A 54,415-nucleotide genomic window follows, 5' to 3' on the forward strand; every position below is an offset into this window, starting at 1 on the left:
CAGCGCCAGTTCCGCCCGCTCGACCTGGGCGAGGACCGCCCTCGCCTCGGCGAGCAGCACCCGCCCGGCCTCGGTCAGTTCGACCCGGCGGCCGATCCGGTCGAAGAGCGCGACGTCGTGGCGGGTCTCCAGCGCCGCCACGGCGCGGCTCACCGCAGACTGGGCGAGGCCGAGCGCCTCCGCCGCGCGCGTCATGTGCTGGCGCTCGGCCACCGCGACGAAGATCCGGAGCTGGTCGAGGGTCATCGAAGATCCATGCGTTCAAGGCATCGTATCAATGATGATCATGCGTTGGAAGAATTGGAATCGGGTCGCTAGGTTCCGCTCCGACGCAGCGAGGGATTTTCGGGATGGTCGAGGGGCGCGTGATGGAGACGGGGCCGGAGCTTCGGGGGATCGTCCGGCGGTTCACGCCGAACTGGTTCGCGGTGACGATGGGGACGGGCGGGCTTGCGCTGGTGTTGCGGCAGGTGCCGGGGGCGGGGCTCGACGCGCCGGCGCTCGCGCTCTGGCTGCTCGCGACCGTGCTCTTCGCGGTCTTTTCGGTACTCTACGCCGCGCGCTGGATCCTCTTTCCGCGCGAGGCGGCGCGGATCCTCGCGCATCCGGTGATGTCGATGTTCCTCGGGACGATCCCGATGGGGCTGACCACCGTCGCGAACGGCTTCCTCGCCTTCGGCCCCGGCCTGATCGGCGCCGCGGCGCTTCCCGTCGCGCTGACGCTCTGGGCGATCTCGGCCGCGCTGGCGCTCGCCTGCGGCCTCGGCGTTCCCTATCTGATGTTCACCCGGCAGGAGCACGGGCTCGAACGGATGACCGCCGTCTGGCTGCTGCCGCTCGTCGCGGCGGAGGTGGCCGCGGCCGGGGCGGCGGGGCTCGCGCCGCATCTCGCGGGCGGGGCGGCGGCGGCGATGGTGATCGGCGGATATGTGCTCTGGGCGCTGTCGGTGCCGCTCGCGATGAGCGTGCTCGCGCTCCTGTTCCTGCGGCTCGCGCTGCATCGGCTGCCGGAGGCGGAGGTCGGTCCCTCGGCCTGGCTGACGCTGGGGCCGATCGGAACCGGCGCGCTCGGGCTCCTGCTTCTCGGGGAGGCGGCGCCGGCCGCCTTCGCGGGCGGGCCGCTCGCCGCCGCGGGCGGGGCGGCCTTCGGCCTCGGCATCCTCGGCGGGCTGGTGCTCTGGGGCTACGGCCTCTGGTGGCTCGGCCTCGCGCTCCTCAAGACGGCGCGCTACCTGCGCTCGGGCCTGCCCTTCTCGCTCGCCTGGTGGGCCTTCACCTTCCCGCTCGCGGTCTTCACGCTCGCGACGCTGGCGCTCGGCCGGCTGACGGGGCTTGGCGCCTTCGATCTCGGCGGGACGCTGCTCGCCTGGCTTCTCGCCGGACTCTGGCTGATCGTCGCGACGCGCACCGCGCGGGGGGCGCTGCGCGGCACGCTCTTCTTCTCGCCCTGCCTCGCGGGCGCCCCGCGCTGAGGCGCGGCCGCCCGCGGGGGGCGCGTCAGTGGGTGTGCTTGTCGAGGTAGCCGCGCACGAAGTCCTTCAGCCCGGGCGTGTCGCATTCGAAGCCCATGGACTCGGCCTTCTCGATCACCTCGTCGCCCGACATCCCCCGCTGCGCGCCGCGATGCATCATCACGAGCGCGCCCGAGCGCTTGCCGGAGGCGCAATGGACGAGGATCGGGCCGGGCAGATCCCCGACCTTCTCGCGGAAGCCGTCGACGACCTCCTCCGAGAGATTCTGGCCGTCCACCGGATGGTGCATGTAGGTGAGCCCGGCCGCCTCGGCGACGCCGCGTTCCTCCTCCGGCGTCACCTCCTGCTTCTCCTCGGAGGTGCGCATGTTCACGACCGATCGGAAGCCCTCCTTCGCGGCCGCGCGGAGCGCGTCCGGGGCGGGGGCGAATTTCGCCACGGTGAACCTGTCGTCGATCTTCACCACGTCGCGCATGAGTTGCTTCTCCTGTTCCGAGGGTTTTTCGGTTTCGTAGCCGGCGGCCTTCCAGGCCTTCCAGCTGCCCGGCACGTTGCGGACCTTCGCGAAGCCGTGCGCGGCGAGGATGCTCGCCGCCATGCTGGCGCGAAAACCGCTGGCGCAATAGGTCGCGATCTCGGCGGCGGGGTCGAGTTCGCCCAGCCGGTCGCGCAATTCGCCGAGGAAGATGTGCCGGGCGCCGGGCACGTGGCCCCCGCGCCACTCTCCGTCCTTGCGGACGTCGAGCGTCGCCACGCCGCTTTCGCGCAGTTCGTGGACGCTCAGCTGCGGGATATGGCGCAGGTCGCGGCCCGACTCGCGCCAGGCGCCCATGCCGCCGGCGAGATAGCCGCCGAAGCGGGTGAAGCCGGTCCGCCACAGCAGGCGCAGCACCTCCGGCAGTTGCCGGTCATCCTCGAGCACGAGATGGATCGGCCGGTCCGGGTCGAGCAGCCAGCCCGCCCAGACCGAAAGCTCCGGCCGGGCACCGATGTTGAGCGCGCCCGGAATGTGGCCGCCGCCGAAGGAGAGCATGTCGCGCACGTCGAGAAGCTGCGCGTCGCCCCCGAGCGAGTCCGCGAAGGCCGCCGGCGGCAGCGCGGGCACGCGCGGCAGGTTGCCGAGCACCTCGGGACCGGCCGCGTTGACCTTCTTCAGCCGCGGATAATGCGTCGGCACCGGGGGCGCGTCCTCGTGCATCGCGCGCCGGAAGGCGTCGAACTCGGTGATGGCGGCGTAGCTGTTGTGCGCGCGCTCGTAGCCGATCGTGCTCGACATCCGGTCGCCGATGTTCGGGCCGCAGGCCGAGCCCGCGCCGTGGCCGGGATAGATGATCACCGGGTCGGGGAGCTTCATGTAGAAGTCCCGCGTGGTGCGGAAGAGCGCCTCGGTCAGCTCCTCCGTCTCCTCCTCGCCGAGCAGGTCCGGCCGGCCCACGGAATCGACGAAGAAGCTGTCGCCGGTCAGCACGCCCCAGGGCTCCTCCTTCTCGCCCTCGTAGAGCAGGAAGGAGACGTGTTCGGGCGTATGTCCGGGGGTATGCCGCGTCACCATCCGGACGCCCCCGAAGGTGAAGGCGTCGCCGTCGCGCAGCGGATGGTGTTCGAAATCGTAGCTGGCGCCGCCCTCGGCGCTGACGCAGAGTTTCGCGCCGCCGTCGAGCCGGGCCGCGAGTTCGCGCGCGCCGCTCATGAAGTCGGCGTGGATGTGAGTCTCGAACACATGGGTGATCGCGAGGCCGTAGCGCCGGGCGATCTCGAGATAGATGTCGACGTCGGGCCGGGGGTCGATCACGGCCGCGGTCCCGGCGCTGTCGTCCCCGACGAGGTACGAGCACTGTGCCACCCCGTCGGCGAGGATCTGTTCGAAGCGTAACGTCATCGGTAGCCTTTCCGGTTCAGACGGGCCCCAACAATCGACGCCGCCGAGTGTTCCGGAATTCGCCCGTGAAACGGCACTCACATTCGGTTGTCCCGCCCGAACAGACACCTTCTTGTCCGCGCGGCCCGCGTTCTTTTGTCGCGCCTCCGCCCCCACGACCAAGAAACTTCCGGCATCGACCGGGCAAGTTCGTCCGGGCGGAGAAAAGTAACCCGGAACACCCCCGGTCGCCGGCGGTTTGGCAACGGGGCGCGGGATCCGGAGGCGGAGCGCGCGCCGTCTCACGAGCAGCGACGGAGGGAAAATTTCGATGAAGAGGCAATTCGGCGCGGGCATCGCGCTCGGCATCCTGGGAACCGTTCTCGCCGCGGTCGCGATCTGGATCGTCGTCGTCTACACGGGGGCCTACAACGTCGCCGCGTCGGAGCGGCACACGGACGCGGTGCGCTGGACGCTCGACACCGCGATGCGCCGCTCGGTGAGCAGCCGGGCCGGCGGCGTGGAGATTCCGCGGGATCCTCCCGAGGATCTGCTTGCCACCGGCGCGGGGCTCTACGCCGGAAGCTGCGCCCATTGCCACGGCGCGCCGGGCGGGGAGCCGGAGGAATGGTCGCGCGGGATGCGCCCCGAGCCGCCGCGGCTGGCGGAGGCGGCGACCGAATGGATGCCGGAGGAGATCCACTGGATCGTGGCCAACGGCATCCGGATGTCGGCCATGCCGGCCTTCGGCGCGCATCACACCCCGGAGGAACTCGTCGCGCTCACCGCCTTCGTCGACGCGCTGCCGGGGCTGACGCCCGAGGATTACGCCGCGCTGACCGGGACCGGCGGAGAGAGCGCCGGAGCCGCGCCGGTCCCGGCCGGCGACGCGCCGGCGCGTCCCTGAACCTGACGGAAGAAGAAGGAACGAAGAACATGTCCTACATCCGCTTCGGGCTGATGATCCTCACCTCCACCGTGGTGATGTTCGTCCTGATGTACCTCAACACCTATGCCTGGGAGCACGTCTTCTTTTCCGAGACGCGCAGCTACATGGCGATCATGATGGGCGCGACGATGGCGGTCATCATGCTGGCCTACATGCTCGGCATGTATTCGAACAGGCGTCTGAACGTCGCGATCTTCGTCGGGGCGGCGATCGTCTTCGCGCTGTCGCTCTGGCTCGTCCGCGCCCAAGTCACCGTTTCGGGGCCGAGCTACATGCGGGCGATGATCCCGCACCATTCGATCGCGATCATGACCTCGGAACGCGCCCAGATCCGCGACCCGCGGGTGCGCAAGCTCGCGGACGAGATCATCGAGGCGCAGCGGCGCGAGATCGCGGAGATGCGCTATCTGATCGGGGAGGTCTCGGAGGGCCGGATCGTGGAGAGCATCTACGAGGATCCGCCGGCCGAGCCGGGAAGCGTGGCGGACGCGCTCGGCAATACGCGGATCTCGACTCTCGATCTCGCGCCCGTGCCCGAGGCCGAGGCCGACCGCGTCCTCGTCGCCGGGGACCGCTGCGTCTTCCGCCGCGGCCAGGAATCCGACCCGGTGCTCTGGATCGCGCGCGCGGACGGCGCGGCGGCGATGAAGCTGAACGGGATCCTCGTCGATCTGGAGGGAAGCGGGGAGCCCGGGAGCGGGACGGGGGAATTCTCGGCCCCCGGCACGAGCCTCACCCTCCGGCCGCTCGGCGAGGAGGCGGACTGGCGCCAGAACGCCGAGCTCGTCTTCCGGCTCGACCAGGGCTTGGAGGTCGGCTACCGCGGCTTTTACGGCTGCGGCGCCTGACGCGCGCCGGCGCCCGCCCGAGGGGGGCGCCGGCGACCGGTCTCAGGCGTGGATCGCGCCGTCGCCGCAGGCGAGCGCGGCTTCGCGCACCGCCTCGGAACAGGTCGGATGGGCGTGGCAGGTGCGCGCGAGATCCTCCGCCGCCGCGCCGAATTCCATCGCGACGCAGACCTCCTGGATCAGCTCGCCCGCCTGCGGCCCGATGATATGGGCGCCGAGGATCCGGTCGGTCTCCCTGTCCGCGAGGATCTTCACGAAACCGTCGGCCATGAAATAGCTCTTGGCGCGCGCATTGCCCATGAACGGGAACTTGCCGACCTTGTAGGCGCGGCCCTGGGCCTTCAGCGTCTCTTCCGTCTCGCCGACCGAGGCGACCTCGGGGCTCGTGTAGATGACGCCGGGGATGACGCCGTAGTTCACATGGCCGTGCTGGCCCGCGATCGTCTCGGCGACCGCCATGCCCTCGTCCTCGGCCTTGTGCGCGAGCATCGGCCCGGGGGTCACGTCGCCGATCGCGTAGATGCCGGGGACGTTCGTGCGCCCCTGCGCGTCGACCTCGACCTGGCCGCGCTCGGTCAGCGCGACGCCGGCGGTGTCGAGACCGAGGCCCTCCCTGTAGGGGCGGCGGCCGGTGGCGACGAGCACGACGTCGACGTCGAGCGCGCCCTCGCTCTCGTCCTTGCGCAGCTTGTAGCTCACGTGAACGCCGTTCTCGCCCGGCTCGGCCGACTGCACGGCGGCGCCGAGGACGAAGGTGAGCCCCTGTTTCGCCAGCTGCTTCTGGAGCGCCTTGCAGATCTCGAGATCCATGCCCGGCGTGATCTGGTCGAGGAATTCGAGCACCGTCACCTCGGCGCCGAGACGCGCGTAGACCGAGCCGAGTTCGAGCCCGATAACCCCCGCGCCGATCACGGCGAGCCGCTTCGGGATCTCGGGGAGTTCGAGCGCGCCGGTGGAGGAGACCACGGTCTTCTCGTCGATCGTGACGCCCCGGAGCGGGGTCACTTCCGAGCCGCTGGCGATGACAATGTTCTTCGCCTTGTGAACCGTCCCGTTCACCTCCACCTCGCCCGGGGCGGCGATCCGGCCCCAGCCTTTGAGCCAGTCGACCTTGTTCTTCTTGAACAGGAACTCGATGCCCTTGGTGTTGCTCTCGACGGTGGACTGCTTGTAGGCCTGCATCCTGGCGACGTCGAGCGTCGGCGCGGCGCCCATCAGACCCATCTTCTCGAAGGTCTCATGCGCCTCGTGATAGAGTTCGGAGGCGTGCAGCAGCGCCTTCGACGGGATGCAGCCGACGTTGAGGCAGGTGCCGCCGAGCGTCTCGCGCCCCTCGACGCAGGCCGTCCTGAGGCCGAGCTGGGCGCACCGGATGGCACAGACATAGCCGCCCGGCCCCGCGCCGATGACGATCACATCGTAGTCAGCCATTTCTCACTCCTCGCCGGCGCTTCCCCGCGCCAATTGTCAGAACAGGGCCGCCAGGATCATCACCATGGTCGCGGTGAGACCGACCCCGAAGATGACCGATCGCCAGGGCGACCAGCCGAAGGCATAGGCGGGCACGTAGAGCACCCGCGCGCCGAGATAGATCCAGGCGCAGGCGGCGGTGAGCCCGGAGGCCGCGCCCGAGAGCGTCACCACGACGACCGCGACGGTGAAGAGCGCCAGCGCCTCGAAATGATTGGCGACGGCGCGGCGCAACCGCCCGGTCAGGGGGGAATATTCCACCGTCTCGTCGCGCGGGCCGGCGTTGTAGGCGACGCCGACGTCGCGGTTCATCGACGCGTTGCCGAGCATGATCTGCGCGACCTGCAGGATCGCGGCGAGCGCGAGGACGGTCAGCTCGGCGGTCATGACCTACTGGCCCACCCCGCGCAAAGCGGCGTCGACCAACGGGCTTTTTCCCCCGTGATCCAAGTCAAAGTTGCGAAACCTATCAAGATTGGGAACGCTGCCGGGCAGTTCTGCCTCAAGATCATCGAGCAATGACATCAACGACAATGCGGCCCTCGACGCGCTCTCTTCTCTGCGGGCCCAATGGATAGCCCTGTCGGCCATTTGACCTCTCACATAGGTGCCAGTGAGAAAAGCTACTGCGATGCAAGTCCAAACCCGAAAGGCTAAGCTCAGAGACCCATCTGGTAGCTGGGTATTGCGAGCGAGAAGCCAAGTTACCGCATAGGGCAATATCCATGCCGTAGCACAGGAAAACAGCATAGCGAAGATGATCTCGCGCCTGGTCCCAATGACGTCCTCCCGAAGACCCTTGACGGGGCGGAGTTCTCGATCCAGACGCGAATCCACCACGTCATTGCGCGACAAGGCGTCATGCAAGATCAGCCTCAGGCGGCGAGCCAAAACAGCCTTGTCGCGCTCTTCGTTCATTTTGTTCTACAGATCCATCAGCAGCCGCCGCGGATCCTCGAGCGCTTCCTTGACGCGGACGAGGAAGGTGACCGCGCCCTTGCCGTCGACGATCCGGTGGTCGTAGCTCAGCGCCAGGTACATCATCGGCCGGATCACCACCTGACCCTTGATCGCCATCGGGCGCTCCTGGATCTTGTGCATGCCGAGGATGCCCGACTGCGGCGGGTTCAGGATCGGCGAGGACATCAGCGAGCCGTAGACGCCGCCGTTCGAGATCGTGAAGGTGCCGCCCTGCATGTCGGCCATCGAGAGCTTGCCGTCGCGGGCCTTGAGGCCGAGCTCGGCGATCTCCTTCTCGATCGCGGCGAAGGACTTCTGGTCCGCGTCGCGCACCACCGGCACGACGAGCCCGGTCGGCGTGCCGACCGCGACGCCCATGTGCACGAAGTGCTTGTAGACGATGTCCGTGCCGTCGATCTCGGCGTTGACCTCCGGGACCTCCTTCAGCGCGTGGCAGCAGGCCTTGGCGAAGAAGGACATGAAGCCGAGCTTCACCTTGTGCTTCTTCTCGAAGAGCTCCTTGTACTCGTTGCGCAGATCCATCACGCCGGTCATGTCCACCTCGTTGTAGGTGGTGAGCATGGCGGCGGTGTTCTGCGCCTCCTTCAGGCGGCGCGCGATGGTCTGGCGCAGGCGGGTCATCTTCACCCGTTCCTCGCGCGAGGCATCCTCGGCCGCGACGGCGGCGCGGGGCGCGGGGGCCGGAGCGGGGGCGGGTTTCGGCGCCTCGGTCCTCAGCACGTCCTCCTTCATGATCCGGCCGTCGCGGCCGCTGCCCGCGACCTGGTCGGGGCTGAGCCCCTTCTCGGCCATCAGCTTCTTCGCCGAGGGCGCGTCCTCGACGTCGTGCGCGGCGCTCGGCGCCGGGGCCTGGGTGGCGGCCGCCGTCGCCGCGACCGGGGCGGCGGCGGAGGCGCCGGAGCCCGCGCCGATCACGCCGAGCTTGCCGCCGGCCGAGACCGTGGTGCCCGCGGGCGCCAGGATCTCGCTCAGCACGCCCGCGGCCGGGGAGGGCACCTCGACCGAGACCTTGTCGGTCTCGAGCTCGCAGAGGAGCTCGTCCTGCGCCACGACGTCGCCGGGATTCTTGAACCAGGTGGAGACCGTCGCCTCGCTGACGCTCTCGCCCAGCGTCGGGACCATGATCTCGACCGAGCGCGCGTTGGCGGGGGCGGATTCGCTCTCCTCCGAGGCCGCCTTGCCCGGCTCGGCCGCGGCCTTCGGCGCCTCGGCGTCGGTCGGATGCGCGGCGGCGACCTTCGCCTTCTCGCCGCCCGCGGGTTTCGCCCCGGCCTTCTCGTCGATCACCGCCAGCAGCGCGTCGAGCCCGACGGTCTCGCCTTCCTTCGCGACGATCTCGGTCAGGACGCCGGCGGAGGTGGCGGGCACCTCGACCGTCACCTTGTCGGTTTCGAGCTCGCACAGCATCTCGTCCACCGCGACCGCGTCGCCAACCTTCTTGAACCAGGTTGCGACGGTCGCTTCGCTGACGCTCTCGCCCAGCGTTGGCACGCGAATCTCGGCCATTGTCTTATCGGTCCTTCCTGACGGTCAGTGCGTCGTCCACCAGCTGGTCCTGCTGGAGCTTGTGCTGCTTCGCGAGGCCGGTCGCCGGCGAGGCCGAGGAGGGCCGCCCGGCATAGATCGGCCGCTGGTGCTTCGCGCCGATGCGGCCGAGCACCCATTCGATGTTGGGCTCGACGAAGGTCCAGTAGCCCTGATTCTTCGGCTCTTCCTGGCACCAGACGACCTGCGCGTTCTTGAACCGGCCGAGCTCCTTGGTGAGCGAGAGCGCCGGGAAGGGATAGAACTGCTCGAGCCGCATGATGTAGACGTTGTCGATCCCGCGCGCGTCGCGCTCCTCGAGCAGGTCGTAATAGACCTTGCCCGAGCACATCACGACCCGCTTGATCTTCTCGTCCGGCACCAGCCGCGACTCGCCCTCCGGCCCCTTGTCCGCGTCGTCCCAGAGCACGCGGTGGAAGCTCGACCCCTTCGAGAATTCGGCGAGGTCCGAGACCGCGAGCTTGTGGCGCAGCAGCGACTTCGGCGTCATCAGGATGAGCGGCTTGCGGAAGCTGCGGTGCAGCTGCCGGCGCAGGATGTGGAAATAGTTCGCGGGCGTCGTGCAGTTCGCGACGATCCAGTTGTCCGCCGCGCAGAGCTGCAGGAACCGCTCGGGACGCGCGGAGGAATGCTCCGGCCCCTGGCCCTCGTAGCCATGGGGCAGCAGCATCACGAGGCCCGACATGCGAAGCCACTTCGACTCGCCCGACGAGATGAACTGGTCGATCATGATCTGGGCGCCGTTGGCGAAATCGCCGAACTGGGCCTCCCAGAGCACGAGCGCGTTCGGTTCCGCGAGGCTGTACCCGTATTCGTAGCCGAGCACCGCGTATTCCGACAGCATCGAGTCGACGACCTCGTAGCTCGCCTGCTTGTCGTCGATGTTGTTGAGCGGGAGGTAGCGCTCCTCGGTCTTCTGGTCGATGATGCCGGAATGGCGCTGGCTGAAGGTGCCGCGGGTGGCGTCCTGGCCCGAGAGGCGGACGGGATAGCCCTCGGTCAGCAGCGTGCCGAAGGCGAGCGCCTCGGCGGTCGCCCAGTCGATCCCCTGGCCGGTCTCGATCATCCGCTGCTTCGCCTCGAGCATGCGCTGCACGGTGCGATGGGCGTTGAATCCGTCCGGCAGCGCCGTGAGCGCCGCGCCGACCTTCTTCAGACGTGCCATCTCGACGCCGGTCTTGCCGCGCTGGTAGCGGCCCTCGCGCTTGCCGAGGCCCGACCAGCGGCCGTCGAGCCAGTCCGCCTTGTTCGGGCGGAAGTCCTTGCCCGCCTCGAACTCGGCGTTGAGCTGCGACTGGAACGCGCCCTTCATGTCCTCGATCTCGCCCTCGGGGATGAGGCCGTCGGCGACGAGGCGGTCGGTGTAGAGCTGGAGCGTGGTCTTGTGGCCCTTGATGGCCGTGTACATCTGCGGCTGGGTGAACATGGGCTCGTCGCCCTCGTTGTGCCCGAAGCGCCGGTAGCAGAACATGTCGATCACGACATCCTTGCCGAACTTCTGCCGGAACTCGGTCGCGATGCGCGCGGCATGCACCACCGCCTCCGGATCGTCGCCGTTCACGTGGAAGATCGGTGCCTCGACCATCAGCGCGATGTCGGTCGGATAGGGCGAGGAGCGCGAGTTGTGCGGCGCCGTGGTGAAGCCGATCTGGTTGTTCACGACGATGTGGATCGTGCCGCCGGTCCGGTGCCCCTTGAGGCCCGAGAGGCCGAAGCATTCCGCGACGACGCCCTGGCCCGCGAAGGCCGCGTCGCCGTGCAGCAGCACGGGCAGGACCTGCCGGCGGTCGGCGTCGTTCATCTGCGCCTGCTTGGCGCGGGCCTTGCCGAGCACGACCGGGTCGACCGCCTCGAGATGGCTCGGATTCGCGGTCAGGCTGAGATGCACGGTGTTGCCGTCGAACTCGCGGTCCGAGGAGGCGCCGAGGTGATACTTCACGTCGCCGGAGCCCTCGACCTCCTCGGGCTTGTAGCTTCCGCCCTGGAACTCGTTGAAGATCGCGCGGTAGGGCTTGCTCATCACGTTGGCGAGCACGCTGAGACGGCCGCGGTGGGGCATGCCGATCACGATTTCCGCGACGCCGAGCTGGCCGCCGCGCTTGATGATCTGCTCCATCGCCGGGATGAGCGCCTCGCCGCCGTCGAGACCGAAGCGCTTGGTGCCGGTGTACTTGATCTGGAGGAACTTCTCGAAACCCTCGGCCTCGACGAGCTTGTTCAGGATCGCCCGCCGCCCCTCCTGGGTGAAGCGGATCTCCTTGCCGTAGCCCTCGATCCGCTCCTTGAGCCAGGAGGACTGCTCGGGGTCGGAGATGTGCATGTACTGGAGCGCGAAGGTGCCGCAGTAGGTGCGCTTCAGGATCTCCAGGATCTGCCGCATCGAGGCGGTCTGCAGCCCCAGCACGTTGTCGAGGAAGATCGGCCGGTCCATGTCGGCCGCGCCGAAGCCGTAGGATTCGGGCTTCAGTTCGGGATGCGGCGTGGTGGCGCTGAGATTGAGCGGGTCGAGGTCGGCGATCAGATGGCCCCGGATGCGATAGGCGCGGATGATCATCAGCGCGCGCAGCGAATCGAGCACGGCCTGCTGGACCTGCGCCTCGGAAAGGCTCACGCCCTTCTCGGCGGCCTTGGCCTGGACCTTCTCGGCGACCTTCTTCGCGGGCGCCGGGCCCCATTGCCCGTCGAGCGCCGCGGTCAGTTCGTCGGTGGGCGCGGGCGGCCAGTCGGCGCGGGCCCAGCTTGCCCCCTCGGCGCCCCGGATCGCGTCGGAATCGGCGTCGCCGAGCCCCCGGAAGAAGTCGGCCCAGGAGGCGTCCACCGAGTTCGGATCCCGGGCGTAGCGCGCCTGGAGCGCCTCCACGTATTCCGCGTTCTGCCCCTGCAGGAACGAGGAGTTCTGAAAGACCGTGTTCTGCGACTGGTCGGTCATCTCTCGCGACGGGACTTGCCCGCTCCTTTGCGTGTCCGGGCCGCCCCGCGTACCGGGGTCCCGGCGTGAAGGCCCCGCCCGGCCCGAATGGCCGGACGGGGTGAGTTCGTCAGCCGCGGCCGATCGCCTTCAGGACCGCCTCGCCGAGGCCGGCGGGGCTGTCGGCGACGACGAAGCCCGCGGACTTCATCGCCTCGATCTTGTCCTCGGCGCCGCCCTTGCCGCCGGCGACGATCGCGCCCGCGTGGCCCATGCGGCGGCCCTTCGGCGCGGTACGGCCCGCGATGAAGCCCGCGATCGGCTTCGCCCGGCCGCGCTTCGCCTCGTCCTTGATGAACTGCGCGGCCTCTTCCTCGGCCGAGCCGCCGATCTCACCGATCATGATGATGGACTCGGTTTCCGGATCGTCGAGCAGCCATTCGAGCACGTCGAGGTGTTCCGTCCCCTTGATCGGGTCGCCGCCGATGCCGACGCAGGTCGACTGGCCGAGACCCGCGGCCGTGGTCTGCGCGACGGCCTCGTAGGTAAGCGTGCCCGAACGCGACACAACCCCGACCGAGCCGCGCTTGTGGATGTGGCCCGGCATGATGCCGATCTTGCAGGCGTCCGGCGTGATCACGCCCGGGCAGTTCGGCCCGATCAGGATCGAGCGCGAGCCCTGGAGCGCGCGCTTCACCTTCATCATGTCGAGCACCGGGATGCCCTCGGTGATCGCGACGATGAGCTCGATCTCGGCGTCGATCGCCTCGAGGATCGCATCGGCCGCGAAGGGCGGCGGCACGTAGATCGCGGTCGCGTTGGCGCCCGTCGTCTCGCGCGCCTCGGCCACGGTGTTGAAGATCGGCAGGCCGATATGGCTGGAGCCGCCCTTGCCCGGGGTGACGCCCCCGACCATCTTGGTTCCGTAGGCGATCGCCTGTTCGGAATGGAAGGTGCCCTGCGAGCCGGTCAGGCCCTGGCAGATCACCTTGGTGTTCTCATCGACGAGGATCGACATTCTCAGGCACCTTTCACGGCTTTGACGATCTTGTCGGCGGCGTCGGCGAGATTGTCCGCCGCGATGACCGCGAGGCCGCTTTCGTTCAGGATCTTCTTTCCGAGCTCGACATTCGTGCCCTCCAGCCGGACGACCAGCGGCACCTGGAGCCCCACCGCCTTCACGGCGGCGATCACGCCCTCGGCGATCACGTCGCAGCGCATGATCCCGCCGAAGATGTTGACGAGGATGCCCTTCACGTTCGGATCCGAGGTGATGATCTTGAAGGCTTCCGTCACCTTCTCCTTCGTCGCTCCGCCGCCGACGTCGAGGAAGTTGGCGGGTTCCGAGCCGTAGAGCTTGATGATGTCCATCGTGGCCATCGCGAGGCCCGCGCCGTTCACCATGCAGCCGATCTCGCCGTCGAGCGCGATGTAGTTCAGGTCGAACTTCGAGGCCGCGAGTTCCTTCGGATCCTCCTCGGTCTCGTCGCGGAGCGCGAGGACCGCGGACTGGCGGTAGAGCGCGTTCGAGTCGAAGCCCAGCTTCGCGTCGAGGCACTTCAGGTCGCCGTCGGTCGTGACGATCAGCGGATTGATCTCGACCATCTCCGCGTCCTTCTCGAGGAACAGCCTGTAGAGCCTGTTCACGAGATCGACGCACTGCTTGACCTGCTTGCCCTCGAGGCCGAGCGCGAAGGCGACGCGGCGGCCGTGGAAGCCGGAGATGCCGGAGGCCGGATCGACGGAGAAGCTCAGGATCTTCTCGGGGGTCTTCGCGGCGACCTCCTCGATGTCCATGCCGCCCTCGGTCGAGACGACGAAGGCGATGCGCGAGGTCACGCGGTCGACGAGCAGCGCGAGGTAGAGTTCGCGCGCGATGTCCGAGCCGTCCTCGATGTAGACGCGGTTCACCACCTTGCCGGCCGGGCCGGTCTGGTGCGTGACCAGCGTGCGGCCGAGCATCTTCTGGGCTTCCTCGGCCGCCTCGGCGACCGACTTCGTGACGCGCACGCCGCCCTTCTCGCCCGCGCTCTCTTCCTTGAACTTGCCCTTGCCGCGTCCGCCGGCGTGGATCTGCGCCTTGACGACCCAGATCGGCCCGCCGAGCTCGCCCGCCGCCGCCTTGGCCTCCTCGGCCCGAAGGACGATCTTCCCGTCGGAAACGGGCAGCCCGTACTCCTTCAGCAGCTGCTTGGCCTGATATTCATGAATGTTCATCTGACGCCCATTCCTCCCGGGGCTTCGATTTCCGCCCGAACGGAAACCCAGGACCTCCGTAGCCCGCGGGTCGTCCAACTCGATGCGACCTTTTGCCTAGGCGGGGAACGCCGGGGATGCAAATGGTTTGAGCATGGAGACCATGCCGGGCGGGGAATTGCCGAGCTTTGTGATCACATGAATTTTTGCTGTGATCACACACCTCCCGCGACCGGGCCGGCGGGGGTCGCCGCTGATTCGGCCGGGCGGAAAAGCGTCTCCGGGCGGCGGGTCGGGGCCTCAGCGCCCGCCGGAGACGTCGATGAAGGCGCCGGTGGTGTAGGAGGCCGCGTCCGAGAGCAGCCAGAGCACCGCCTCGGCCACCTCCCCGACGGTGCCCGCGCGGCCGATCGGCGTGGTGGCGCCGAGCCGCGCGGCGCGGTCGGGCGCGCCGCCCGAGGCGTGGATCTCGGTCTCGATCAGCCCGGGGCGCACCGCGTTCACCCGCACCCCCTCGGGGGCCAGTTCCCGCGCCAGCCCGAGCGTCAGCGCGTCGAGCGCGCCCTTGGAGGCGGCGTAGTCGACGTATTCGTTCGGGGAGCCGAGACGCGAGGCCATCGAGGAGACGATGACGAGGGCGCCGCCCGGCCCGCCGCGGGCGCGGGAAAGCCGCCGCGCCGCCTCGCGCGCGGTCAGCAGCGTGCCCGTCACGTTCACCTCGACGACGCGGGCCATCCGCTCCGCCGTCATGTCGGCGAGTTTCGAGGCCGGCGCCACGATCCCGGCATTGGCGACGACATGCGTGACGGGACCGAGCGCCGCGGCGGCGCTTTCGAAGAGCCCGACCACCTCCGCCTCGCGGGTGACGTCGCCGCGCACCGTCCGGGCCTCGCCGCCCGCGGCGCGCACCGCCACGGCCGTCGCCTCGGCCGCGGCCGCGTCGTCGCGATAGTTGACCGTCACCGCCCAGCCGCGCGCCCCGGCGAGGCGGCAGACCGCCGCGCCGATGCCCCGCGAGCCGCCGGTGACGACCAGATGCGCCATCAGGCGAGCGTGGAATCGATGCCCTTGCAGGCCTCGATCAGGCCCTTCACGGCCTCGACCGACTTGTCGAACATCGCCTTCTCGGCCTTGTCGAGCGAGATCTCCACGACCTTCTCGATGCCGCCGGCGCCGATCACGGTCGGGACGCCCACGTAGATGTCCTTCAGCCCGTAGGGGCCGTCGAGATGGGCGGCGCAGGGCAGGACGCGCTTCTGGTCCTTGAGGTAGGCCTCGGCCATCTCGATCGCGGAGGCCGCCGGCGCGTAGAAGGCCGAGCCGGTCTTGAGCAGGCCGACGATCTCGGCGCCGCCGTCGCGGGTGCGCTGCACGATCGCGTCGAGCTTCTCCTGCGTGGTCCAGCCCATCTTCACGAGATCGGGGAGCGGGATGCCGGCGACGGTGGAGTAGCGCGTCAGCGGCACCATCGTGTCGCCGTGGCCGCCGAGCACGAAGGCGGTCACGTCCTTGACCGAGACGCCGAACTCGACGGCGAGGAAGTGGCGGAAGCGCGCGGAATCGAGCACGCCGGCCATGCCGCAGACCTTCTCGGTCGGGAGGCCGGAGAATTCGCGCAGCGCCCAGACCATCGCGTCGAGCGGGTTGGTGATGCAGATGACGAAGGCGTTCGGCGCGTGCTGGGCGATGCCCTCGCCGACCGACTTCATCACCTTGAGGTTGATGCCGAGCAGGTCGTCGCGGCTCATGCCCGGCTTGCGGGCGACGCCGGCGGTGACGATGCAGACATCGGCGCCCGCGATCGCCTCGTAGGAATTCGCGCCGGTGATTTCCGCGTCGAACTTGTCGACCGGCGCGCTCTCGGCGATGTCGAGCGCCTTGCCCTGCGGCGTGCCCTCGGCGATGTCGAACAGCACCACGTCGCCCAGTTCCTTGAGCGCCGCCAGATGCGCGAGCGTACCCCCGATCTGGCCCGCGCCGATGAGCGCGATCTTCGGTCTAGCCATGAGCCCGTTCTCTCTCGTTGAGGAAAAAAACGCGATTTGGCTAGCCGCTCGCCACCGCATTAGCAAGACGCAAAAGCCCGGCCCGGCGCGTGCGCCAGGGGCGGACAGGGGGCGGCGCGCGGGGCGCGTGGGCGCCGGTCAACCGAGGGAATATCGAGCCGGATCAGTCCTTTGGCGGGCGGATCGGGTGCTCGTGGACGCGGCCCCGGATCGGGTCGGATTTCTCTCCCGCCGACCCGCCGCGGCGCACGCGCCGCGTCGGCGGTGACATTACGATGGCGGCGCGCGCCGATACCCCCGACAGGGGCGGGGGGACCGGTTTGGCCTTGTCATCCCGGCCGCGCGCGGGCATCTTTTGCGCCGCAGCAAGAGAATGTATGCGATGGAACACAATATCCAACCCTACCGGTCCGTTCTCTACATGCCCGGCTCACGGCCGCGCGCCCTTGAAAAGGCGCGCAATTTGCCGGCCGACGCGCTGATCCTCGACCTCGAGGACGCAGTCGCCCCGGCGGAGAAGGAGCGGGCGCGCGACCTGGTGGCCGAGGCGGTGGAATCAGGCGGCTACGGCCTGCGCCGGCTGCTGATCCGGGTGAACGGGCTCGACACCCGCTGGGGCGAGGCCGATATCGCGCGCGCCGCCAAGGCCGGCCCGCACGCGATCCTGGTGCCGAAGGTCGAACAGCCGGAGGACGTCCACCGCGTCGTCGAGCTGATGAAGGCCGCGGGCGCGCCGGAACAGACCCGGATCTGGGCGATGATGGAGACGCCGCGCGCGATGCTGAACGCGGGCGTGGTCGCGACCGCGCATCCGCTGCTCGAAGGGTTCGTGATCGGCACCAACGACCTCGTCAAGGATCTCGGCGCCGCGCATGTGCCGGACCGCGCGCCGCTCCTCACCAGCCTGTCGCTCTGCCTGCTCGCGGCGCGCGCCGCGGGGCTCGTCTGCGTCGACGGGGTGCACAACGCCTTCCAGGACCGCGAGGGCCTGCGCGCCGCCTGCTTGCAGGGCCGCGACATGGGGATGGACGGCAAGTCGCTGATCCATCCCGACCAGATCGCGATCACCAACGAGGTCTTCGCGCCCTCGCCCGGCGATCTCGAGCTGGCCAGCGCGCAGGTGGAGGCCTTCGAGGAGGCCGAGGCGCGCGGCGAGGGGGTGGCGGTGCTGAACGGCCGCATCGTCGAGAACCTGCACGTCGTCTCGGCCCGCCGGCTGCTCGCCCGGGCGGCCGCGATCGCGGCGATGAGCGAACCCGCCGCCTGAGACGGCGGCCAGGAGGAGACACCCCGATGGCACTTCTCGTACTTGGCCTCGTCCTCTGGACCGCGCCGCATCTCGTCAAGCGCCTCGCCCCGGGGGCGCGGGCCGGCCTCGTCGCCCGGCTGGGCGAGGGGGGGACGAAGGGCCTCATCGGCCTCGTGATCGGGCTGGGGCTCGTCCTGATCATCATCGGCTTCCGCTCCGCCCCCTATGTCGCGCTCTATACGCCGCCGGCCTGGGCGATCCACGTCAACAACACGCTGATGCTGATCGCGGTCTTCCTCTTCGGCGCCTCGCACGCGCCGAGCCGGGTCAAGGCCTGGCTGCGCAACCCGATGCTGACCGGCGTGGTGGTCTGGGCGGTGGCGCATCTCCTCGTCAACGGCGATCTCGCGGCGCTCATCCTCTTCGGCGGCATGGGGCTCTGGGCGGTCGCCAACATCCTGGCGATCGACGCCACCGCGCCGAAGGCGCCGGCGGGGCCGGTGCCGGTCATGGCCGACGTGAAGCTCGCCGTCATCGCCGTGATCGTCTTCGCGGTGATCGCCGCGATCCACACCTGGCTCGGCTACTGGCCCTTCCCGAGGTAACGCCCATGCTCGCCTACCGCTTCCTCTCCGAGGATGACACCTCGGCCTTCTGCCACAAGGTGACCCGCGCGCTCGACGCCGGCTGGGCGCTGCACGGCGGCCCGACCTATGCCTTCGACGCGGCGCGCGGCGTGATGCGCTGCGGCCAGGCCGTCGTGAAGGAGGTCGATGTTGCCTACGACCCGTCGATCAAGCTGGGTGATCTCTGACATGAACCGGACCGACGCGAAGTTCAGCTTCAAGACCAGCGCGGGAAACTTCTTCGAGGACTACCGCCTCGGGCAGGTGATCCGCCACGCGGTGCCGCGCACCGCGACCGAGGGGGATCGCGCGCTCTATGCCGCGCTCTATCCGAGCCGCTTCGCCCTCTATTCCTCAGACGCCTTCGCGAAGGCCTCGGGCCTCGCCCGCGGGCCGCTCGAGGATCTGATCGGCTTCCACATCGTCTTCGGCAAGACCGTGCCGGACATCAGCCTGAACGCGGTGGCGAACCTCGGCTATGCCGAGGGACGCTTTCTCGCGCCGGTCTATCCCGGCGACACGCTGACCTCGGTCAGCGAGGTGATCGGGCTCAAGGAGAACTCGAACGGCGCGAGCGGCGTCGTCTGGGTCCGCACCACCGGCCACGACCAGACCGGCGCGGCGGTGCTGAGCTATGTGCGCTGGGTCATGGTCCGCAAGCGCGACCACGCCGCGCCCGCCCCCGAGACCGTCATCCCGAAGCTCGCCCCCGCCGTCGCGGCGGCGGATCTGGTCGTGCCGGAGGGGCTCGATTTCTCGGGCTACGATTTCGAACTCGCCGGGGCGCCGCACCGCTGGTCCGATTTCGCGGTGGGCGAGCGGATCGATCACGTCGATCAGGTCACGATCGAGGAAGCCGAGCACATGATGGCGACCCGGCTGTGGCAGAACACGTCGAAGGTGCATTTCGACGCGACGCAGCGCGAGGACGGGCGGCGGCTGATCTACGGCGGCCATGTGATCAGTCTCGCGCGGGCGCTGTCCTTCAACGGGCTCGCGAACGCGCAGATGATCGCCGCGATCAACGCGGGCGCCCATGCCAATCCCTGTTTCGCGGGAACCACCGTGCGCGCCTGGAGCGAGGTGCTCGACATGGCCGAGACCGCGAATCCGGGGGTCGGCGCGCTGCGTCTGCGCCTCGTCGCCACCACGGCCGGGACCGAGCCCTTCGGGCTCCGCGACGCGGACGGGCGCTACCGGAAGGGCGTCCTGCTCGACCTCGACTACTGGGCCTTCATTCCGAAATAGACGAAAACAGTCGTTGTGATCACAGCGCGGAAGGCTGTGATCACAAAATGAATTCGCGCTTGCTTTCGTGAAAAAAACAACGGAAACAGGGTGCGCTGGCGCCGGAAGGGCGCGGACTCAGGTCGCATCGGTTTCCCGAGCCGGAACCACGGAATTGCCCGGCTCCGACCGTTCGGAGGCCCGGATGCGACGGTAGGGAGGCCTTTGAATGGCAGACGTGAATCCCCCGAACCGGCCCCTGTCGCCATTCATGATAGGACCGGTCTACCGGCCGCAGATCACCTCGGTCATGTCGATCCTGCATCGCGTCACCGGCGTCGGGTTGACGCTCGCCGCGATCCTCGTGGTCTGGTGGTTCCTGGCGCTGGGCGCGGGCCCCGCCGATTTCGCGCGGGTCGACGGGTTCCTCACCTCCTGGTTCGGCGGGCTCATCCTCATCGGCTCGCTCGCCGCCTTCTGGTACCATTTCTGCAACGGCATCCGGCACCTCTTCTGGGACGCGGGCTACGGGTTCGACCTTCCCACGGTGCACAAGTCCGGCAAGGCCGTGATCGCCGCGACGGCGATCCTGACCGTCCTCACCCTGATCCTGGCCTTCTGAGGGAGCGCGAGATGGATTTCCGTACCGATCGGCAGCGCGTGGAAGGGCTCGGCTCCGCGCATGAGGGGGTGGGGCACTGGTGGAGCCAGCGCATCACCTCGATCGCGCTGGTGCCGCTGACGCTGCTCTTCATCTTCCCCTTCGCGCGGCACCTCGGCCAGGACTACGCGGCGGTCCGCGCCGCCTATGCCAATCCGTTCAACGCGATCGTCGCGCTGCTTCTCATCGTCACCGTGTTTCTCCACCTGTGGCAGGGGCTGCAGGTCGTGATCGAGGATTACGTCCAGGGCAAGCCGGCGCGCACCGCGCTGCTGCTCGCCAACACGCTGTTCTGCTGGGCCATGGGGCTCGTCGGCGTTTTCGCCGTTGCCCGGATCGTTTTCGCCGGCTGAAAGGACGCTTGAATGTCTGCCTATACGTTCATCGACCATACCTATGACGTCGTGGTGGTCGGCGCCGGCGGTTCCGGGCTTCGCGCGACCCTCGGCATGGCGGAGCAGGGACTGAGAACCGCCTGCGTCACCAAGGTGTTCCCGACGCGCTCCCACACCGTCGCCGCCCAGGGCGGCATCGCCGCCTCGCTCGGCAACATGGGGCCCGACAGCTGGCAGTGGCACATGTACGACACCGTGAAGGGGTCGGACTGGCTCGGCGACACCGATGCGATGGAATATCTCGCGCGCTCCGCCCCGGCCGCGGTCTACGAGCTCGAACATTACGGCGTGCCCTTCTCCCGCACCGAGTCGGGCAAGATCTACCAGCGCCCCTTCGGCGGCCACACCACCGAATTCGGCGAGGGTCCGCCGGTGCAGCGCACCTGCGCCGCCGCCGACCGTACCGGACACGCGATCCTGCACACGCTCTATGGCCGGTCGCTGAAGGAGAAGGCGGAGTTCTACATCGAGTACTTCGCCATCGACCTCATCATGGCCGAGGACGGATCCTGCCAGGGCGTGCTGGCCTGGAAGCTCGACGACGGCACGCTGCACCGGTTCAACGCGAAGATGGTGGTGCTCGCCACCGGCGGCTATGGCCGCGCCTATTTCTCCGCGACCTCGGCCCATACCTGCACCGGCGACGGCGGCGGCATGGTCGCGCGCCAGGGGCTGCCGCTCCAGGACATGGAATTCGTGCAGTTCCATCCGACCGGCATCTACGGCTCCGGCTGCCTCATCACCGAGGGCGCGCGCGGCGAGGGCGGCTATCTCACCAATTCCGAGGGCGAGCGGTTCATGGAACGCTACGCGCCCACCTACAAGGATCTCGCCTCGCGCGACGTCGTCTCGCGCTGCATGACGATCGAGATCCGCGAGGGGCGGGGCGTCGGGCCGAACAAGGACCACATCTACCTCAACCTCAACCACCTGCCGCCCGAGGCGCTGCACGAGCGGCTGCCGGGCATCTCGGAATCGGCGAAGATCTTCGCCGGCGTCGACGTGACCAAGGCGCCGATCCCGGTGCTGCCGACCGTGCATTACAACATGGGCGGCATCCCGACGAACTACTGGGGCGAGGTGCTGAACCCGACCGCCGAGAACCCCGACGCGATCCTGCCCGGGCTGATGGCGGTGGGCGAGGCGGGCTGCGCCTCCGTTCACGGCGCGAACCGGCTCGGCTCGAACAGCCTGATCGACCTCGTGGTCTTCGGCCGCGCCGCCGCGATCAGGGCGGGCGAGGTGGTGAATCCGAAGGAGCCGAACCGGCCGCTGAACCCGGCCTCCGTCGAGAAGGCGGTCTCCCGCTTCGACGCGCTTCGCGACGCCGCCGGCGACATCGCGACGGCGGAGCTGCGCGACACGATGCAGCGGACGATGCAGTCCGACGCGGCGGTGTTCCGCACCGACAAGTCGCTGGCCGAGGGTGTGGAGAAGATGAAGGCCGTGGCCGACCAGATGGCGCGGATCAAGGTCACCGACCGCTCGCTCATCTGGAACTCCGACCTGATGGAGACGCTGGAACTCACCAACCTGATGCCGAACGCGCTCGCGACCATCGTCGCGGCCGAGGCGCGCAAGGAGAGCCGGGGCGCCCACGCGCACGAGGATTATCCGGACCGCGACGACGCGAACTGGCGCAAGCACAGCCTCGCGGTCGTCGGCGAGGACAATTCGGTGACGCTGGCCTACCGGCCCGTCCATCTCGATCCGCTGACGGCCCATGACGAGGGCGGCATCGACCTGAAGAAGATCGCGCCCAAGGCGCGCGTGTACTGAGGGAGGCTCCGATGGCAGAGTTCAAGCTTCCGAAGAACAGCCAGGTCACGATCGGCAAGTCGTGGCCCCGGCCCGAAGGCGCCAGCAACGTGCGCGCGTTCAAGATCTACCGCTACGACCCGGACACCGGACAGAACCCCCGGATCGACACCTATTTCGTCGACATGGACAGCTGCGGTCCGATGGTTCTCGACGCGCTGATCAAGATCAAGAACGAGATCGACCCGACGCTGACCTTCCGCCGCTCCTGCCGCGAGGGGATCTGCGGCTCCTGCGCGATGAACATCGACGGGATCAACCGGCTCGCCTGCATCTGGGGCATGGACGAGATCAAGGGCGACGTGAAGATCTATCCGCTGCCGCACATGCCGGTGGTGAAGGACCTCGTCACCGACCTCACGCATTTCTACGCGCAGCACGCCTCGATCATGCCCTGGCTCGAGACGAAGACCAACGAGCCGGCGGGCGAGTGGAAGCAGTCGATCGAGGATCGCCGCAAGCTCGACGGCCTCTACGAATGCGTGATGTGCGCCTGCTGCTCGACCTCCTGCCCGAGCTACTGGTGGAACGGCGACCGCTATCTCGGCCCGGCCGCGCTGCTGCACGCCTATCGCTGGATCATCGATTCCCGCGACGAGGCGACGGGCGAGCGGCTCGACGAGCTCGAGGATCCGTTCAAGCTCTATCGCTGCCACACGATCATGAACTGCGCCCAGACCTGCCCGAAGGGGCTGAACCCGGCGAAGGCGATCGCCTCGATCAAGCAGCTGATGGTCGAACGCCGCCTCTGACGCGCACGCGCCTCGCATGGCGGAAAGGCCCGATCCGGCGGATCGGGCCTTTCCTCTTTTCGGGTGGCGGCGCGCCCGCCGCCGCCCGCTTACGGGTTGCTCTGCTGCGGCGCCGGGGCGGGGCTCATCGGGCTCGGCGCCTCCGAGGCCGGCGGCTCGGCGCCCGGCGTCGTCGGATTCTCGACCGCGGGCGCGGTCGGCTCGGGCGCGGTCATCGGCGCCGTGGTCGCCGCGGGCTCGGCCGGCGGCGGCGCGGTTTCCGCGCCGAAGAGGCCCGCCATCCAGGCGATCACCAGAAGAACGATCACCGCCGCGGCGATCCAGACCCATCTGCTCATGCTGCTTCCTCCGCGCGCCGGGGTAACCTTGGGGCTGCGATATTCAACCATGTTCCGATCCTCTTTCTCGCCGGCATCAGCGACCCATCGGGGTCAGCGTCTCGATCGGCCGCGCCTCCTCGGGCGGCGTCACGGGCTGCTCGGCGTAGCGCGCCGGATCCACGCGGTCGGCATGGGCTTCCGGATGACGCATGATCTCCTCGACCTTCGGCACGTCGGTCTCCTCCACCGTGACCGAGACGACAAAATCGCCGCGTCGGATGGCGTCCTGATAGAGACGGGTGTCGGCCTCGGGCAGATCGAGCTCGCTCAGGACCGAGTCGTAGATCCCGAGATCCGCCGCGTCGTCGATCCCCGCCACCCGGTCGGGGATCACGTGGATGCGCGCGTTCGCCAGTCCTTCGTTCCGGAGCGCCTCGCGCACCAGATCCGCGCTCGCGAATCTTCGATAGAGCGCGGTGACATTCTGCTCCCTGAGCATTTTCTCCTCCTGCGGGGTCGATGCCATATGCACAAGAAATGCGCCGCGTGGCGTCGGGTTCCGGGGAGGGAGGGGGCAGCGACTTTTCGCCGCCCCCGGGGGCGCGCGCTCAGGCGGCGGCGCGGCCCTCGCGGTCCACCAGGGCGACGATGTCGAGCATGATCCGGTTCAGCTCGAAATCCTTCGGCGTGTAGACGCGGGCCACGCCCTCGCCGCGCAGCGTCTCGGCGTCGGTCTCGGGAATGATGCCGCCGACCACGAGCGGCACGTCGTCGAGCCCCGCGGCCCTCATCCGCGAGAGCACCTCGCCGACCAGCGGCAGATGGCTGCCGGAGAGGATCGAGAGGCCGATCACATGCACGGATTCCTCGAGCGCGGCGTTCACGATCTGCGCGGGGGTGAGCCGGATGCCCTCGTAGAGCACTTCCATGCCGGAATCGCGCGCGCGCACGGCGATCTGCTCGGCGCCGTTGGAATGGCCATCGAGCCCGGGCTTGCCAACGAGGAACTTGATCCGGCGGCCGAGCCGCGTGCTCGCCGCCTCCACCGCCGCGCGCACCTCCGTCAGGTTGCCGGCGGGCGCCGAGGCGGCCTTGCCGACGCCGGTGGGCGCGCGGTACTCGCCGAAGACCTCGCGCATCGCCGCCCCCCATTCGCCGGTGGTGACGCCGGCCTTCGCCGCGGCGATCGAGGGGGGCATGATGTTCTCGCCCGCCCGCGCCGCGGCCTTGAGCGCCGCGATCGCCGCCTCGGCGGCGGCGGAGTCGCGGCTCTCGCGCCAGGCCGCGAGCCGCGCGATCTGGTCCGCCTCCACCGCCGGATCGACGACGAGGATGCCGCCCTCGCCCGCGGTCAGCGGGCTCGACTCACCCTCGGCGTATCGATTCACGCCGACGACGACCGTCTCGCCCGCCTCGATCCGGCCGAGCCGGGCGGTATTGGCGGCGACGAGCTGCGACTTCATGTAGTCGATCGCCGCGACCGCGCCGCCCATCTCGTCGATCCGCGCGAGCTCCGCGCGGGCGCCGGCCTTCAGCGCCTCGACCTTGGCATCGACCGCCGGGTTGCCGTCGAAGAGGTCGCCGTATTCGAGCAGGTCGGTCTCGTAGGCCATGATCTGCTGCATCCGGAGCGACCATTGCTGGTCCCAGGGCCGGGGCAGGCCCAGCGCCTCGTTCCAGGCCGGAAGCTGCACCGCGCGGGCGCGCGCCTTCTTCGAGAGGACGACGGCCAGCATCTCGATCAGGATGCGGTAGACGTTGTTCTCCGGCTGCTGCTCGGTCAGGCCGAGCGAATTCACCTGCACGCCGTAGCGGAAGCGGCGCAGCTTCGGATCCGCGACGCCGTAGCGCGTCTCGGTGATCTCGTCCCAGAGATCGACGAAGGCGCGCATCTTGCACATCTCGGTCACGAAGCGGATGCCCGCGTTGACGAAGAAGGAGATGCGGCTGACGACCTTCGGGAAGTCCTCGGCCGGAACCTGATCCCGCACCTGGTCGAGCACCGCGCAGGCGGTGGCGAGCGCGTAGGCGAGTTCCTGCTCCGGCGTCGCCCCCGCCTCCTGCAGGTGGTAGGAGCAGACGTTCATCGGGTTCCACTTCGGCACGTCGTGGTAGCAGAACTCGGCGATGTCGGCGATCAGCTTCAGGCTCGGCGCGGGCGGGAAGACATAGGTGCCGCGCGAGAGATATTCCTTGATGATGTCGTTCTGCACCGTGCCCTGGAGCTTCGTGACGTCGGCGCCCTGCTCCTCGGCGACCGAGACATAGAGCGCGAGCAGCCAGCCGGCGGTCGCGTTGATCGTCATCGAGGTGTTCATCACCTCGAGCGGGATCTGGTCGAAGAGCGCGCGCATGTCGCCGATATGGCTCACGGGCACGCCGACCTTGCCGACCTCGCCCCGCGAGAGCACGTGGTCGCTGTCGTAGCCGGTCTGCGTCGGCAGGTCGAAGGCCACGGACAGGCCGGTCTGGCCCCGGGCGAGATTCTGGCGATAGAGCGCGTTCGACTTCTCGGCGGTCGAGTGTCCGGCATAGGTCCGGAACAGCCAAGGCTTGTCGCGGTGCGTTTCGGTCATGCGATTCCCCTGCGCGGATACCCCCGCTTTGCTGCGGCGCAGGATACGCGGGGGGCGAAAGCGCGCGCAAGAAGATTTCGTGACGGAAGTCCCTGAGGAAAGGTTGTTTGCGACCAATGTAGGGCGCGGAGGGGCGGCCGGACCGGCCGGCCGCCCGGGATTGTCAGCGCGGCTCGTCCATCAGCCCCTTCACGATCGCATAGCAGGCGAGCAGCAGCACGAGGGTGAAGGGAAAGCCGGTCGAGACCGCCATCGCCTGGAGCGCGGTCAGGCCGCCGCCGAGCAGGAGCGCGATCGCGACGAGCCCCTCGAACGTGGCCCAGAACACGCGCTGCGGCACCGGCGCGTCGATCTTGCCGCCCGCGGTGATCGTGTCGATCACGAGCGAGCCGCTGTCCGACGAGGTGACGAAGAAGACGATGACGAGCACGATGCCGATGAAGGACGAGATCGAGGCGAGCGGCAGCGCGTCGAGCATCGCGAAGAGCTTGAGTTCGAGCGGCGCGTCGCTCACCGCCTGATAGCCGTCGTTGACGATCTGCCCGACCGCGGTGCCGCCGAAGGCCGTCATCCAGAGCACCGAGACCGCGGACGGGATCAGCAGCACGCAGACGATGAACTCGCGCACCGTGCGGCCCCGGCTCACGCGGGCGATGAACATGCCGACGAAGGGCGACCAGGAGATCCACCACGCCCAGTAGAAGGCGGTCCAGCCCTCGCGGAAGTTGTTGTCGTCCCGGCCGAACGGGTTCGCAAGCGCGGGCAGGTATTCGAGATAGCCCGCCATGTTGCGGAAGAAGCCGGTCAGGATCGCGAGCGTCGGCCCCGCGAGGATCACGAAGAGCAGCAGGGCCGCGGCGAGCACCATGTTGATCTCCGAGAGCCGCCGCACGCCGGCGTCGAGCCCCGCGACCACGCTGCCGAGGGCGACGGCGGTGATCCCGAGGATGAGCAGGATCATCGTCGTGTCGTTGACCGGCACGCCGAACAGGAAGTGCAGCCCCGCGTCCGCCTGCTGCGCCCCGAAGCCGAGCGAGGTGGCGAGGCCGAAGAGCGTCGCGAAGACGGCGAGGCAGTCGATCACATGCCCGACCCAGCCCCAGATCCGCTCGCCGAAGATCGGATAGAAGATCGAGCGCATCGTCAGCGGCAGCCCCTTGTTGAAGCTGAAGATCGCGAGCGCCAGCGCCACGATCGCGTAGATCGCCCAGGGGTGCAGGCTCCAGTGGAAGATCGTCGCCGCCATCGCGAGCCGCCGCGCCTCCGTCGCGTCGCCCGCCGCGCCCCCGAGCGGCGCCCAGTCGGTCCGCGCGCTGTTTTCCATCACCACGCCCCCGAGCGAGGAGTCGAAATGCGAGATCGGCTCGGCCACGCCGTAGAACATGAGCCCGATGCCCATCCCGGCCGCGAACAGCATCGCGAACCAGGCGGAATAGGTGAAATCGGGCGTCGCGTCCCGCCCGCCGATCCGCACCCGCCCGAGCGGCGTCACGATGAGCGCGAGGCAGAGCAGGACGAAGACATTCGCCGCGAGCAGGAAGAAGGCGTCGAAGGTCGCGGTCAGCCAGTCGCGCAGCGCTTCGAAGAGCGGGCCGACGCTGTCCTGGAAGGCCAGCGTCAGGATCACGAAGGCCACGATCGTCAGCCCGGAGATCAGGAAGACGGGGTTGTGGATGTCGAGGTCGAAGGGTCCGATCCTCGGCTGGATGTTGTGCTGTCCGATCTGGTAGTCGGTGTCGATGATGTTCGCCGGGCCCTCGGGCGCCGGAATCGCCGTCGTTTCGGTTTCGTCGGTCATGGAGTCGCTCCTTCGGGACCGGTTCAGCGGACGATCAGCACCGACACGTCGGCGTGGCTGGCGACGCGCCCGCCGTTCGACGGCCAGATGTGATCGGCGACGTTGGGGATGTGGGAGGCCATCACGACGAGGTCGGATCCCGTCTCCCCGATCGCGCCTAGGAGCTTCTTCTCGAGATCCACCGCCGGATCGTGGCTGAGGATCGCCCGGGTCGTCGTCTCGATTCCGCGCCGGGCCGCCTCGGCTTCGCCGAAGGCCGCGAGCGCCTGTGCGAATTCCCTCGGATTGTGGCCCATGGGACCGGGCGCGTTCGAAGTCACCGCGACATAACAGACAGGTATCTTGTAATGGAGCGCAAGATCAGCCCCGGTATCGAGGGCCTTGCCGATTTTGTCCTTGTGGGCGAGATCGACCGGAATCATGATCTTTCGGTACATGTCAGGTCCTTCCGTTTTCCGCCGGAGTGTCCGGCTTTCATGGCCTCTCGGTTTCGTGTGTACCCCGGCATACTGGGCGATGGAGAAGGGCGGTGTCCACCCCGGCCCGGCGGCTTTCCACCGCCCGGGGTGATTTCGCCGCGGCGCAGCGCGCTGGCGCGGATGCGACCAAAGCAGCATCATACAAGGGTGGAATCCGCCGCGCAAAGCGGTTGCCTGCGCCGTCGGATAATGTAATGCATCAATGCGACGATCTGACGAAAGAATCTTGCGCGGCGATTTGTCCGAAACGCCCTGCGGGCAGGAGGTAAGAGAAGATGGCACCCCTTGAAGCGATGGTTGCGCAGCCGGAATATGATGCGCCGCGAAAGGAACTCTACGAGGTCGGGGAGATCCCGCCGCTCGGCCATGTCCCGAAGCAGATGTATGCCTGGGCGATCCGGCGCGAGCGCCATGGCGAGCCGGACAAGTCCTTCCAGGTGGAGGTCGTCGACACGCCGACGCTCGATTCCAACGAGGTGCTGGTCTTCGTCATGGCCGCGGGCGTCAACTACAACGGCGTCTGGGCCGGGCTCGGCGTTCCGATCAGCCCGTTCGACGTGCACAAGGCGCCCTATCACATCGCGGGCTCCGACGCCTCGGGCATCGTCTGGGCGGTCGGCGACAAGGTGAAGCGCTGGAAGGTCGGCGACGAGGTCGTGATCCACTGCAACCAGGACGACGGCGACGACGAGCATTGCAACGGCGGCGATCCGATGTTCTCGCCCAGCCAGCGGATCTGGGGCTACGAGACGCCGGACGGCAGCTTCGCGCAGTTCACCAACGTCCAGAGCCAGCAGCTGATGCCGCGGCCCCAGCACCTGACCTGGGAGGAATCCGCCTGCTACACGCTGACGCTCGCGACGGCCTACCGGATGCTGTTCGGCCATTCGCCGCATGAACTGCGTCCCGGCCAGAACGTGCTGATCTGGGGCGCCTCCGGCGGGCTCGGCTCCTTCGCGATCCAGCTCGCCAATACCGCCGGCGCCAATGCGATCGCGGTGATCTCCGAGGAGAACAAGCGCGACTTCGTGCTGTCGCTGGGCGCCAAGGGGGTGATCAACCGCAAGGAGTTCAAGTGCTGGGGGCAGATGCCCACCGTCAACACGCCCGAATACAAGGAGTGGCTCGGCGAGGCGCGCAAGTTCGGCAAGGCGATCTGGGACATCGTCGGCAAGGGCGTGAACGTCGACATGGTGTTCGAGCATCCCGGCGAGGCGACCTTCCCGGTCTCGGTCCTGATGGTGAAGAAGGGCGGCATCGTCGTGATCTGCGCCGGCACTACCGGCTACAACCTGACGATGGACGCGCGCTATCTCTGGATGCACCAGAAGCGCGTCCAGGGCAGCCACTTCGCCAACCTCAAGCAGGCGAGCGCGGCGAATCAGCTGGTGATCGAGCGGCGGATCGACCCCTGCATGTCGGAGGTCTTTCCCTGGGCCGAGATCCCGGCCGCCCATGTGAAGATGCGCCGCAACGAGCACAAGCCGGGCAACATGGCCGTCCTCGTCAGCGCGCCGCGCACCGGGCTCAGGACCTTCGCCGACGCGATCGAGGCGAGCCGGGGGAACTGACGCCCCGCGGCTGAGTGATCGGAAGCCGGCTCAACCTCGGGTTTTTCCGCCTGAGGTTGAGCCATTTCCAATTGAATCAGTACTTTAACAACGCCGCCCCCCGCGATTTCGGAGGGAGCAATACTGGTGAATTCAGCGCCTCCCATAAGTCTGCTATTAACTTTCTCGCGCGGCCGGTCGGCGCTGAGGAGTTCCAATCATGAAGGCCTACTGGGTCATTGATATTCTAAGGGATATCAGGCAGTTTTCGGAAAAGAGCGGCATGTTCGAGCTGGCGGAGCAGCTTGACGACGCCATTTTCGTGGCTGCCAGCGAGATCGCCCAGACGCTCGATGGCTCGGGAACAGGCGAAGGTGCACCGGGAAAAACTGGAACTTACCCTGGAGCGGCTGGGGACCACGACCTCCATTGACGATCTCCAGGTCTGGGCCCACGAGCTGCGCGACCAGCTCGCGGTGAGCCATGTGATCTATCACACCGCCAATCTGAGGGGAGAGCAGGTCGGCGCCTTCACCTACGGGATCGACTGGGTGAGGCATTACATCGCGAAGAACTACCGCGCGATCGACCCGGTCGTGCTCGGCGCGCTGAAACGCTTTCATCCGATGGACTGGAAGTCGCTCGACTGGTCGGGCGCGCAGGCGCGGGCGATGATGCGCGAGGCGACGGCGGCGGGGCTCGGCAACCAGGGCTGGTCGGTGCCGATCTGGGGGCCGTCCGGCGAGTTCGCGATGTTCTCGGTCAACCATCACGCGACCGATGCCGAGTGGGAAGCCTATACCCGCGACCATGCCAAGGACATCCTGCTGATCGCGCATCTGGTGCATCAGCGGGCGCGGCGGATCATCAGCGGCGAGGGCGAGCCACCCTCCGCCGAGCTGTCGCCCCGGGAGCGCGAGGTGCTGGCGCGGCTCAGCTTCGGAGAAAGCCGGGCGCGCGTCGCGGACGGCCTCCACATTTCCGAGAACACGCTCCGCGCCTATATCGATTCGGCGCGCCACAAGCTCGGCGCGATGAACGTGACCCATGCCGTGGCGCTTGCCACCGCGCGGGGGATCATCGTTCCGAACGGCGCGTTGCCGAAATACTGAGGCGCCGCGCGCTCGGCCTTTCTTAAGTCGGCTCATCGAACCGTGTCCCCACGTTCAGGTCGTGGAGGTCGCAATGATCCGTTTCGTTTACGCCGAAGATCTTCGCGCGTTTCCCGTACTCGCCGAAAGCATGTTCCGGGACCGCGCCGAACAGTTCGGGGCGCGGCTCGGCTGGGATGTCGATATCAACGAATACGGCTGGGAGCGCGACGAATACGACGCGCTGAACCCGCTCTACATCATCTGGCAGGACGCGCGCGGCCGGCACGGGGGCTCGATGCGGGTGATGCCGACGCTCGGACGCACGATGATCAACGAGCATTTCACCCATCTGACCGGCGGCGTCGCGATCCAGAGTCCGCTGATCTGGGAATGCACCCGCTTCTGCCTCGCGCCGGGCGCCCCGGGCCGGGTCGCGGCGGGCCTCCTGATGGCCGGGCTCGAGATGGGGCTGCGTTTCGGCCTCGACCAGGCGCTGGGCGTCTTCGACGCGCGGATGCCGCGGATCTACGGCCGGCTCGGCCACAGCCCCGACGTGATCGGCTCGGAAGGCGCGGGGCGCGACGCGGTGAGCGTCGGCCTCTGGCGGATCACGGAGGAGGCGCTCGCCGAGATCGGGCGGCGCTCCGGCATCCGGCCGGACGAGGTCGCGGCCTGGTTCGATGCCTCCTTCTCCGCCCCCGCGCTGCCCGAGGCGCGGGTCGCCTGACCCGCGGGACGGGCATCTGTCCGCTATCCGGGGCGGAGTCGGGGCGGACAGATGTCCGCCCTACGTGGTGAGACCGGCCTCCGCCGTAATCTCCCCGAACAGGCGCGCCGCGGGCATCGCCCGGCTCAGCGGCGCGCCCTGACCGGCCCATTGCGCGCCGAACCCGCTCTCCCCCGCCGCCCGGGCGGCGGCGTTGAGCGCCTTTCCCGCGTCGTAGGCGATCGGATAATCGGGGCAGGGCGGGACACCGCCAGCGCCCCAGGCGGTGAACCGATTGGCGAGGCAGCGCGCCGGCCGTCCCGAGATCACCCGCGTCATCACCGTGTGCTCCGCCCCCGGCCCCGTCAGCGCCGCCCGATAGGCCGCGTCCGCCGCGCTTTCCGGGCAGGCGATGAACGCCGTCCCGAGCTGCGCCGCCAGCGCGCCGAGGTCGAGCGCCGCGCGCACGCCCCGCCCGTCCATGATCCCGCCGGCGGCGATCACCGGCAGCCCGGACCGCGCGACCAGAAGCCGCGTCAGCGCGAGCGTCCCCAACCGGTCGTCCGGCGCATCGGGATCGAACACGCCCCGATGCCCGCCGGCCTCCCAGCCCTGCGCCACCACCGCGTCGATTCCCGCCCGTTTCGCCGCCGCCGCCTCGGCGAGGCTCGTCGCCGTCGCCAGCAACGCGCAGCCCGCCGCCTTGAGCGCCCGGATCCGCGCCGCGTCCGGCAGGCCGAAATGGAAGCTCACCACCGGCGGCGCCTCCGCGACGAGCAGCGCGAGCATCTCGTCGTCCTCCGCGAAGCTCCGGTAGATCTCGCCGATCCGTTCCGGGGGCGCCGCGCCGAATTCCGCGAACAGCGGCCGCGTCGCCGCGAGCCAGGCCGCCTCGCGCGCGGCATCGGGCCGGGCGGGCGCGTGGACGAAGAGATTGACGTTGCAGGCCCGCGCCGTCCGCCCGCGCAGTTCCGCGAGCATCGCTCCCGCCCCGGCGGCGTTCGTCGCGCCCACGCCGATCGAGCCGAGCCCGCCCGCCTCCGACACCGCCGCCGCGAGCGCCGGGGTCGCGACGCCCGCCATCGGCGCCTGGATGATCGGGATGTGCACCCGGAGACGGTCGAGCAGGGACATGCGCGCGAGGATAGGCGCGGGCCCGGGCCGCGGCAACGGGAAGAGGCCCGGAAGCGCGGCCGTCTTGTCCACATCGGCCGTGTATGGCCTAAGCGGGAGAAGAACAGGAAAGGCCCGGCATGGAACTATCGGCGGATCAGGCGCGCGCGCGCACGAGGATCCTGGCCGCGCTCGCGAAGGCCGGGGTCGATCTCGACCTCGGCACGGTCGAGGCGGAGGGCGGCCGCTCCGAACGGCTCGCCGTGCTCGGCAAGGCCGGATCGGGAAAGACGCTGCTGCTCTCGGAGATCGTCCGGGGGCTGATGGAACTCGGGCTGAGGCCGGTGACCGGCGATTTCGAGAGCCGGAACACGAAGGCCCGGACCTTCTGCGTGCTGGCGCCGACGAACAAGGCCGCGGGCGTGCTGCGCGGGCGAGGCGTGCCGGCGACGACGATCCACCGCGTGCTCTACACGCCGCTCTACCATCCCGACTACGAGGCGATCGCGGAATGGCTCACGGGCGAGGGCGAGCGGCCGGCGGCCGACACGCTCTCCGACGAGGCGCTCGACCGCGCGAAGGCGTTCTACGCGCGCCATCCCTCGATCCCGGGCGCGCTCGCCGCCGCCGGGCTCAGGGGCTCCGATTTCATCAAGGGCTGGAAGCGGCGCGAGCAGCCGCTCGACATCGGGCTGATCGACGAGGCCTCGATGCTCGACGCGACCCAGTTCGAGGATCTGGGCCAGCTCTTCTCCACGCTCGTCCTCTTCGGCGATCCCGCCCAGCTCGCGCCCGTGGGCGGCGGCGGCGGGATGGTCTTCGACGCGATGGCGGAGGATGCGAAGCTCACGCTCGGCCGGGTGCACCGGCAGGCGGCGGACAATCCGATCCTCGACCTCGCCCACGCGCTCGGCGATCCGGATCTGGAATTCGAGGCTTTCGAGGATCTCATCCACGCCGCCGCCGCGCGCGACGACCGCGTGGTGGTGGCCCAGCGCGCCGACGCGGTGGCGATGGCGCGCGCGCCGGTCCTCGTCTGGCGCAACGCGACGCGGGTGCGGCTGATCCAGGGTTTCCGCGCCGTCCATGGCGCGCCGTCGCACGACCTCATCCCGGGCGAGCCGCTGATCTGCGACGGGATCGAACTGCCGCTCAGGCACCGGCGCAAGCGGATGGATCTCGAGGCGCGCGGGCTCATCAAGGGCGCGCAGGCGATCTATCTCGGCCCCGGCCGCAAGCCGGGCTTCAGCCGGCTGCACCTGCCGGGCAGCGAGGAGGGCGATCTCTCGGTCGCGAGCATCATCCAGATCGAGGTGCCCGGCGCGGAGGAACCGATCATCCCGACCGCGGCCAGCATGGGTGTGCTCTTCCTCCATGGCGCGGCGGTGACGATCCACAAGGCGCAGGGCTCGCAATGGCCGGAGGTGCAGGTCTTCGCCCCCGACCTCTTCGCCGCCGCCCGCGCGGGCCGGGTCGAGGCGGGGATCGCGCTCTGGAAGCGCCTCGCCTACGTCGCGATCACCCGGGCCGAGCACCGGCTCCACTGGGTCACGCGCTACATGCTGTCGCGCCCGACCGAACCGCTCGGCACCGACGATCTCGTCCGCAACGCGCCGATCCTCGCGCTCGAGGCCGAGGGCTGAGCTACTTGTATTCGATGAGCGTCGCGCGCCGCCGCAGGCGGAATTCGAGCACGCCCGCCGCCTCCGGAAACTTGCCGAGCACCGTGAAGATCCCGCGCTCCGCGCCGAGGCGCCCGCCGCCCTCGCGCCGCGCGAGGCGCAGCGCCTGCGCGGGATAGGCGAGCAGGATCAGCGCCCCGGCGAAGGCGGGCGGAAAGGCGAGCGCGCCCGCGACGAGCGCGGCGAGCGCCGCCGCCGGCAGCGCGGCGCCCCAGAGGATGGCCCGCCGCGTCTCGCCGACCCAGTGCCGCTCCGCGCCCCGGCCGTGCAGCGCCGCGCCGGCCGCGAAGGCGAAGCCCGCCCGGCGCGAGCGTCGCCACCATTGCCCGAACCGGGTGATCGCCGCGTCGTGCCAGCACATCTCGGCCTCGAGCCGCCAGGTCTTCCAGCCGAGCCCGCGCAACCGCAGGCAGAGTTCCGGCTCCTCGCCGGCGATGAGATCGTCGCGATAGCCGCCGGCGGCGATCAGGGCGCTCGTCCGGATCAGCGCGTCGCCGCCACAGGCGCGGGTCTCGCCCAAGGGGGTGTCCCACTCCCGGTCGCAGAGCCGGTTGTAGACCGACGCCTCCGGAAACCGCTCCCGCCGCCGGCCGCAGACGGCGGCGACCTCCGGACGGGCATCGAGGAAGGCGCGCGCGCGCGGGAGCCAGCCGCGCCTGAGCGCGCAGTCGCCGTCGAGAAACTGGACATAGGCGGGCGGCGGCCCTGGCCGCGCGAGGAGCGCGGCGAAGCCGGCGTTGCGCGCGCGGGCCGCGGTGAAGGGGCGCGCGGGATCGAGCCTCACCACCTCGGCCCCCTCGCGGGCCGCGCGCTCCGGACTGCCGTCGGTGGAGCCGGAATCGACGTAGATGACGGGAGCGGCGCGCGGAACGACCGTGGCGAGGCAGGCGAGGAGCCGCGCGCCCTCGTCGCGGCCGATCACCACCGCGGCGATCGTCTCGCGGGCAGCCGGGCCGCCGGAGGGCGGATCGGGAAAACGGGATGCGCTTAAGCCGTCGGTCATCTCGGGGGGCCAGTCTCGGGAGCGAACGAGTCGGAGGCTAGCCGCGGGGGTATTGACGCGCCTCTAACGGCGACGCCGAGAGAGAGTGCCGGGACCGCGCGACCATGCCCAATACGATCGCCTATCTGGCGCTGCTCCTCTGGCCCGGCGTGGCCTTCCTCCTCCACAGGCTGCTGCCGCCGGAGCGGGCGGTGATCTGGTCGATCCTCGGCGCCTATCTGGTCCTCCCCCCGGTCGCCAACATCGATCTCCCGCTGTTCCCGCGGCTCGACAAGGTCTCGATCCCGAGCGCCGCGGCCTTCCTGATCCCGCTGATGCTCGGCTACCGGATCCCGCCCCTGCCGCGCGGCCCGCTCGCGCGCCTTCTCGCGCTCATGTTCCTGCTGACCCCGGTCGCCTCGGTCCTGACCAACGGCGATCCGATCCGCTTCGCCCGGGGCGGGCTCCCGGGGCTCCGCGCCCATGACACGATCGGCACGATCATCGCGCAGATGCTCGCGCTCGCGCCCTTCCTGCTCGGCCGGCGCTTCCTCGCGACGGCGGCGGGGGCGCGCGAGCTTCTGGTCGCGCTGGTGGTCGCGGGCCTCCTCTATTCCCTGCCGATGCTCTTCGAGGTGCGGATGAGCCCGCAACTCAACATCTGGATCTACGGCTTCTTCCAGCACGATTTCGCCCAGATGATGCGGGGCGGCGGCTTCCGCCCCATCGTCTTCCTCTATCACGGCCTCTGGGTCGCGTTCCTGACCTTCATGACGCTGACCGCCGCCGTCGCCCTCTGGCGTTCGCCGCCCCGGCCCGGGACGGGCGGCCGCTATCTCGCCGCGAGCGGCCTTTTCGCGGTGCTGCTGGTGCTCTGCAAGAGCGCCGCGGCGCTCGTCTACGCCGGCGCGGCGCTGCCGCTCGCGCGGTTCGCGGGCGCGCGGACGCGGTTCCTCTGCGCCGCGCTGCTCGGGCTGATCGCGGTCAGCTATCCGCTGCTGCGCGGCGCCGAACTGGTGCCGGTCGACGCGATCGTGGCCCGGGCCGAGGCGGTGAACGCGGAACGCGCGCAGTCGGTCGCCTTCCGCTTCGCCAACGAGGAAAGCCTGCTCGCCCATGCGCGCGAGAGGCCCTGGTTCGGCTGGGGCCCCTGGGGGCGCAACCAGCTCTATGACGTCTACTCGGGCGAGATGACCTCGGTCTCGGACGGGCGCTGGATCATCGTGATCGGCATGTTCGGCTGGTCCGGCTATCTCGCCGAATTCGGCCTGCTGGCGCTGCCGCTCGTGATGCTCGCCCGCCGCGCGCTCGGACAGGGCGGGGCGGCGATCCCGGAGCATGCCGGGCCGCTCGCGCTCATCCTCGGCTTCAACATGATCGACATGCTGCCGAACGCGACGCTCATCCCCTTCACCTGGCTGATCGCCGGCGCCCTGCTCGGCCTCGCGGAGGCGCGCGAGACGGCGCCGGACGCACGGGGGGCGGAGGCGGAGCCGCCCGCGGCCGCGCGGCCCCGGACGATCCTCTGATCCGCCTTCACCGGCCGTTAAAGCCCCCGCGCTACGCCGGACGCGGGCGGCGCGTCGGAACGGGGAGGAGAGAGGCAGCCATGGGCGGGATCAGGATCGGCGCTCCGGTTCCGCGCCTCCCCGGCCGGACCCCGGCCTTCCCGGAGGGCGAGGTCGCGCGCGCCGTCTCTCCCGCCGCCGCCCGGCCCCGCGTGATGGTGATCGCCGAGGCGGCCAATCCCGAATGGGTCAGCGTGCCGCTCGTCGGCTGGTCGCTCGCCCATGCGCTGCGCGCCGTCGCCGATGTCCATCTCGTGACGCAGATCCGCAACCGCGACGCGATCCTGCGGGCCGGCCTGGTCGAGGGCGCCGATTTCACCGCCATCGATTCCGAGGCGCTCGCCGGGCCGCTCTGGCGGCTCGCCGGCGCGCTCCGGATGGGCGAGGGGCGGGGCTGGACCATGGTCCAGGCGCTCGGCGCGCTTTCCTATCCCTGGTTCGAGCATCTGGTCTGGCGCGAATTCGGACCACGCCTGCGCGCCGGCGCCTTCGACATCGTTCACCGGATCACCCCGCTCAGCCCGACGGTGCCGAGCCCGATCGCCGCGCGGTGCCGCCGGGCGGGCGTCCCCTTCGTGATCGGCCCGCTGAACGGCGGCCTGCCCTGGCCGAGAGGCTTCGAGGTCGCGCGGCTCAGGGAGCGGGAATGGCTCTCTCATCTGCGCGGCGCCCATCGGCTGCTGCCTCACCGGCGCGCGACGCTCGGCGCCGCCGCGGTGATCGTCGGCTCCCGCCACACCGAGGGCGAGATGCCGGCCGGCGCGCGCGCGCATTACCTGCCCGAGAACGGGATCGACCCGGGGCGCTTCGCGCCGGGCCCCCGGCGCGCCGGCGGGCCGCTCCGCGTCTGCTTCATCGGGCGCATGGTTCCCTACAAGGGACCGGACATGCTGCTCGAGGCGGCGGAGCCGCTCCTGCGCGCGGGCCGGGTCGAGATCGAGATGATCGGCGACGGGCCGATGCTGTACGAACTCCGCCGCCGCCGGGCGGGGCCCGGGGTGCGCTTTCGGGGCTGGCTCGACCACGCGGCCCTGCGCGAGGTCGCCACGGGCTGCGACGTGCTCGCCTTTCCCTCGATCCGCGAATTCGGCGGCGGCGCCGTGCTCGAGGCGATGGCGCTCGGCCTCGCGCCGCTGGTCGTCGACTACGGGGGGCCGGGCGAACTCGTGCGGCCGGGCACCGGCTACAAGGTCGCCCTCGGCCCGCGCGCCGGGATCGTGGCCGGTTTCCGCGCCGCGCTGGGCGAGATGGCGGCGAACCGGGAGGAGGTCGCGCGCACCGGCGCCGCCGCGCGCGCCCATGTGCTCGCCGAGTTCACCTGGGCCGCCAAGGCGGCGCGGGTGGCGGAAATCTACGCCGAGGTTCTGGAGGAACGCCGATGACCGATCCGACCGTGCTCGTGGTGATCCTGAACTACCGCACCGCCGGGATGACCCTGCGCGCGGCCGGGGCGGCGGTCCGCGCGATGGAGGGCATTCCGGGCGGGATCGTCCTCGTCGACAACGATTCCCGCGACGGCTCGTTCGAGCGGCTGCGCGACGCGGCGCGGGGGTGGGAGAGGGTCCGCGTGATCGCCTCCGGCCGGAACGGCGGCTATGGCGCGGGCAACAACATCGGCATCCGCGCGGGCCTGCCGGACGGCGCGCGGCCCGACTACGTGCATGTCCTGAATTCCGACGCCTTCCCCGAGGCGGGGGCGATCGCGATCCTGCGCGACCACCTCTCCGCCCATCCCGAGGCGGGTTTCGCCGGCAGCCGGATCCTCGACGCGGAGGGCGCCCCCCGCCACTCCGCCTTCCGCTTCCCCTCGATCGGGGGCGAGATGGAGGCGGCGGCGCGGACCGGCCCGGTCTCGCGCCTTCTCGCGCGCCATGTGATCGCCCCGCCGATCCCGGAGGAAACGGTGGCGGTCGACTGGCTGATGGGGGCGAGCGTGATGATGCGCCGCGCGATGCTGGACGAGATCGGCCTCTTCGACGAGGGCTTCTTCCTCTATTACGAGGAAACCGACCTCTGCCTGCGCGCCGCCCGCGCCGGATGGAAGGCGGTCTACGTGCCCGGGAGCCGCGTCATCCACCTCGGCTCGGTCTCGACCGGCATGGGCGCCTGGCGGCGCACGCCGCGCTACTGGTTCGACTCGCGCCTGCGCTATTTCGTGAAGAATCATGGGCCGGCCTACGCGGCGGCGGCGACCGGCGCGCATCTCGCGGGCGGGCTGCTCTGGCGCGCGCGGCGGCTCGTGACGGGCCAGCCGCCCTGCGACCCGCCGCGCTTCCTCTCCGATCTCGCCGCGCACGCGCTTTCCCGCGCCGTCGGCCTCGGGAGCCGCTGAGATGTTCGAGGTCTTCGCGCTCCCGCCCGTTCCCGTCGCCTTCACCGCCGCGCCGGTCCGCGTCGCGGACGCGGGCGATTTCGTCACCGGGCGCGCGCCTTCGGTCGGGATGGGGCTCTCGGGCATCGCCGACTGGTCGACCGAGCAGCCCTTCCTCGACCTGATGAAGACCGCGCGCCCCTGGATCGGCCACCTGCCCGGACAATGGGGCGGCCGGGACCACGCCGACCTCGCCCGCGCCGGCGCGCTCGACGAGGCGGGCTGGCTCCGGCGGATCCCGGCGGGGATCACCGGCGTCTCGACCCTGGTGCTGACCGACCAGCCCGCCGCGGCGCGAAGCCTCGCCGGCCGCTACGTGCTGAGCTGGCGCGGCTCGGGCAGGATCGCCGTCGAGGGCCGGGTGAGCGCGGTGGAGCGGCGCCCGGGCGAGATCCGCTTCGACTACGCGCCCGGGCCGGGCTCGGTCATCGTCACGATCACCGCGACCGATCCGAAGGGCGCGGGCGACCACATCCGCGACATCCGCCTGATCGCCGAGCGCGACGCGGCCCGCGTGGCGGCGGGGGAGATCTTCAACCCGCGCTGGCTCGCCCGGATCCGGGGCATCCGGGCGGCGCGGTTCATGGACTGGATGGGCACGAACGGCTCGGCGCAGGCGAACTGGTCCGACCGGCCCCGGCCCGGCGACTATACCTATGCCCGCGCCGGCGTGCCGGTCGAGATCATGGTCGCGCTGGCGAACCGGCTCGGCGCCGATCCGTGGTTCAACATGCCCCATCGCGCGACCGACGCCTATGTCCGCGCCTTCGCCGCCTATGTGCGCGACCATCTCGACCCGCGCCGCCGGGCCTATGTCGAATATTCGAACGAGCTCTGGAACTGGGGCTTCGGCCAGGCGGACTGGGCGCGCGGGCAGGCGCGGCGCCGCTGGGGCGCCGGGGCGCCGGGGGATGCCTGGATGCAATACGCCGGTCTGCGCGCGGCCGAGGTGGCGCGGATCTGGACCGGGGTCTTCGGTCCCCGCGCGGACCGGCTCGTCCGGGTGATCGCGACCCAGACCGACTGGCCGGGGCTCGAGAAGCCGCTGATGGACGCGCCGCTCTACGTCGCCGAGGATCCGCGCCGCAACGCCCCGCCCGCCGAAGCCTTCGACGCCTATGGCGTCACCGGCTATTTCGGCGCCGCGCTCGGAGCCGACAAGGCGCCGCTCGCGCGCGGCTGGCTCGGCGAGGGGGAGCGCGCCGCGCTCGCCAAGGCGCTGCGCGAACTCGACGACGGGCGGCTCTCGGGCGATCCCTCCGACTCGCTCGCGCGGCTCACCGGGGAACTCTGGCCCTATCACGCGCGGGCCGCGCGGGCGCGCGGGCTCGATCTCGTGATGTACGAGGGCGGCACCCATGTCGTCGGCCAGGGCGCGGCGACCGGGGACCAGGCGCTGACCGACTTCTTCACCGCGCTCAACTATTCCCCCGGCATGGGCGATCTCTACGCGAAGCTGCTCGCCGGCTGGCGCGCCGCGGGCGGCACGCTCTTCACCGCCTTCGTCGACGTCGCGGGGCCGAGCCGCTGGGGCAGCTGGGGCGCGCTGCGCCATCTCGACGACGACACGCCGCGCTGGCAGGCGCTGCGCGCCTTCAACGCGGCCAATCCCGCCTGGTGGGACAGCCGGCCCGCCTCCGACTTCACCCCGCGCTAACGCTCCGGATCGCCATGCTCAGCATCATCATTCCCGCCTATAACGAGGCCAGCGTGATCGGCCGCTGCCTCGCCTCCGTCCTCGCCGCCGACGATCCCGGCTGCCCGGTCGAGATCATCGTCAGCGCCAATGCCTGCCGCGACGGCACGATCGAACGCGCCCGTGCCAACGAGGCGGTCGCCCGGCGGCGGGGCTGGCGGCTCACCGTGATCGACCGGCCCGAACCGGGCAAGCCCGGCGCGCTCAACGCCGGCGACGCCGCGGCGCGGGGCGACTGGCGGCTCTATCTCGACGCCGACGTGGCGATCGAGCGCGACATGCTCCGCGCGCTCGCCGGCGCGCTCCGCGATCCCCGGCCGCGCTTCGTCGGCGCCCGGCTCGCGATGGAGGTGACGAGCGGCGACCGCTTCGGCCGGCTCTACGCCCGGCTCTGGGCGCGGCTGCCCTTCATGGCGCTGACCGTGCCGGGATGCGGCCTCTTCGCGGTGAACGCCGCGGCGCGCGCGCGCTGGGGCGCCTTTCCCGATGTGCTGGGCGACGACATCTTCGTCCGGCTCCAGTTCGCCCCGGCCGAGCGGGTCGCGGTCGCCGCGCGCTACCGCTGGCCCGTCGCGGCCGGTTTCGCCGCGCTGGTCCGGGTCCGCCGGCGCCAGCGCGCGGCGGTGACCGAGATCGCCGCCCGCTTCCCCGAACTCGCCCGCAACGAGGACAAGCCCCCTCTCGGCGGCCGCGGCCTCCTGCGCCTCGCGCTCGCCGACCCGCTCGGCCTCGCCGCCTACGGCCTCGTCGGCCTCGCGGTGCGCGCGCGCCGGCCGGAGGCGGGGTGGAGCCGGGCGCGCTGAGCGCGGCCGCTACGCGTTGCAAATCCGGCCCGATTGCGCGCTAATCCCCTGAACGCCGCCCGCGTGGCGGAGGAAGGGAGAGGGCGGGGATGAAGAAGGCGATCAGGCCGGAACAGGCGGCGGAGATGATACCGGACGGCGCCGTCGTGATGATCGGCGGCTTCATGGGCGTCGGCACGCCGGAGCGGCTGATCGACGCGCTGGTGGCCCGCGGCGTCCGGGGCCTGACGGTGATCGCCAACGACGCGGCGCTGCCCGGCAAGGGGATCGGCAAGCTCGTCTCGGCCCATGCGATCGCGAAGGCGATCATGTCGCACATCGGCCTCAATCCCGAATTCCAGAAGCAGATGATCGCGGGCGAGGTCGAGGTCGAGCTCGTCCCGCAGGGCACGCTGGTCGAGCGGATCCGCGCCGGCGGCGTCGGCCTCGGCGGCGTGCTGACGGCGACCGGGCTCGGCACGCCGGTCGCCGAGGGCAAGCGGGTGGTCGAGGTCGGCGGCGAGAGCTACCTGCTCGAAACCCCGCTCAAGGCCGAATTCGCGCTGATCCGCGCCTATCAGGCCGATTACGCGGGCAATCTCTGCTATTCGCTGACCGCGCACAACTTCAACCCGGTCATGGCGCTCGCCGGCGCCACGGTGATCGCGGAGCCGGAGGTGATCGTGCCGATCGGCGTGATCCCGCCCGATTCGGTCAAGACGCCGGGCGTGCTCGTGCACCATCTGCTCGCGAGGGCCGCGTGATGGAGGTGGCGGTTCACAGCCCGAAGGAGATCATCGCCCGCCGCGTCGCACTCGAGATCCGGCCCGGCATGCTGGTCAATCTTGGCATCGGCCTGCCGAGCATGGTGGCGAACCACATCCCCCACGACGCGGGTGTGTTCTTCCAGGCCGAGAACGGCGTGATCGGCCTCGGCGCCCGGCCACCGGAGGGGATGGAGGATCCGAACCTCACCGACGCGGGCGGCGGATTCGTGACCGCCGTGCCGGGCGCGGCCTCGATCGATTCCGCGATGAGCTTCGGCCTGATCCGCGGCGGCCATCTCGACATGACCGTGCTCGGCGGGCTGCAGGTGGACGCGCGCGGGCATCTCGCCAACTGGATGGTTCCGGGCCATATGGTGCCGGGCATGGGCGGCGCGATGGATCTGGTCGCCGGCGCGAAACGCGTGATCGTCGCGATGGTCCATTCCGCCCGGGGGGAGGCGAAGATCGTGCCGGAATGCACGCTGCCGCTGACCGCGGCGCGCCGGGTCAGCCTGATCGTGACCGAGATGGCCGTGATCGAGCCGACCGCCGACGGGCTCGTCCTGCGCGAGCGCGGCCCCGGCGTCTCCGTCGAGGAGATCCGCGCCGCGACGGCCGCGGAGCTCATCGTCCCGGCCGAGCCGCCCGAGATGACGCTCGCCTGAGAGGGGCGGGCGAGGAAAGGGAGAAGCCCGCCATGTGCCGAAACATCCGGCCGCTCTTCAACTTCGACCCGCCGGCGGGCCAGCCGGAAATCCGCGCCGCCGCGCTGCAATACGTGCGCAAGATCAGCGGCTTCCAGAGGCCCTCCGCCGCCAACCAGGCCGCCTTCGACAAGGCGGTGGACGAGATCGCCGCCGCCTCCTCCGCGCTCGTGTGGGCGCTCGTGACCAGCGCGCCGCCGCGCGACCGGGAGACCGAGGCGGAGAAGGCCCGCGAACGCTCCCGCCGGCGGTTCGGCGCGCGCCCGGCCTGAGGCTCGTTTCCGGAAGCGGCGTTCCGCCCGGCCGATGCGCGCCGGCCCGTCTGTCCGGCCTTTCCCTCTGCGCCGCCGGGGCTAGGTTGAGGCCAGACGCCCGTCCGAGGGGCGCGTGGAGCCAATCCGGCGATGCCCGGACCAGTCAGGGGGACCGCATGCCATCCGATTTCGAGACCATCCCGCGAGAGACCGGCGCGGCGGACGGCGCCCCGCCCCGGTCCGAAGTCAGCCTCACCATCAACGGCCGCGACTGGTCCGGCGTGATCGACAACCGCGTCACGCTGCTCGATCTGCTGCGCGAGGAGATCGGGCTCACCGGCTCCAAGAAGGGCTGCGACCATGGCCAGTGCGGCGCCTGCACCGTGATCGTCAACGGCCGCCGCGTGAACGCCTGCCTCAGCTTCGCGGTGATGCACCAGGGCGACGCGGTCACCACGATCGAGGGCGTGGGAAGGCCCGACGCGCTCGACCCGCTGCAGGCGGCCTTCGTCGCCCATGACGGCTACCAGTGCGGCTACTGCACGCCGGGGCAGATCTGCTCGGCGAAGGCGGTGCTCGAGGAGATCGCCGCCGGCGTGCCGAGCCATGTGACGCGCGACCTCGAAGCGCCGATCGCGACGACGGCCGAGGAGATCCGCGAGCGCATGAGCGGCAACATCTGCCGCTGCGGCGCCTATGCGAACATCCTCGCCGCGATTTCCGAGGTGGCGGAGGGCGCGCGATGAGAGCCTTCAGCTACGAGAAGCCCGGAACCCTCGCCGAGGCCGCCGCCGCGGGCGCGCGGGAGGGGGCGAAATACATCGCCGGCGGGACCAATCTGATCGACCTGATGAAGCTCGAAATCGAGACGCCCGCCCATCTCGTCGACGTCAACGGCCTCGGCCTCGACCGGATCGAGGAGACGGCGGCGGGCGGGCTCCGGATCGGCGCGCTGGTGCGCAACACCGACCTCGCCGCCGATCCCCGCGTGCGCCGCGACTACGCGCTCTTAACCCGCGCGCTGGTCGCCGGCGCCTCGGGCCAGCTCCGCAACAAGGCGACGACGGCGGGCAACCTGCTGCAGCGGACGCGCTGCGCCTATTTCTACGACACCAACATGCCCTGCAACAAACGCGCGCCCGGCTCCGGCTGCGCCGCGCTCGAAGGGATCAGCCGCCAGCTCGGCGTCGTCGGCACCTCGGAGGCCTGCATCGCCACGCATCCGAGCGACATGGCCGTGGCGCTGCGCGCGCTCGACGCGGAGATCGAGACGATGCGCGCCGATGGCGTGGCGCGCTCGATCCCGATCGGCGAATTCTACCGGACCCCGGGCGAGACGCCGGAGATCGAGACGGTGCTCGGCGCGGGTGAGCTCATCACCGGCGTCACGCTGCCCGCGCCGCTCGGCGGGGCGCAGCTCTATCACAAGGCGCGCGACCGCGCCTCCTACGCCTTCGCGCTCGTCTCCGTCGGGCTGGTGCTGCGCGAGGATGGCACCGGCCGGATCGCGCTCGGCGGCGTTGCGCCGATGCCCTGGCGCGTCGAGGCGGCGGAGGCCGAGCTCGGAGAGGGCGCGGCGGCCGCCTGCGAGATGCTCTTCGCCGGCGCGCGGCCGACGGAGCAGAACGCATTCAAACTGCCTCTCGCCGAACGCGCGCTCGCCGCGCTGCTGGCCGAGGCGAGGAGCTGAGCGATGCTGTTCGATACCCCCGCCAAGGAAAACCCGATCGACCGCGCGCGCGAGGTCGGCCAGCCGCGGCCCCGGATCGACGGGCCGCTCAAGGTCTCCGGCACCGCCCGCTACGCCTATGAGCAGCGCGACGTCGTGGAAAACATGGCCTATGGCTATCCGCTCGGCGCCGCGATCGCCAAGGGCCGCGTGCGCGCCATCGACACCGCCGCCGCCGAGGCCGCGCCGGGCGTGATCGGCGTGCTGACGACGCTCGACGTCCCGCGCCACGCGCTCGGGCCGATGAACACCGCGATGCTCTTCGGCGGCGACCGGGTCGAGCATTACCATCAGGCGATCGCCGTCGTCGTGGCCGAGAGCTTCGAAGAGGCCCGCGCCGCGACCGCGCTCCTCGACGTCGATTACGCGCCCGAGCCGGGCTGTTTCGACCTCGAACGCGTCGCCCGCGAGATCGTCGGCCAGCCGTTCTGCGAGGACGACGCGCTGGTGGGCGATTTCGACGACGCCTTCCTCGCCGCGCCGGTCCAGCTCGACGTCACCTATCGCACGCCCGACCAGAGCCACTCGATGATGGAGCCGCATGCGACGCTCGCGGCCTGGGAGGGGGACGAACTCACCGTCTGGACCTCGAACCAGATGATCGCCTGGGGCGTGCGCGATCTCGCCGCCGCGCTCGACCTGCCGCGCGACAAGGTCCGCCTCGTCTCGCCCTTCATCGGCGGCGGTTTCGGCGGCAAGCTCTTCGTGCGCTCCGACGTCGTCGCGGCCTCGCTCGCGGCGCGCAAGGTCGGGCGGCCGGTGAAGCTCGCGCTGCCCCGGCCGCTGATCGCGAACAACACGACGCACCGGCCCGCGACGGTCCAGCGCCTGCGCTTCGGCGCGACCGAGGACGGCAAGTTCACCGCCTTCGGCCACGAGAGCACCTCCGGCAATCTCCCCGACGGCGGCCCGGAGACCGCGACGCAGCAGTCGCAGTTCCTCTACGCCGCGCCGAACCGGCTGGTCGGCGAAAGGCTCGGTGTGCTCGACCTGCCCGAGGGCAATGCGATGCGCGCGCCGGGCGAGGCTTCGGGGATGATGGCGCTCGAGGCGGCGGTGGACGAGATGGCCGAGAAGCTCGGCCTCGATCCGATCGAGTTCCGGATACTCAACGACACCCAGGTCGTGCCGGGCAAGGACACGCCTTTCTCGCAGCGCCACCTCGCCGACTGCCTGCGCCTCGGCGCGGACCGCTTCGGCTGGGGCGAACGCGCCAGCCTGCCGGCGCGGCGGCGCGAGGGGCGGTCGTGGATCGGCATCGGCGTCGCCGCGGCCTATCGCAACAACCTACTGATGAAATCCGGCGCCCGCGCCCGGCTCCAGGAGGGGGGCGGCGTCGAGATCGAGACCGACATGACCGACATCGGCACCGGCTCCTACACGATCATCGCGCAGACCGCCGCCGAGATGATGGGCGTGCCGCTCGCGCGCGTGACGGTCCGGCTCGGCGATTCGCGCTATCCGGTCTCGGCCGGCTCGGGCGGGCAGTTCGGCGGCAACAGCTCCACCTCGGGCGTCTACGCCGCCTGCGTCGCGCTGAGGACACGCATCGCCGAACGGCTCGGCGCCGATCCGGAAACGGCGGTCTTCGAGGAGGGCGAGGTGCGCTGGGGCAACAGCGCGGTGTCCCTCGTCGAGGCCGCGTCGGGGGGCGAGATCGTCGCGGAGGATTCGATCACCTTCAAGGGCCTCGGCGAGAAGTACCGCCAGTCGACCTTCGGCGCGCATTTCGTCGAGGTCGCCGTCGACGCGGCCACGGCCGAGATCCGCGTGCGCCGGATGCTCGCGGTCTGCTCGGCGGGCCGGATCCTCAACCCGGTGACCGCGCGCAGCCAGGTGATCGGCGCGATGACGATGGGCGTCGGCTCCGCGCTGATGGAGGAACTCGCGGTCGACAAGACCCGCGGCTTCTTCGCGAACCACGACCTCGCGGGCTATGAGGTGCCGGTGCACGCCGACATTCCGCGCCAGGACGTGATCTTCCTCGACGAGACCGACCCGATCTCCTCGCCGATGAAGGCGAAGGGGGTGGGCGAGCTCGGCCTCTGCGGCGTCGCGGCGGCGGTCGCGAACGCGGTCTACAATGCGACCGGGATCAGGGTTCGCGATTTCCCGATCACGCTCGACAAGCTCCTGCCCCACATGCCGCCCTTCTGAGGTTTTCGCGGCGGGGTGCTGGAACCGAAGCCGGTTCGGGGCGATATGTGAACGACAGGCGGGGCCGCCCTTCGGTGGGAGGGGCGGCCTTCGCGCGTCACAGGAAAGGTCACGCAGATGCAAACCCTCACCGAACACGGTCGGGAAATCGCCCGCGCCGCCGCCGAGCGCCATGGCGTGAGCGCGCAGGCCGCCGCCGAACTGCTGCGCGCGCTCGCCCTCGGCGGCGGCGCCCAGGCGCAGTTCAGCCATCCCGAGCTCGGCGGCATGGGCCAATGGTCGCGCGGCGGCATGCTGATGATCGGCGACATGTTCAACAACGCGCTGAAGGCGCGGGTCGACGCGCTCGCGAACGATCTCGCGGGCGAGCTCGCCCATGGCGACGTGCTGCGCCAGCCCGAGGGCGCCTCCGTCCCGGGCGGGCAGGGCTGGCCGGCGGAATTCGGCGCGCCCGCGTCGAGCGGCGCGCAGAACGACATGCGCTACGCCTTCTTCCCGGAAACGCGCCGGCTCGCCATCGTCCGCCACGGCGCGATGGAGGTCTATGACAGCGGCGAGCACCGGATCACCGGCGTCGGCCAGCAGCAGGGCGGCGACCAGTCGATCAGCTTCTCGACCGCGGAAGGCCCGGTCCGCCTGCACGACCTGCGCCGGCTCGACGCGCCCGGCGCGGGGGCTTCCCCCTCCGAGCCCGTGCGCGGCGACCTGACCACGCCGGCGCCCGGCAAGGCTCCCGAACCCGCGCCCGAGGCCGCCCGCGCGCCCGCCCCGCCCGCGCCGTCCGCCGTCCCGTCCGCCGCTCCGGCGGAGGCGCCTCCCGCGGCCGCGCCCCGCTCCGCCGGGGGGCAGGGCGACGTTTTCGACGCCCTCGAAAGGCTCGCGGATCTCAGGAACCGCGGGATCCTGACCGAGGAGGAATTCGCCGCCAAGAAGAAGGATCTTCTCGCGCGGCTCTGATCAACCGGAGAAGTCATGATCATCGAGATCGATACCCGGCTCGACTACAAGGTCGCGCCGGACAGCCCCGCTCTGCTCCAGATCGAGGCCGCCTCGCTGCCCGATCAGCGCATCCTCGAGACGACGACCGACGCGCGCCACGCCTCGGTCTTCGTCCGGATCCCCGCCGAGGACGGCGTGGGCGAGCGGTCCTGGATCGTGGCCGGCGACCGGCTCCGCTGCGACTACCGCGCCCGGGTGGAGATCGACCGGCCCGAGGTCGAGCTTCGCGCCCTCGCGCCGACGCCGCCGCGGGATCTGCCGGGCGAGGTGGTGAAATACACGCTCGGCTCGCGCTTCATCGTGCCGGAGCTTTTCGAGCCCTTCGTCTCCACCCGGTTCGAGGGGTTGCGGGGCGGTGCCTTCGCCGCCGCCGCGCGGGACTGGATCGAGCGCGAACTCGCCTATGTTCCGGGCGCGAGCGACGGGACGACCACGGCCGCGGACACCTTCCTGAAGCGTCAGGGCATCTGCCGCGACTACGCGCATCTGATGATCGCCTTCGCCCGCGCCGGCGGCATCCCGGCGCGGATGGTGAGCGTCTACGCGCCGAGCGTCGAGCCGCCCGATTTTCACGCGGTCTGCGAACTCTACCTCGCAGGCGCCTGGCATCTGGTGGATCCGACCGGCATGGCGGGGGCCGGCGAGATGGTCCGGATCGGCGTCGGGCGCGACGCGGCCGACATCGCCTTTCTCACCGTGAAGGGCGAGAGCGAACTCGTGAAGCAGAGCGTCTCCGTCCGCCGGGGCTGACCGGCTCCGCGTTGACCGTATCTTGACAGCTTGCCCCGTGGGCGGGGTAGTGGATGCAAGAACAACGGGCAGGAGATCTTCCGCATGACAGGTCGCGCGTTTGGCGCCCCGGCGGCGCTCGTGGCGCTGGCACTCGGCCTCGCGGGCTGCGCCGCGCCACCCCCTTCCGCGCCGGAGGCGTCGCGCGCCGCGCTTCATCCGAACGAGACCCCGGAACTGCGCGCGCTGATCGACCGCTACGCCGACGGCTACGGCGTGCCGCGCGATCTCGTCCAGCGCGTCGTCATCCGCGAGTCGAACCACCGGCCCGAGGCGCGCAACGGCCCCTATTACGGTCTGATGCAGATCCTGCCCGGCACCGCGCGGGCCATGGGCTACCGGGGCGGGCCGAGCGGCCTGCTCGACGCCGAGACGAACCTCCGCTACGGCGTCAGGTATCTCCGGGGCGCCTGGCTCGTCTCGGACGGCGATCGCGACGCCGCCGTGGGGTGGTACGCGCGCGGCTACTACTACGAGGCCAAGCGCAAGGGCCTGCTGGAGGCCACCGGCCTCAGGTGACGCCGGCCGTTGGGGGAGCCGGTCTCCCCGCGCCGCGGCAGCCATGCGCCCCCGTGGCTGGCTCGCCGGCTCCGAACGGTATACCTCTGCATCCCAAACTCGGGTTTGGGAGAGGAAACACGATGACCGAGGGCAGGATCGCCCATGCCGGGGCGCGGGCGAAGGTGACCACCGCGGAGGCGGCGGCCGCGTTGATCGGCTCCGGCGACACGGTGGGGATGAGCGGCTTCACCGGCTCGGGCTATCCGAAGGCGGTCCCGACCGCGCTCGCCGCCCGGATCGAGGCCGAGCGCGCGGCGGGCAACCCGTTCCGCGTCCGGGTCTGGACCGGCGCCTCGACCGGTCCCGAACTCGACGGCGCGCTCGCCCGCGCCCATGGCATCGAGTTCCGCCTGCCGTACAATTCCGACCCGATCGCCCGCGCGCGGATCAACGCGGGCGAGATGGAATATTTCGACATGCACCTCAGCCAGGTCGCGCCGATGGCCTGGCAGGGCTTCCTCGGCAAGCTCGACGTGGCGGTGATCGAGGTCTCCGGTATCGACGCGGACGGGCTGCTGATCCCCTCGGCCTCGATCGGCAACAACAAGACCTGGATCGACCTCGCCGACAAGGTGATCCTCGAGGTCAACGGCTGGCAGAGCGCCGCCCTCGACGGAATGCACGACATCTATTACGGCACCGCGCTCCCGCCCCACCGGGTGCCGATCCCGATCACCATGGCCTCCGACCGGATCGGCGAGACCCGCTTCCGCTGCGATCCGGAGAAGATCGTCGCCATCGTCGAGACCGAGGCGCCCGACCGGGGCTCCGCCTTCTCCGCCCCCGACGCCACCTCGGTGCGGATCGCGGGGCACCTGCTCGAATTCCTCGGCCACGAAGTCGCGAAGGGCCGCCTGCCGGCCTCGCTCTTGCCGCTGCAGTCGGGCGTCGGCAACATCGCCAACGCGGTGCTTATGGGGCTGATCGAAGGGCCGTTCGAGGGGCTGACAGCCTATACCGAGGTGCTGCAGGACGGGATGCTCGACCTGATCGACTCGGGCAAGCTCACCTTCGCCTCCGCCACCGCGCTCTCGCTCAGCCCCGCGGCCGCCAGCCGGTTCAACGCCGAGCTTCGCCGCTACCGCGACAGGATCCTGCTTCGCCCGCAGGAGATCTCGAACCATCCCGAGGTCGTCCGCCGCCTCGGCTGCGTCGCGATGAACGGGATGATCGAGGCCGACATCCACGGCAACGTCAATTCCACCCATGTGATGGGCTCGCGGATCCAGAACGGCATCGGCGGCTCGGGCGATTTCGCGCGCAACGGCTTCCTGTCGATCTTCCTCTCGCCCTCGACGGCGAAGGGCGGCGCGATCTCGGCCATCGTGCCGCATGTCTCCCATACCGATCACATCAACCAGGACGTGCAGGTGATCGTGACCGAGCAGGGTCTGGCCGATCTCCGGGGCCTCTCGCCGAAGCAGCGGGCGCAGGTGGTGATCGCCAATTGCGCCCATCCCGACTATCGCCCGATGCTCGAGGACTACCGCGCCCGCGCGCTCCGGGGCTCCTACGGTCAGCAGACGCCGATGCTCCTCTCCGAGGCGCTTTCCTGGCACGAGCGTTTCGTCGCCACCGGAACAATGCGGCCCTGAGCGAATTTCCCCCGGTGCTCCGCTCCGTGCTAGGCTCGGCGGCGGAGTGACCGGTAGCTGGAGATTGCGATGAAGAACCCCTGGATGAGCGCCTGGCTCAGCGCGGCGAACAAGGCGGCGGGCCCGATGCGCGGCGCCTGGCTGGCCGAGGTCGAGAAGCAGCGACGCGCCTTTCTCGATCAGTGGATGAAAGCCTGGATGCCGGGCCTGCCCGAGAAGAAGACGCCCCCCGCCCGGCGGCGGACGCGGCGGAAATAGCGCCTCCACCGGGGAACAACGCGGCTCTCTCCCTGTTCCTCGCGGGACCGGACCGGAAGATGGTCCGATCCCAAAGGAGGAACATCAGGATGAAACGCTTCGCAGTTCTGCTCGCCTCGACGGCGCTTCTCGCGGCCGGCGCGGCCCATGCCGATTGTGAGGAAGAGCTTTCCATGCTCGAGGGGCTGTCCAAGTCGGGCTCCACCGCGCCGCTCGCCCCGGGCACGGCCACGCCGCAGACCGGAGCGTCGGACATGGGCGCGCAGGGTCACGCGCTCGAGCATGGCGACCCGGACGGCGTGACCAAGAACGGGACGCAGGAACCCCTCGGCGTCAGCCCCGACGTCGCCACCTCGGCCCAGGACGCCCAGGCGCAGCAGGAGGGCGGCCTGACGGCGGCGCAGCAGGCGGGCGGCGCCGATGCCACGCAGTCGGACACCCGCGCCGGCGCGATCGCCCGGGCGCACGAGGCGCTCGCCGCCGGCGACGAGGAGGCCTGCATGAAGGCGGTGGAGGAGGCGAAGTCGATGTGACCCCCGCCGCGGCGGATCGGTCGCGGCGGATCAGTCGTCCTCCCCGAGGGAGAGATTGGCCGCCGCGGCCGCCGCCGTCAGCGAGAGGTCGGGATGGCCCTCGCATTGCCGCGCGACCTCGTCGGCCCAGTCGCGCGCCGCCGCCTCGTCCTCCGCGCCGATATCGTCGCCGAAGGGCTCGATCGCCGTGAGCGCGCCGACCCGGTCCCCCTCGTCGAGCGCGACGAAATCCGCGCAGGTCTCCGCGTCCTGACCCAGCGGGCCGGGCGAGATCGCCTCCTCGGCGCGCGCGGCGGCGCCGATGAGAAGGAGGGCGGAGAGGAGATGGATCGGGCGCATGGCAGGCTCCTCGCTCTGGGATCTCCCGCCGGATAGCACTTCTCCGCGGAGCCGGGAAGCGGGACGGCCCGGCGTGGGGCCTTCCTCCCCCGCCACGCGCGCGCGAATCGCCCGCCGCCGGCGCGGCTCGTGCTATCCTCACGGGCGACCGTCGGGAGGGATGGCCTTGGCCCCGCGTCTGATCCGCGCCGCGCTCCTCGCCGCCGGGCTGCCGGGGGCGGCCGGGGCGGTCGATCTCGACGCGCTGACGGGGCTCGACCCGCGCGCGGCCTGCGTCGCCTATCTGCTGACCGAACTCGGCGCGCGCTACCAGGCCGGGGGCCTCGGCCAGCCGGGCTACGCGGCGGAGGCGGCGATGCTGCTCCCGATCACCCGGGGCCAGGCCGGCCGGCCCAACCCGGGGCTGGAGCGCCGCATCGACGCGATGATGGAGCGCATCTCCGCCGAGGCGCCGGGCACCGCCGAACTCGCCCGGAAGGCGGAGCTCTGCCGCGCCCGTCTGGGGCTCTGACCCCGCGAATATGCATTGACATATTCACGGGTGGGCAGGCGGGTCGCGCGAATATGCAAATGCATATTCGGCGCGGGCGGGGCCGTCCGGCTTGCCGGAGCCGCCGCGCGCGCTAGCTTCCGCCGCGTCGGCGGGAGGGGGCGATGGCGGAGATCGGCGGGATCAGGGGTTCACGGCTCGCGCGCGGCTTCTTCCTCGGCTGCGGCTTCTTCTTCGTCGCGCTGGGCGCCATCGGCGCGGTGCTGCCGGTGCTGCCGACCACGCCCTTCCTGATCCTCGCCGCCGGCTGCTTCGCCCGCTCCTCCGAACGGCTGGAGCGCCGGCTGCTCGACCACCCCCGCTTTGGCCCGCCGCTCCGCGCCTGGCGCGAGCACGGCGCGATCCCCCGCCGCGCGAAGTTCCTCGCGCTGGGCGGGACCACGCTCGGCTTCGCGCTGTTCCTGCTCGGGGGGTGGCACGGCTGGGTGCTGACTGGGGCGGTGGCGGCGGTGATGTTGGGCGGGGTGGTGTTCGTGTTCAGCCGGCCGTCGGGGTAGGGCGGGCGATCCGCCCACCGTGAGCGGAGAGGCGGTAGGTGGGAGCACGCGGCGGCGCGCTCCTGCGGGAGGGCAAATTGCCCACCCTACTTGCTAATTCGATAACAAATTACGCAAAGGTAAACTGCTAACAAATAGATCGTTCTTGGCAACAGAAACTTGTATATTTCCGAGATTTATCTCGTATATGAATCTATATTCGCGCTCGCTAGCGTAGCATGGATCTTTGTACAGAAGAGAAAACCGAAGGGTTTCGAAGAAATCGTCAACTGTCATGTCCTCTTGGGATCGAATCTTTCGTATTTTCGGCTGATAGATCACCGGCGATGCTATTGCAGTATTGTAGAAATAATCTCTATGTTGGGAAGCGATTTTATGAACATAATCCCGTGATACATTTCCAAAATCCATACATGATAATATCGAATCTGAAATATAATTCGAAAATTCATTCCTTCTATCGAATGAAATCGACCAAGAAGAATCATATTCTCTGAAATTATTATCTAAACTTCCATCGTCTATGGACATACAGAATATATAGCTATTTGGAAGTATATATGTAAATTTTATGGATCCAGATATTTCTGCTAGATCACTCGACGCATCTCTATTTATTATAAGTTGATCATCTGTTGATATCAGATCGAACGAGAAATTCGGCTCTCGCCGAGGCGCTTCATTAAAGCGGATTGTTCCGAGTAAAATTGAATCTAACCAAGAGGTCGATACAGGCGTATCTGGGCTAAATTCAAGCTCGAGATAAGATATCGCTTCATCTCGATCAACAATCTCGGCGTGTTCTACGTCGTGATACTTGTATGCATTGCCAATCAAAAGAGATTCGTTTGTTATAATATTAAATTCGGATTTACAGAATTTTCTAAGTAGCATTTCTTATCCATATTCAGCGCGTTAATGAGCGCTTATTGCGGAATATCCACTTGGCTCGACAGGCTTATCTTATTCGCTCCCGACTGCATCTTCTCGCACCGCCTCCGCTTC

The 54,415-nt window shown here is 69.8% G+C and carries 54 protein-coding genes (1 of these 54 only partly in view); 35 read left to right on the plus strand and 19 right to left on the minus strand.

What is annotated here, in order from left to right; all coding sequences use genetic code 11:
• Window positions 1–246, minus strand: partial view of a LysR family transcriptional regulator gene (locus FJM51_RS13780; RefSeq protein ID WP_140454710.1) — the 5' portion only. The gene continues 648 nt to the left of window position 1, outside the view; 246 of the gene's 894 nt are visible here — the first part of the coding sequence; it begins with the start codon at window positions 244–246; its stop codon lies beyond the left edge, outside the window.
• 104 nt (window positions 247–350) lie between these two features.
• Between FJM51_RS13780 and FJM51_RS13785 the strand changes: the two genes are divergently transcribed.
• Window positions 351–1,472 (plus strand): SLAC1 family transporter, encoded by a 1,122-nt coding sequence (locus FJM51_RS13785; RefSeq protein ID WP_140454711.1) that lies wholly within the window; start codon window positions 351–353, stop codon window positions 1,470–1,472.
• A 25-nt stretch (window positions 1,473–1,497) separates the two neighbouring features.
• Here the strand turns inward: FJM51_RS13785 and FJM51_RS13790 are convergent, their stop codons facing one another.
• Window positions 1,498–3,351 carry a rhodanese-like domain-containing protein gene (locus FJM51_RS13790; RefSeq protein WP_140454712.1) on the minus strand — a complete coding sequence of 618 codons (1,854 nt, stop codon included), beginning with the start codon at window positions 3,349–3,351 and terminating at the stop codon, window positions 1,498–1,500.
• A 310-nt stretch (window positions 3,352–3,661) separates the two neighbouring features.
• On the opposite strand from FJM51_RS13790, the gene FJM51_RS13795 reads away from it, so the two are divergent.
• Window positions 3,662–4,237 (plus strand): c-type cytochrome, encoded by a 576-nt coding sequence (locus FJM51_RS13795; protein ID WP_140454713.1) that lies wholly within the window; start codon window positions 3,662–3,664, stop codon window positions 4,235–4,237.
• Between the two features lie 29 nt (window positions 4,238–4,266).
• Window positions 4,267–5,127, plus strand: a complete 861-nt coding sequence (locus FJM51_RS13800) for a DUF6692 family protein (RefSeq protein WP_140454714.1) — start codon at window positions 4,267–4,269, stop codon at window positions 5,125–5,127.
• A gap of 42 nt (window positions 5,128–5,169) precedes the next feature.
• On the opposite strand, the gene lpdA is transcribed toward FJM51_RS13800, so the two are convergent.
• The 9 genes from lpdA to mdh form a co-directional block, all read right to left on the minus strand.
• Window positions 5,170–6,558 carry a dihydrolipoyl dehydrogenase gene (gene lpdA, locus FJM51_RS13805; protein WP_140454715.1) on the minus strand — a complete coding sequence of 463 codons (1,389 nt, stop codon included), beginning with the start codon at window positions 6,556–6,558 and terminating at the stop codon, window positions 5,170–5,172.
• A gap of 36 nt (window positions 6,559–6,594) precedes the next feature.
• The gene (locus FJM51_RS13810) at window positions 6,595–6,984 is read right to left on the minus strand and encodes an MAPEG family protein (RefSeq protein ID WP_140454716.1); all 390 of its coding nucleotides are present in this window, start codon (window positions 6,982–6,984) and stop codon (window positions 6,595–6,597) included.
• Between the two features lie 3 nt (window positions 6,985–6,987).
• A complete protein-coding gene (locus tag FJM51_RS13815) occupies window positions 6,988–7,515 on the minus strand; it encodes a hypothetical protein (protein ID WP_140454717.1) in 528 nt (175 codons plus the stop codon).
• Window positions 7,516–7,521: 6 nt separating this feature from the next.
• A complete protein-coding gene (odhB, locus tag FJM51_RS13820; protein WP_140454718.1) occupies window positions 7,522–9,084 on the minus strand; it encodes a 2-oxoglutarate dehydrogenase complex dihydrolipoyllysine-residue succinyltransferase in 1,563 nt (520 codons plus the stop codon).
• Between the two features lie 4 nt (window positions 9,085–9,088).
• Window positions 9,089–12,052 (minus strand): 2-oxoglutarate dehydrogenase E1 component, encoded by a 2,964-nt coding sequence (locus tag FJM51_RS13825; RefSeq protein WP_140454719.1) that lies wholly within the window; start codon window positions 12,050–12,052, stop codon window positions 9,089–9,091.
• Between the two features lie 109 nt (window positions 12,053–12,161).
• Window positions 12,162–13,049 carry a succinate--CoA ligase subunit alpha gene (gene sucD / locus FJM51_RS13830; protein ID WP_140454720.1) on the minus strand — a complete coding sequence of 296 codons (888 nt, stop codon included), beginning with the start codon at window positions 13,047–13,049 and terminating at the stop codon, window positions 12,162–12,164.
• A gap of 2 nt (window positions 13,050–13,051) precedes the next feature.
• Window positions 13,052–14,248, minus strand: a complete 1,197-nt coding sequence (sucC, locus tag FJM51_RS13835; RefSeq protein ID WP_140454721.1) for an ADP-forming succinate--CoA ligase subunit beta — start codon at window positions 14,246–14,248, stop codon at window positions 13,052–13,054.
• Between the two features lie 279 nt (window positions 14,249–14,527).
• Entirely contained in the window at window positions 14,528–15,271 is a 744-nt protein-coding gene (locus FJM51_RS13840) for an SDR family oxidoreductase (protein ID WP_140454722.1), read from the minus strand.
• A complete protein-coding gene (gene mdh / locus FJM51_RS13845; RefSeq protein ID WP_140454723.1) occupies window positions 15,271–16,233 on the minus strand; it encodes a malate dehydrogenase in 963 nt (320 codons plus the stop codon). Before mdh ends, FJM51_RS13840 begins: the two co-directional genes overlap by 1 nt.
• Before the next feature lie 382 nt (window positions 16,234–16,615).
• Here mdh and FJM51_RS13850 point away from each other — a divergent pair, with 382 nt between their 5' ends.
• The 8 genes from FJM51_RS13850 (at window position 16,616) to FJM51_RS13885 (ending at window position 22,961) form a co-directional block, all read left to right on the plus strand.
• Window positions 16,616–17,500, plus strand: a complete 885-nt coding sequence (locus tag FJM51_RS13850) for an HpcH/HpaI aldolase/citrate lyase family protein (RefSeq protein WP_140454724.1) — start codon at window positions 16,616–16,618, stop codon at window positions 17,498–17,500.
• Between the two features lie 26 nt (window positions 17,501–17,526).
• On the plus strand, window positions 17,527–18,087 hold the full coding sequence (locus FJM51_RS13855; protein WP_140454725.1) for an NnrU family protein: 561 nt from the start codon (window positions 17,527–17,529) through the stop codon (window positions 18,085–18,087).
• 5 nt (window positions 18,088–18,092) lie between these two features.
• Window positions 18,093–18,296 carry a DUF1737 domain-containing protein gene (locus FJM51_RS13860; RefSeq protein WP_140454726.1) on the plus strand — a complete coding sequence of 68 codons (204 nt, stop codon included), beginning with the start codon at window positions 18,093–18,095 and terminating at the stop codon, window positions 18,294–18,296.
• Window position 18,297: 1 nt separating this feature from the next.
• A complete protein-coding gene (locus tag FJM51_RS13865) occupies window positions 18,298–19,356 on the plus strand; it encodes a MaoC family dehydratase (RefSeq protein ID WP_140454727.1) in 1,059 nt (352 codons plus the stop codon).
• Window positions 19,357–19,564: 208 nt separating this feature from the next.
• The gene (sdhC, locus tag FJM51_RS13870) at window positions 19,565–19,957 is read left to right on the plus strand and encodes a succinate dehydrogenase, cytochrome b556 subunit (protein WP_140454728.1); all 393 of its coding nucleotides are present in this window, start codon (window positions 19,565–19,567) and stop codon (window positions 19,955–19,957) included.
• Window positions 19,958–19,968: 11 nt separating this feature from the next.
• Window positions 19,969–20,349, plus strand: a complete 381-nt coding sequence (gene sdhD / locus FJM51_RS13875; protein WP_140454729.1) for a succinate dehydrogenase, hydrophobic membrane anchor protein — start codon at window positions 19,969–19,971, stop codon at window positions 20,347–20,349.
• A 12-nt stretch (window positions 20,350–20,361) separates the two neighbouring features.
• The gene (gene sdhA, locus FJM51_RS13880) at window positions 20,362–22,170 is read left to right on the plus strand and encodes a succinate dehydrogenase flavoprotein subunit (protein ID WP_140454730.1); all 1,809 of its coding nucleotides are present in this window, start codon (window positions 20,362–20,364) and stop codon (window positions 22,168–22,170) included.
• Between the two features lie 11 nt (window positions 22,171–22,181).
• A complete protein-coding gene (locus tag FJM51_RS13885; protein WP_140454731.1) occupies window positions 22,182–22,961 on the plus strand; it encodes a succinate dehydrogenase iron-sulfur subunit in 780 nt (259 codons plus the stop codon).
• 89 nt (window positions 22,962–23,050) lie between these two features.
• Here the strand turns inward: FJM51_RS13885 and FJM51_RS13890 are convergent, their stop codons facing one another.
• The 5 genes from FJM51_RS13890 to FJM51_RS13910 form a co-directional block, all read right to left on the minus strand.
• On the minus strand, window positions 23,051–23,299 hold the full coding sequence (locus FJM51_RS13890; protein WP_140454732.1) for a dynamin: 249 nt from the start codon (window positions 23,297–23,299) through the stop codon (window positions 23,051–23,053).
• A gap of 76 nt (window positions 23,300–23,375) precedes the next feature.
• Window positions 23,376–23,780, minus strand: a complete 405-nt coding sequence (locus FJM51_RS13895; RefSeq protein ID WP_140454733.1) for a hypothetical protein — start codon at window positions 23,778–23,780, stop codon at window positions 23,376–23,378.
• Window positions 23,781–23,889: 109 nt separating this feature from the next.
• Complete coding sequence (locus FJM51_RS13900; protein WP_140454734.1) at window positions 23,890–25,857, minus strand: protein meaA; 1,968 nt, start codon at window positions 25,855–25,857, stop codon at window positions 23,890–23,892.
• 163 nt (window positions 25,858–26,020) lie between these two features.
• Window positions 26,021–27,655 (minus strand): BCCT family transporter, encoded by a 1,635-nt coding sequence (locus FJM51_RS13905; RefSeq protein WP_140454735.1) that lies wholly within the window; start codon window positions 27,653–27,655, stop codon window positions 26,021–26,023.
• A gap of 23 nt (window positions 27,656–27,678) precedes the next feature.
• The gene (locus tag FJM51_RS13910; protein ID WP_140454736.1) at window positions 27,679–28,092 is read right to left on the minus strand and encodes a universal stress protein; all 414 of its coding nucleotides are present in this window, start codon (window positions 28,090–28,092) and stop codon (window positions 27,679–27,681) included.
• A gap of 317 nt (window positions 28,093–28,409) precedes the next feature.
• Between FJM51_RS13910 and ccrA the strand changes: the two genes are divergently transcribed.
• From ccrA to FJM51_RS13930, 4 genes are all read left to right on the plus strand, one after another.
• Window positions 28,410–29,705, plus strand: a complete 1,296-nt coding sequence (ccrA, locus tag FJM51_RS13915) for a crotonyl-CoA carboxylase/reductase (RefSeq protein WP_233713128.1) — start codon at window positions 28,410–28,412, stop codon at window positions 29,703–29,705.
• A 199-nt stretch (window positions 29,706–29,904) separates the two neighbouring features.
• Window positions 29,905–30,117, plus strand: coding sequence for a hypothetical protein (locus FJM51_RS13920; RefSeq protein WP_140454737.1), 213 nt, complete (start codon window positions 29,905–29,907; stop codon window positions 30,115–30,117).
• Window positions 30,059–30,796: a helix-turn-helix transcriptional regulator gene (locus FJM51_RS13925; protein ID WP_233713129.1), complete on the plus strand. Its 738-nt coding sequence runs from the start codon at window positions 30,059–30,061 to the stop codon at window positions 30,794–30,796. Before FJM51_RS13920 ends, FJM51_RS13925 begins: the two co-directional genes overlap by 59 nt.
• A 73-nt stretch (window positions 30,797–30,869) precedes the next feature.
• Entirely contained in the window at window positions 30,870–31,505 is a 636-nt protein-coding gene (locus tag FJM51_RS13930; RefSeq protein ID WP_140454739.1) for an acyl-homoserine-lactone synthase, read from the plus strand.
• Between the two features lie 60 nt (window positions 31,506–31,565).
• Here the strand turns inward: FJM51_RS13930 and FJM51_RS13935 are convergent, their stop codons facing one another.
• Window positions 31,566–32,618 carry an NAD(P)H-dependent flavin oxidoreductase gene (locus FJM51_RS13935; protein ID WP_140454740.1) on the minus strand — a complete coding sequence of 351 codons (1,053 nt, stop codon included), beginning with the start codon at window positions 32,616–32,618 and terminating at the stop codon, window positions 31,566–31,568.
• Window positions 32,619–32,737: 119 nt separating this feature from the next.
• On the opposite strand from FJM51_RS13935, the gene FJM51_RS13940 reads away from it, so the two are divergent.
• Window positions 32,738–34,240 carry an ATP-dependent DNA helicase gene (locus FJM51_RS13940; RefSeq protein WP_140454741.1) on the plus strand — a complete coding sequence of 501 codons (1,503 nt, stop codon included), beginning with the start codon at window positions 32,738–32,740 and terminating at the stop codon, window positions 34,238–34,240.
• 1 nt (window position 34,241) lies between these two features.
• Here FJM51_RS13940 and FJM51_RS13945 read toward each other — a convergent pair whose 3' ends face one another.
• Complete coding sequence (locus FJM51_RS13945) at window positions 34,242–35,282, minus strand: glycosyltransferase family 2 protein (protein ID WP_140454742.1); 1,041 nt, start codon at window positions 35,280–35,282, stop codon at window positions 34,242–34,244.
• Between the two features lie 104 nt (window positions 35,283–35,386).
• Between FJM51_RS13945 and FJM51_RS13950 the strand changes: the two genes are divergently transcribed.
• From FJM51_RS13950 to FJM51_RS14030, 17 genes are all read left to right on the plus strand, one after another.
• On the plus strand, window positions 35,387–36,790 hold the full coding sequence (locus FJM51_RS13950) for a hypothetical protein (RefSeq protein ID WP_140454743.1): 1,404 nt from the start codon (window positions 35,387–35,389) through the stop codon (window positions 36,788–36,790).
• A gap of 194 nt (window positions 36,791–36,984) precedes the next feature.
• On the plus strand, window positions 36,985–38,211 hold the full coding sequence (locus tag FJM51_RS13955; RefSeq protein WP_181164561.1) for a glycosyltransferase family 4 protein: 1,227 nt from the start codon (window positions 36,985–36,987) through the stop codon (window positions 38,209–38,211).
• A complete protein-coding gene (locus tag FJM51_RS13960; protein WP_140454745.1) occupies window positions 38,208–39,161 on the plus strand; it encodes a glycosyltransferase family 2 protein in 954 nt (317 codons plus the stop codon). Before FJM51_RS13955 ends, FJM51_RS13960 begins: the two co-directional genes overlap by 4 nt.
• 1 nt (window position 39,162) lies before the next feature.
• Entirely contained in the window at window positions 39,163–40,857 is a 1,695-nt protein-coding gene (locus tag FJM51_RS13965; protein WP_140454746.1) for a hypothetical protein, read from the plus strand.
• A 14-nt stretch (window positions 40,858–40,871) separates the two neighbouring features.
• Entirely contained in the window at window positions 40,872–41,699 is an 828-nt protein-coding gene (locus FJM51_RS13970; RefSeq protein ID WP_140454747.1) for a glycosyltransferase family 2 protein, read from the plus strand.
• A gap of 89 nt (window positions 41,700–41,788) precedes the next feature.
• Complete coding sequence (locus FJM51_RS13975) at window positions 41,789–42,442, plus strand: CoA transferase subunit A (protein WP_140454748.1); 654 nt, start codon at window positions 41,789–41,791, stop codon at window positions 42,440–42,442.
• Window positions 42,442–43,110: a 3-oxoacid CoA-transferase subunit B gene (locus tag FJM51_RS13980; protein WP_140454749.1), complete on the plus strand. Its 669-nt coding sequence runs from the start codon at window positions 42,442–42,444 to the stop codon at window positions 43,108–43,110. Before FJM51_RS13975 ends, FJM51_RS13980 begins: the two co-directional genes overlap by 1 nt.
• A gap of 32 nt (window positions 43,111–43,142) precedes the next feature.
• The gene (locus tag FJM51_RS13985) at window positions 43,143–43,421 is read left to right on the plus strand and encodes a DUF2277 domain-containing protein (protein ID WP_140454750.1); all 279 of its coding nucleotides are present in this window, start codon (window positions 43,143–43,145) and stop codon (window positions 43,419–43,421) included.
• A gap of 158 nt (window positions 43,422–43,579) precedes the next feature.
• Window positions 43,580–44,149, plus strand: a complete 570-nt coding sequence (locus FJM51_RS13990) for a 2Fe-2S iron-sulfur cluster-binding protein (protein WP_140454751.1) — start codon at window positions 43,580–43,582, stop codon at window positions 44,147–44,149.
• Window positions 44,146–45,093, plus strand: coding sequence for an FAD binding domain-containing protein (locus FJM51_RS13995; RefSeq protein WP_140454752.1), 948 nt, complete (start codon window positions 44,146–44,148; stop codon window positions 45,091–45,093). The genes FJM51_RS13990 and FJM51_RS13995 overlap by 4 nt, the downstream gene beginning before the upstream one ends.
• A gap of 3 nt (window positions 45,094–45,096) precedes the next feature.
• The gene (gene paoC, locus FJM51_RS14000) at window positions 45,097–47,289 is read left to right on the plus strand and encodes an aldehyde oxidoreductase molybdenum-binding subunit PaoC (RefSeq protein ID WP_140454753.1); all 2,193 of its coding nucleotides are present in this window, start codon (window positions 45,097–45,099) and stop codon (window positions 47,287–47,289) included.
• A gap of 117 nt (window positions 47,290–47,406) precedes the next feature.
• Window positions 47,407–48,246, plus strand: coding sequence for an SHOCT domain-containing protein (locus tag FJM51_RS14005; protein WP_140454754.1), 840 nt, complete (start codon window positions 47,407–47,409; stop codon window positions 48,244–48,246).
• A 15-nt stretch (window positions 48,247–48,261) separates the two neighbouring features.
• Window positions 48,262–49,038 carry a transglutaminase-like domain-containing protein gene (locus FJM51_RS14010; RefSeq protein ID WP_140454755.1) on the plus strand — a complete coding sequence of 259 codons (777 nt, stop codon included), beginning with the start codon at window positions 48,262–48,264 and terminating at the stop codon, window positions 49,036–49,038.
• Between the two features lie 84 nt (window positions 49,039–49,122).
• A complete protein-coding gene (locus FJM51_RS14015; protein WP_140454756.1) occupies window positions 49,123–49,596 on the plus strand; it encodes a lytic transglycosylase domain-containing protein in 474 nt (157 codons plus the stop codon).
• A 122-nt stretch (window positions 49,597–49,718) separates the two neighbouring features.
• On the plus strand, window positions 49,719–51,233 hold the full coding sequence (gene scpC, locus FJM51_RS14020; protein ID WP_140454757.1) for a succinyl-CoA:acetate CoA-transferase ScpC: 1,515 nt from the start codon (window positions 49,719–49,721) through the stop codon (window positions 51,231–51,233).
• Window positions 51,234–51,302: 69 nt separating this feature from the next.
• Entirely contained in the window at window positions 51,303–51,491 is a 189-nt protein-coding gene (locus FJM51_RS14025) for a hypothetical protein (RefSeq protein ID WP_140454758.1), read from the plus strand.
• Window positions 51,492–51,580: 89 nt separating this feature from the next.
• Complete coding sequence (locus FJM51_RS14030; RefSeq protein ID WP_140454759.1) at window positions 51,581–52,024, plus strand: hypothetical protein; 444 nt, start codon at window positions 51,581–51,583, stop codon at window positions 52,022–52,024.
• 30 nt (window positions 52,025–52,054) lie between these two features.
• Here FJM51_RS14030 and FJM51_RS14035 read toward each other — a convergent pair whose 3' ends face one another.
• On the minus strand, window positions 52,055–52,363 hold the full coding sequence (locus tag FJM51_RS14035; protein WP_140454760.1) for a hypothetical protein: 309 nt from the start codon (window positions 52,361–52,363) through the stop codon (window positions 52,055–52,057).
• Window positions 52,364–52,529: 166 nt separating this feature from the next.
• On the opposite strand from FJM51_RS14035, the gene FJM51_RS14040 reads away from it, so the two are divergent.
• Both FJM51_RS14040 and FJM51_RS14045 read left to right on the plus strand, forming a co-directional pair.
• On the plus strand, window positions 52,530–52,874 hold the full coding sequence (locus FJM51_RS14040) for a hypothetical protein (RefSeq protein ID WP_140454761.1): 345 nt from the start codon (window positions 52,530–52,532) through the stop codon (window positions 52,872–52,874).
• Between the two features lie 143 nt (window positions 52,875–53,017).
• Entirely contained in the window at window positions 53,018–53,410 is a 393-nt protein-coding gene (locus FJM51_RS14045; RefSeq protein WP_140454762.1) for a YbaN family protein, read from the plus strand.
• Window positions 53,411–54,415 lie beyond the last annotated feature (1,005 nt).

Origin of the sequence: Amaricoccus solimangrovi, assembly GCF_006385685.1 — a bacterium.
Taxonomy (GTDB): Bacteria; Pseudomonadota; Alphaproteobacteria; order Rhodobacterales; family Rhodobacteraceae; genus Amaricoccus; species Amaricoccus solimangrovi.

What these genes read in the sequence shown, in the direction of transcription:
- FJM51_RS13905 (WP_140454735.1), bottom strand. Translation starts at nt 27,655, where the DNA reads ATGACCGACGAAACCGAAACGACGGCGATTCCGGCGCCCGAGGGCCCG.
- FJM51_RS13995 (WP_140454752.1), top strand. Translation starts at nt 44,146, where the DNA reads ATGAGAGCCTTCAGCTACGAGAAGCCCGGAACCCTCGCCGAGGCCGCC.
- FJM51_RS13885 (WP_140454731.1), top strand. Translation starts at nt 22,182, where the DNA reads ATGGCAGAGTTCAAGCTTCCGAAGAACAGCCAGGTCACGATCGGCAAG.
- mdh (WP_140454723.1), bottom strand. Translation starts at nt 16,233, where the DNA reads ATGGCTAGACCGAAGATCGCGCTCATCGGCGCGGGCCAGATCGGGGGT.
- FJM51_RS13890 (WP_140454732.1), bottom strand. Translation starts at nt 23,299, where the DNA reads ATGAGCAGATGGGTCTGGATCGCCGCGGCGGTGATCGTTCTTCTGGTG.
- FJM51_RS13970 (WP_140454747.1), top strand. Translation starts at nt 40,872, where the DNA reads ATGCTCAGCATCATCATTCCCGCCTATAACGAGGCCAGCGTGATCGGC.
- FJM51_RS13815 (WP_140454717.1), bottom strand. Translation starts at nt 7,515, where the DNA reads ATGAACGAAGAGCGCGACAAGGCTGTTTTGGCTCGCCGCCTGAGGCTG.
- ccrA (WP_233713128.1), top strand. Translation starts at nt 28,410, where the DNA reads ATGGCACCCCTTGAAGCGATGGTTGCGCAGCCGGAATATGATGCGCCG.
- FJM51_RS14030 (WP_140454759.1), top strand. Translation starts at nt 51,581, where the DNA reads ATGAAACGCTTCGCAGTTCTGCTCGCCTCGACGGCGCTTCTCGCGGCC.
- FJM51_RS13980 (WP_140454749.1), top strand. Translation starts at nt 42,442, where the DNA reads ATGGAGGTGGCGGTTCACAGCCCGAAGGAGATCATCGCCCGCCGCGTC.
- FJM51_RS13800 (WP_140454714.1), top strand. Translation starts at nt 4,267, where the DNA reads ATGTCCTACATCCGCTTCGGGCTGATGATCCTCACCTCCACCGTGGTG.
- FJM51_RS13840 (WP_140454722.1), bottom strand. Translation starts at nt 15,271, where the DNA reads ATGGCGCATCTGGTCGTCACCGGCGGCTCGCGGGGCATCGGCGCGGCG.
- FJM51_RS13910 (WP_140454736.1), bottom strand. Translation starts at nt 28,092, where the DNA reads ATGTACCGAAAGATCATGATTCCGGTCGATCTCGCCCACAAGGACAAA.
- FJM51_RS13985 (WP_140454750.1), top strand. Translation starts at nt 43,143, where the DNA reads ATGTGCCGAAACATCCGGCCGCTCTTCAACTTCGACCCGCCGGCGGGC.
- FJM51_RS13950 (WP_140454743.1), top strand. Translation starts at nt 35,387, where the DNA reads ATGCCCAATACGATCGCCTATCTGGCGCTGCTCCTCTGGCCCGGCGTG.
- FJM51_RS14015 (WP_140454756.1), top strand. Translation starts at nt 49,123, where the DNA reads ATGACAGGTCGCGCGTTTGGCGCCCCGGCGGCGCTCGTGGCGCTGGCA.
- FJM51_RS13785 (WP_140454711.1), top strand. Translation starts at nt 351, where the DNA reads ATGGTCGAGGGGCGCGTGATGGAGACGGGGCCGGAGCTTCGGGGGATC.
- sdhD (WP_140454729.1), top strand. Translation starts at nt 19,969, where the DNA reads ATGGATTTCCGTACCGATCGGCAGCGCGTGGAAGGGCTCGGCTCCGCG.
- FJM51_RS14035 (WP_140454760.1), bottom strand. Translation starts at nt 52,363, where the DNA reads ATGCGCCCGATCCATCTCCTCTCCGCCCTCCTTCTCATCGGCGCCGCC.
- FJM51_RS13850 (WP_140454724.1), top strand. Translation starts at nt 16,616, where the DNA reads ATGGAACACAATATCCAACCCTACCGGTCCGTTCTCTACATGCCCGGC.
- lpdA (WP_140454715.1), bottom strand. Translation starts at nt 6,558, where the DNA reads ATGGCTGACTACGATGTGATCGTCATCGGCGCGGGGCCGGGCGGCTAT.
- sucD (WP_140454720.1), bottom strand. Translation starts at nt 13,049, where the DNA reads ATGTCGATCCTCGTCGATGAGAACACCAAGGTGATCTGCCAGGGCCTG.
- FJM51_RS13790 (WP_140454712.1), bottom strand. Translation starts at nt 3,351, where the DNA reads ATGACGTTACGCTTCGAACAGATCCTCGCCGACGGGGTGGCACAGTGC.
- FJM51_RS13975 (WP_140454748.1), top strand. Translation starts at nt 41,789, where the DNA reads ATGAAGAAGGCGATCAGGCCGGAACAGGCGGCGGAGATGATACCGGAC.
- FJM51_RS13930 (WP_140454739.1), top strand. Translation starts at nt 30,870, where the DNA reads ATGATCCGTTTCGTTTACGCCGAAGATCTTCGCGCGTTTCCCGTACTC.
- sdhA (WP_140454730.1), top strand. Translation starts at nt 20,362, where the DNA reads ATGTCTGCCTATACGTTCATCGACCATACCTATGACGTCGTGGTGGTC.
- FJM51_RS13865 (WP_140454727.1), top strand. Translation starts at nt 18,298, where the DNA reads ATGAACCGGACCGACGCGAAGTTCAGCTTCAAGACCAGCGCGGGAAAC.
- FJM51_RS13945 (WP_140454742.1), bottom strand. Translation starts at nt 35,282, where the DNA reads ATGACCGACGGCTTAAGCGCATCCCGTTTTCCCGATCCGCCCTCCGGC.
- FJM51_RS13935 (WP_140454740.1), bottom strand. Translation starts at nt 32,618, where the DNA reads ATGTCCCTGCTCGACCGTCTCCGGGTGCACATCCCGATCATCCAGGCG.
- FJM51_RS13965 (WP_140454746.1), top strand. Translation starts at nt 39,163, where the DNA reads ATGTTCGAGGTCTTCGCGCTCCCGCCCGTTCCCGTCGCCTTCACCGCC.
- FJM51_RS14005 (WP_140454754.1), top strand. Translation starts at nt 47,407, where the DNA reads ATGCAAACCCTCACCGAACACGGTCGGGAAATCGCCCGCGCCGCCGCC.
- FJM51_RS13860 (WP_140454726.1), top strand. Translation starts at nt 18,093, where the DNA reads ATGCTCGCCTACCGCTTCCTCTCCGAGGATGACACCTCGGCCTTCTGC.
- FJM51_RS14025 (WP_140454758.1), top strand. Translation starts at nt 51,303, where the DNA reads ATGAAGAACCCCTGGATGAGCGCCTGGCTCAGCGCGGCGAACAAGGCG.
- odhB (WP_140454718.1), bottom strand. Translation starts at nt 9,084, where the DNA reads ATGGCCGAGATTCGCGTGCCAACGCTGGGCGAGAGCGTCAGCGAAGCG.
- FJM51_RS13955 (WP_181164561.1), top strand. Translation starts at nt 36,985, where the DNA reads ATGGTGATCGCCGAGGCGGCCAATCCCGAATGGGTCAGCGTGCCGCTC.
- FJM51_RS13960 (WP_140454745.1), top strand. Translation starts at nt 38,208, where the DNA reads ATGACCGATCCGACCGTGCTCGTGGTGATCCTGAACTACCGCACCGCC.
- FJM51_RS14010 (WP_140454755.1), top strand. Translation starts at nt 48,262, where the DNA reads ATGATCATCGAGATCGATACCCGGCTCGACTACAAGGTCGCGCCGGAC.
- FJM51_RS14045 (WP_140454762.1), top strand. Translation starts at nt 53,018, where the DNA reads ATGGCGGAGATCGGCGGGATCAGGGGTTCACGGCTCGCGCGCGGCTTC.
- FJM51_RS13900 (WP_140454734.1), bottom strand. Translation starts at nt 25,857, where the DNA reads ATGACCGAAACGCACCGCGACAAGCCTTGGCTGTTCCGGACCTATGCC.
- FJM51_RS13920 (WP_140454737.1), top strand. Translation starts at nt 29,905, where the DNA reads ATGAAGGCCTACTGGGTCATTGATATTCTAAGGGATATCAGGCAGTTT.
- FJM51_RS13825 (WP_140454719.1), bottom strand. Translation starts at nt 12,052, where the DNA reads ATGACCGACCAGTCGCAGAACACGGTCTTTCAGAACTCCTCGTTCCTG.
- FJM51_RS13810 (WP_140454716.1), bottom strand. Translation starts at nt 6,984, where the DNA reads ATGACCGCCGAGCTGACCGTCCTCGCGCTCGCCGCGATCCTGCAGGTC.
- scpC (WP_140454757.1), top strand. Translation starts at nt 49,719, where the DNA reads ATGACCGAGGGCAGGATCGCCCATGCCGGGGCGCGGGCGAAGGTGACC.
- sdhC (WP_140454728.1), top strand. Translation starts at nt 19,565, where the DNA reads ATGGCAGACGTGAATCCCCCGAACCGGCCCCTGTCGCCATTCATGATA.
- FJM51_RS13795 (WP_140454713.1), top strand. Translation starts at nt 3,662, where the DNA reads ATGAAGAGGCAATTCGGCGCGGGCATCGCGCTCGGCATCCTGGGAACC.
- FJM51_RS13895 (WP_140454733.1), bottom strand. Translation starts at nt 23,780, where the DNA reads ATGCTCAGGGAGCAGAATGTCACCGCGCTCTATCGAAGATTCGCGAGC.
- paoC (WP_140454753.1), top strand. Translation starts at nt 45,097, where the DNA reads ATGCTGTTCGATACCCCCGCCAAGGAAAACCCGATCGACCGCGCGCGC.
- FJM51_RS13990 (WP_140454751.1), top strand. Translation starts at nt 43,580, where the DNA reads ATGCCATCCGATTTCGAGACCATCCCGCGAGAGACCGGCGCGGCGGAC.
- sucC (WP_140454721.1), bottom strand. Translation starts at nt 14,248, where the DNA reads ATGAACATTCATGAATATCAGGCCAAGCAGCTGCTGAAGGAGTACGGG.
- FJM51_RS13940 (WP_140454741.1), top strand. Translation starts at nt 32,738, where the DNA reads ATGGAACTATCGGCGGATCAGGCGCGCGCGCGCACGAGGATCCTGGCC.
- FJM51_RS13855 (WP_140454725.1), top strand. Translation starts at nt 17,527, where the DNA reads ATGGCACTTCTCGTACTTGGCCTCGTCCTCTGGACCGCGCCGCATCTC.